The sequence below is a fragment of the Bacillus sp. N447-1 genome (assembly GCF_022701035.1).
Taxonomy (GTDB): domain Bacteria; phylum Bacillota; class Bacilli; order Bacillales; family Bacillaceae_G; genus Bacillus_A; species Bacillus_A cereus.
The window spans coordinates 807,400-865,070 of sequence record NZ_CP065509.1; the positions used below are offsets into that span (position 1 = coordinate 807,400).

Here is a 57,671-nt window from a genome sequence, read left to right on the forward strand (position 1 = left end):
GTGACATAGAAAGTATCTTACCGAGAACTAATCTACTTATTACGCAACCTATTATAAAACGAGCTCGATCTGCCGAATGATGATACGAATTTGCTTTCTCTCGCTCTATATCATTTAGTAAATTGTAATGCCATGATTGTAAATCCGAAATTCTTGCCCACCATATTTGACAATCATTCTCATTCAAAGTTGGAATAGAATCTACAACTTTACTTTCTATCATGTAAACTCTCCTTTATTCAACGAATATCAATTTTCATAAGAAAGCATGCGTATATTGTTATTCATTGACAAGTACTTTCTCTTTTTCTGATACAGATAATGTTTTTTCTTTCTTCTTTGACATTACCTCTTTATCGGAAATACGTAAAGAAAATAGTAGTGCTATGAGCAAAAATATTGCTGATCCAATTAATGCTGCTTGATATGGTAAAAAATCGGATTGAGCGTTATTACTTCCAAAACCAGCTAGTATACTAGCTAAAACAGCTACTCCTATTGCTGAACCTAATCGATTTTGCACATTGAATATAGTAGTAGCTCTCCCCATAGAAGGCGGCGTGATATTGTTAAAGGCAGAAAATTGAACCGCACCGACAGATTGACCTAAGAAAATACCGATACCAAACAATAATGCGCGGATTTGCCACGGATTCGTATCGTGATTTACAAAACTTAATAAAACAAAGATAACCACGGTACAAATTAATCCAATAGAAATTACCTTTCGCGCTCCTAATTTTTTATATGACCATGGCACAATTTGTGAAGAAATCATTAATCCAATCGCCTCTGGAAATGTCGTAAGTCCTGATTCCAGCGCGGAAACTCCTATCACATTTTGATACATAAGTGGAAAAACAAATAACATTCCTAGTAAACCAGCTGATGAAAATAATGATATAAGACTCATCTTTCTAAACACTGGTTCTTTTAATAAACGTAAATCTAACATCGGTTGCTTTACTTTCAGTTCTACGATTATAAACAATGTAATGAATACACCCCCAGCTATCCCAGTACTCATAATTTCTGGAGAAATCCACCCTTTTGATGGTCCCTGGCTGAGCGCATATATGAGCATCGCAAATCCTGGTGCTGATAAAATAAAGCCGAGCGAATCAAAGCGACCAGCTGATTTTTCAACATGCTCTGCTAAAAATAGAAGTCCAAATAGCAATGCAACGATTCCAAACGGTAGATTAATATAAAATGCCCAACGCCAAGACATTTGATCTACAAAGAAACCACCGATGATAGGACCAATTGCTGGTGCTACAGCAATTGGAAGTATAATGAACCGAGAAATCTTCGGTCTTTCCTCTGGTGAAAATGTTCGAAATAACATTGCCATTCCAACTGGTGTTAAAAGCCCTCCACCAGCACCTTGAATAATACGGAAAATATTCAATGAAGTAATATCGTTAGCCATTCCGCATAAAGCAGAGGCAATTGTAAATACGAAAAGAGCAATTAAAAACACTCTTTTCGTACCAAATCGATCTCCTAACCAACCAGAAATCGGAAGGAAAACAGCTAAACTAACTAAATACCCAACATTAACCGTCCCCATTGCAGATGCAGGTACTTGTAGTTCTCTACTTATCGTTTGCAGTGCTACATTTACAATCGTTGCGTCCATCGCAGCCATAAACATCGCAGTTATATAAACGATACTTACAACTACTTTTGGATTTAGTTTTTCTTTCATTATCGTTTTCCTGCTAATGTTTTTTCGCGAACTTGATTACTTTTTGGATTCAAATCTTTCCAGTTATATTCAACATATTCTAAGCAGCTCTGCCTACTAGCTTCTTCATATACGATATTCCAGCCAATAGGTACATCGAGAAAAGCAGGCCAGAGAGAATACTGGCCCTCCTCATTTATTAATACTTTATATGTGTAATTATCATTTTCAAATGGATTCGTCATACTCTACTTACCCCTTTCTTATTCTGCAAATATTTCGCTAATACTTGTCCAATTTCCGTAAGCGGACCTGGCTGACATAAATCTTTATGTCTACAATCAATATCGTGCTGCACAATTTGCCCGTCTAAATAATTTAGCCACGTATTTGAAGAAATAGGATCAAACCAGTCTGGTATAACAGTAGATCTAAAGAACAGGATATCTCCGTTATAAACTTTCGGTACATATTTCCCTAACAACCCTACTGAATTTACATATGTTTCTTTCAAGTTCAATATAGTCTCTTCTTCAAGACTTGCTAATGCACTTCCATCTTTACGAAGGATTTCAACTGCACTTTCCATTGTAAGTGGTTTACCATCCATGTTATCTGGGTCATATCCGCCTAAAGCAAGTAATGCGATTAACGCTTCCTCTTCAGTAGGCGCTTCCGTATTCGGTAAGAAGTGTCCAGGATAAGAGTCAAGCATAACGAGTAATTCTACTTCTTCCCCTTCATTTTGTAATTGCGCCGCCATTGCATGCACAACATTTCCTCCAAGCGACCAACCTAATAAACGATATGGTCCATGAGGCTGTACTTCACGAACGTGTTTCAAGTAATCCGCCGCCATCTCCTCTAAACTTTTTGGAAGTTCTTCATTTTTAGCAATACCACGTGCTTGCACACCATAAATTGGATAATCTGTTCCTAAAGATTTCATAAGTCCTGCATAGCACCAACTTAATCCACCTGCTGGATGTACACAAAATAGTGGTAATTGATCCCCGCTTGCTCGTAATGGAAGCAACACATCAAGTGCACTTTGACCATTCCCCATCTCAAGTCTTTCAGCTAACCCTGCAACAGTTGGTGCTGCAAATAAAGTACCAATGTTTAGTTCCACTCCAAGCGCCTCTTTCATGCGGCTCATAAGCTGTACTGCAAGGAGTGAATGACCACCAAGATCAAAGAATCCGTCATCAATTCCAATTTGAGGTACACTTAGCACTTCTGTAAACAAGTCACATAACATTTCTTCTTGCGGTGTTCTTGGACCACGACTAGAAGATGATGCGATAAATACTGGAGCTGGCAATGCCTTTCTATCTAATTTACCGTTTGGAGTTAAAGGTAACTCATTTACTACTACAAAAGCGTATGGAACCATATAATCTGGTAAACTACCACTAGCAAACTGACGCATTTCATTCGTATCAATTGCTTCATTATTTGATGCAACGATATAAGAAACTAACCGTTTATCCCCTGGTTGATCTTCACGTACAATAACGGCTACTTGCTCAGCTTTAGGGTGCTTCATTATGACTGCTTCTATTTCTCCTAATTCAATTCGGAATCCACGAATTTTGATTTGATGATCTGCACGTCCTATATAATCTAGCGTCCCATCATTACGCCAGCGAGCTAAGTCTCCTGTACGATACATTCTTGTACCTGGCTTGCCAAATGGATCTGCGATAAAGCGTTCAGCCGTTAATCCTGCTCTTCCTAAATATCCACGCGCAAGTCCTGCACCTGCAACATACATTTCTCCAACTACTCCAGGTGGGACTGGTTGTAAATAGTTGTCTAACACATACACTTTAAGGTCAGGTATACTGCACCCAATTAAACTATTTGCCCGTAAAGAGACGATAGTTTCATCTAATTCAATATAACTAACATGTACTGTCGTCTCTGTAATACCATACATATTAATAAGCTTTGGTGCGTTATGAGGATGTCGACTATACCAATCTTCTAAGCGACTTAGCTCAAGTGCTTCCCCTCCAAAAACAACATATCGTAAAGATAATTTTTGGCCAATCTCTTCATTTTCACGATCTGCTTGCATCAATTGGTAGAACGCTGATGGAGTTTGGTTTAAAACCGTAACCTTTTCTTTAACAAGAAGCTGTAAAAATTCTTTCGGCGAGCGACTTACAGTATGTGGGACTACAACTAAACGCCCTCCGTATAATAAAGGTCCCCAAATTTCCCAAACCGAGAAATCAAAAGCATATGAATGGAACATCGTCCAAACATCGTTTCCGTCAAACTGGAACCAATGATCAGTTGCTCCTAAAAGTCTCACTACATTTTGATGAGGTATCATAACGCCTTTCGGTCTGCCCGTTGACCCTGACGTATAAATAACGTAAGCAATATGTGATGGAGATAATGGCTTAATTCGTTCCACTTCATCAATATTGTCTTCACTATATTTCTCAACCTCTGCTATTACTTTCACATCATCAACTAAAACTTTTAGTGCCTCATTACATTCAATTTCCACTTCTGAATTCGTTAAAACACATGATGGTTTCGCATCGTGTAGCATAAATGAAATACGGTCTGCTGGGTAATCTGGATCTAACGGAAGGTATCCAGCACCAGCTTTAAGAACAGCTAATAAGCTTACAACCATGTTTAATGATCTTGGCATCGCTAAAGCAACGAGTTGATCAGGACCAATCCCTTTTGCTATTAGGAATCGAGCTATTTTATTTGCTTTTCTATTTAACTCTTCATAAGTTAATTTCTTATCTTCAAAGACAACAGCAATAGAATTTGGATTTATATGAGCCTGCTTTTCAAACAATTGTGGCAATGTCATTTCTGGTGCAATTTGAAAACCACCATTCCACTTTTCTAACACTGTATTTTTCTCTGCTAAAGTTAATATTTCTAATCTGCCAATGGATTGATCTGGATTTGTAGTTGCATCATCTAATAACAAAATGAATCGTTCTATTAGTTTTTGAACCGTTTCACGTTTATATAAATCGGTACTAAACTCTAGTAATCCATGTAAACCGTTCGGAGTACCATCAACCCCGTTACTCTCACTAATTTCAAATGTTAAATCAAATTTTGCAGAACCAACGCTTTGAATTTCAAGGCTCGCTTCTAAATCTGGTACATGAAACGTTGCTTCTGGTGTATTTTGAAAAGCTAACATAACTTGAAACAACGGATGGCTGTTTCGAGTACGTACTGGATTTAATACTTCAACAAGCCTTTCAAATGGAACATCTTGATTTTCATAAGCTGCAAGATTTACCTGCTTCACTCTATTTAATAATTCTTTAAAACTTGGATCTCCTGAAGTATTTGTACGTAACACTAATGTATTTACAAATAAACCAACAATATCTGAAAGTACATCATCATTTCTTCCAGCAATCGGACTTCCAATTGGTATATCAGTGCCTGCACCTAATCTTGTAAATAGTGCACTAAGCCCTGCTTGCAATACCATAAACAAACTAACTCCATTTTTACGTGCAAGCTCTACTAACCTACTATGCATACCTTCATCTATATGAAAATGAATTGTTTCCCCGCGGTAACTCGTCTCAATTGGACGCTGGAAATCTGTAGGTAACTCCATTTGGTCTGGTAAACCTTTAAGTTCTTCTTTCCAAAAATCTAATTGTGTTGAAATAAGACTCTCTTGTGTCGTTTCATCACCTAGCAATTGCTGTTGCCAAAGTGCATAATCTGCGTATTGAACTGGTAGTGTCTCCAGCTGAACTCTGTCACCTTGACATCGCGCTTTATACGCCGCTGTAAAATCTCTCGTTAACGGCTGTAATGACCAGCCATCACCTACAATATGATGTAATAGAATTAATAATACATGTTCGTTTTCACTCATTGTAAAAAGTTGCAAACGAACTGCCGGCTCAAAATCGAGGTTAAAGCTATATCTTACCGCCTCTGAAAGTACACTTTCTAATTCATCTTTACATGTATTAGTTATTACCATTTCTAGATTTAAGTTTTCCATATCTAAAATTTTCTGATAGGAACTACCTAATACGTTAGGGAAAATTGTTCTAAGTGTTTCATGTTTCTCAACTACATCATAAAAAGCACCTTGTAATGCTTCCCGATTCAATATTCCATTCATACGAATGACTAGCGGAATATTATAAGTAGGACTTGGACCTTCTAAACAATTTAAGAACCATAACCTGCGCTGTGCAAATGAAAGTGGAATTTCATTTGACCTACTTGCTTTCTGAATAGCTGGTCTTGCACTTTTTGCATGGTTTAATTGTTGCGCCAGTTCGGCAACAGTTGGTGATTCAAATAGTTTCCCAATTCCTAATTCCACACTTAACGTTTCACGAATTCTTGCCATTAAACGAGATGCGAGAAGTGAATGTCCACCCATTTCAAAGAAATTATCATCAATGCTAATTCGAGAAACACCAAGTACTTCTGCAAATAAATCACATAATATTTCTTCTTTCGGATTTCTAGCAACCCTCTCATTGTTCATTCCATTAAAATCAGGAGCAGGTAATTTCTTTCTGTCAACCTTACCATTTGGCGTTAATGGTAATTCTTCTAGCACAACAAATGCCGATGGTATCATATAATTCGCTAAACTTTCTGAAACATAAGAACGAATTTCTGAAAGATTAATCGGTTCCTTTTCTTCTGCAACGATATACGCAATGATGCGTTTATCATTTGGACGATCTTCTCGTACCATTACTACCGCTTGTTGAATATTTTCATGTCGTTGTAATACCGTTTCAATTTCAGCTAATTCAATTCGGAATCCACGAATTTTAATTTGATGATCTGCGCGACTAATGTACTCTAACGCACCATCACTACGCCATTTCACAAGATCTCCTGTACGGTACATGCGCTTCCCTGATTCTCCATAAGGATTTGCAACAAACCGTTCAGCTGTTAACTCAGGTTTTCCTAAATATCCGCTTGCAAGTCCTTCCCCTGCAATATATAATTCCCCAATAACTCCAGGTGGAACTGGTTGTAACCCTGCATCCAATACATACACTTCTGTGTTGCAAATTGGCTTTCCGATAGGAGGTATACCCTTTTCACCTTCATCAATGTTCATGAAAGTAGACCAAATCGTCGTTTCAGTTGGTCCATATAAATTAGTTATTGAGCAACCTAATTCTTTTAATTTATTTGCTAAATGCGCTGGAAGAGCTTCACCACCAACTAGTATGTTTAGCCCTTGTAGCTTTTCTGGATAATCAGTTACTAACGCCTGCCAAAGCGTCGGTGTAGCCTGCATAACGGTCACTCTTTCTTCTTGTAAAAGTGTCGTTAATGCTGATGGCTCTTGTATGTCTTCTTTTTGCGCAATTGTTAAACTTGCACCACTAATAAGAGGTAAATAAATTTCTAGAGCAGAAATATCAAACGCAAACGTTGTAACTGCTAATAAATGATCATTTTCATTTAATGAAAACTTTTGTTGCATAGCCATTAAAAAGTTACTTAAACCTCTCATAGGAACAATTACACCTTTTGGGTTTCCTGTTGAGCCTGAAGTATATATTGTATAGGCTGGGTTTAAAAGTGATACATCATTCTTACATGCTATATTCATACGAGAATATGTATGTAACGCTATTTTCGTTTCTTCATCATCTAATACAATTTTTTTCATATCATTTTCTATAACTAACTTAGATGAAACAGATGAATGTGTTATGATACAAACTGGTTTTGCATCATTTACTATATAATTAACTCTTTCTGCTGGGTATTCTGGATCTATTGGTAAATACGCTGCACCAGCCTTTACGACTGCTAGCATACTAACTACCATTTCTATTGATCTAGGGAATACTAAAGCTACAAACTGATTTGGTCGTATTCCTTCTTCTACTAAATAATGTGCTAGTTCATTCGCTCGTTCATTTAGCTCTTTATACGTAAGGTTTACACCGTCACAAGTAATCGCTAGTTTATTGGGATTTTTTTGCACTTGTTTTTCAAATGATATAGGTAGACTAATTAACTCATCATCTTCCTTCGTTTCATTCCATTCCAATAAAACTTTATGATTTTCTTCAGGCAGAGTAATGTTTATTTTTCCAATCGACTCGTTTTTCTCATAATTATTTATTACTAATTCAAATAGATTCATAAATCTTTCTTTATGCAATGCTAGCTCTGCGCCATTATATACTTCGGGATTCGCATCAAAATGAATCATTAGCTCATTTTGATCAAAACGTTTATATACATTTATCGATAAATCATCTACAGGTCCTGCTGATAAGTTATGTGTAATACCACGATTTCCAGCAAAATTAAGCCCGTAATCAAAAGGCATAACATTCACTAACGGTCCAAACAACCTTTGATTTTCACCTAGTAACTTTAAGTCTCTTCTTAATTCCTCATGACGGTATTTATGATGGTGACGTACATCTCGAATTTCTTTAGAAACTTGCTGCAATAATTCCGCAAGAGTTATATTTGGAGTTACTGTAATACGAAGTGGAACTAAATTCATTACCATACTTGGTGTATGAATAGATACAGAACCTAGACGTCCCATCATCGGTAAACCTAAAACAATATCATTTTCACCTGTTAATTTATGCATATAAATACTTGTTACAGCGACAATGAATTCCGGCCAACTTGTTAACGAAATATTGATATCTTCTAGTAAAGTTTTCGTGCTAGAACTAGATAAATAAGCTGTTTCTCGTGAAAATCCATTTGATGTTCTCGGTGCTCGTTCTGCCAAACTTACAACTTCTGGGGCATCTGCAAACTTTTCTAACCAAAAAGTACGATTTTCCTGAAATTGTTTTGACTCACGATACTCAATATCTTCTTGCACGACTTTCGCAAGAGAACCAAATGGCTTTTGACTCTTGTTTGTTTCTTCTATAAGTGATGTATACTCATTCGCTACCTTTTGGCTAAGAAGTGAAAATCCATAGCCATCCATCACAATGTGATGGATGCGCTGATACCAAAAGAAACGATTATTTTCAACTTGAATAAGTGCTTCAGTAAATAATATATCTTTTTTCAAATTGACTGGTATAGATAAATCATTTTTCATCCATACTTTAGCAGCTTCTTCAGGGTTTTCTTCTTTACGAACGTCAATAAAATGCATATGAAACTGTGATTCTTCAACAACTTGCCATGGGCCAATTTCATCCTCTTCGAAGCGAACGTGAATTGCCTCTGCTTCCATTACAACTTTACGTACAGCTAATTCAAAAATGTCTTGATGAATATTTCCATTTATTTCTACATATTCCCCAGTATTATATATCGGATTAAGCGGATCTAATTGTTGCGCAAACCACATACCAGACTGCGCAGATGATAACGAATGACGAATCTTTTGACTGTTAGGCATTCTTTACTACCCCTTTATTATGTAGTCTATTTGTTACAGCACCTGTGCTGTTTGTGAAGATAGTAAACTGTACCAACCTGCAACAGTTGGACGTTCTGCTAAATCTGCAAAAGTGATTTCTTTCCCTTCACGACGCCATTTCTCTACTAAACTCATAATTCTGACCGAATCAAGCCCTCTATTTAATAAGTCCTCATCAATATCAATACTCTCTACTGGCTCACGAAGTAGTTGTGCAACTAGTTCATGCACTTCCTGTATAGTGATTCCTTCACTCTCATCACCTTTTACACTTTGTAAAGCTTTTAACAGTAGGTTTGTTGATGTCGTTACTGCACATCTATTAGATGCATACTCCAATGCTTGTTTATGATGCTCTAGTGAAAAATCAGCAACTGCATCTGCTACAAAGAACGGCTCTATACCATCCATAAATGCTTCACAAGCTGTTAAAAGACAGCCAATATGCGCATAAATACCGCAAATAATGAGTTGATCTCTTCCTTGTTCATTTAAAATTTCTAATAGATTTGTCTTTTTAAATGCACTATATCTCCATTTTGTTAGGAATATATCATCTTCATCAGGAGTAAGTTCATCAACAATTTTCTTTTTATCTGGTCCAGCAGGAATACCGTCACCCCAAAAGTCTTGTAATAAACCTCGTTGTTCTAACGTTTGCCCACCAGGTTGTGCTGTATAAACAACTGGTATACCAAGTTCCTTACATTTTTCTCTTATCATTTTAATATTTGAAATAAGTTCTACTTTTGGTGATTCTTTATCGCTATATGCATCAAGAAAATATTCTTGCATGTCATGAATTAAAAGTACTGCACGTTTTGGATCTGGTGTCCAATTCACTTTATTTTTTGGTAGTTCTGATTCAATTGGCATTTTATATACTGAAATAGATGGGATAGCCATCTAATCACTTCCTTCCGGTTTTTATTATTGTTTTACTATAATTAGTTTTTCAGCAATGACTTTACGTAGTTCTTTTTTGCTGACTTTTCCGACTCCTGTTTGCGGGAATGATTCAATAAATTCAATTCGATCTGGAATTTTATAAGCCGCGATACCACGTTCTCTTAAAAACATTTTTAATTCACTTACTGCCGGAACTTGTTCGCGAGCTATAACAAAAGCACAGGTGCGTTCACCTAAATAATCGTCAGGCATAGATACAATTGCTACGTCATGAACCGCATCGTGTGCTAATAAATGATTTTCAACTTCTTCCGCAGCAACTTTCTCACCACCACGGTTAATTTGATCTTTATCTCTTCCTTCTACAATGATGTATCCTTGTTCATTTACTTTTACAAGATCACCTGTGCGATAAAACCCATCCTTTGTAAATGATCGTGCATTATGCTCTTCAGCTTTATAGTAACCACGAATTGTATATGGACCTCTTGTTAATAAACTACCTACTTCGCCAGGTTGTACATCGTTGTCATTTTCATCAACAACTCGTACTTCATCGAGTGCAGACATTGGTCTACCTTGTGTATGAATAATAATTTCTTCCGGATCGTCTAATCTTGTATAGTTCACTAATCCTTCCGCCATACCGAATACTTGCTGTAACGTACATCCAAATGTAGGGCGTATACGTCTTGCTACCTCAGCACTAAACTTAGCACCACCTACTTGAATAACCTCTAGGCTCGATAAATCGGTATTACGAGAAGATGCAGCATCAAGCCAAATCATTGCTAATGGCGGAACGAGCGCTGTAATTGTAACTTTTTCTTTTTCGATAAGAGCAAATGCCTCATCTGGACTACCACCAGTTGCCAATACCACTTTTCCACCCGCATAGAAAGTTCCAAATGTCCCTGGAGAACTCATTGGGTAATTGTGTGCTACTGGAAGAACTGCCATATAGACGCTTTCTGCATTCAAATTACAAATTTTAGCGCTAACACGCAAACTATAAATATAGTCATCATGTGTTCTAGGAATTAATTTAGAAAGACCTGTTGTGCCTCCTGATAATTGGAGAAACGCAACATCACTTGGCTGAACTTCTGGTAATGAGACGGGATCCATATACAGATCATTTATGTTCACAAACTCTTCTTCTTCTCCCACTACAATTACATGTTGTAAATTTGGCACTTTCTCTTTCACTTCTCTTGCTAGTTTTCGATAATCAAAACCGAGAGCCTTATCTGAAATAACGTAAGCGCTCGCCTCGCCAAAATCACAAAAATAACTAATTTCACTGCTTCGATGTGACGGCAGTGCAAAGACAGGAAGCGCTCCAATTCGAAATAGTGCAAAACATATTTCGAAAAACTCGATAATGTTAGGTAACTGGATTACAACTCTGTCCTCTTTCTTTATTCCTAAATTCAGTAAACCTGCTGCTAAACGATCTACCTTTTTATTAAGTTCACTATATGTTATATGCTTCTTACCACTTACAACCGCGATTTGATCTCCATATTTCTCAGCACGCTCTCTTAACACTCCTCCAAATGTTTCACCAAGCCAACATCCTTCTTCTCGGTAACGATTGGCAAATTCTTTTGGCCATTCTGTATAACCTACTAGCATTCTTTCTTCCCCCTATTTTTCATTAAGTGAACTATCTCTTAACCCTAAAGCTTTTAGCATTGTTTGGAACTTAGCTGATGTTTCTGCTAACTCATCTTCTGGTTTTGACTCAGCAACAACTCCAGCTCCTGCATATAAACGCAGTGTATTTTCTTGTACTTCAGCACAACGAATTGTAACAATCCATTCTCCATCTCCATTTAAATCGCTCCATCCTAGCATTCCTGTAAAGAACTCGCGGTCAAATGGCTCAATATGCTGTATAGCCTCTCTTGCTTTTTCCATCGGAGTTCCGCAAACTGCTGGCGTAGGATGAAGGGCAATTGCTAATTGTAAAGAAGAAGTATTTGGATCCTTCAGTTCACCTTTCACTTCTGTAGACAAATGCCACATCGCTTCACTATGAATAACTGATGGCTTTTCTGGAACATGTAATGTATGACAATACGGACGAAGTGCAGCGGCAACCGCTTCCACTACTACCGCATGTTCATGTAAATCTTTTGGAGAAGAAAGTAATTCCTCTGCTCTTCTTTTATCTTCTACTGGGTCCTCACTACGTGGCCTTGAACCAGCTAACGGGTTAGAAATAACTTGCATACCATTACGTGAAACAAGTAATTCAGGACTTGCTCCAATTAGCGTCTTACTGTTCTCTTTTTCATCTTTCGGTAAATTCACAGCAAATGTATAACCATGCTTATTATGCTCTGCTAATTCTCGCAGAAGTTTTTGCTTATCAATCTTTTCCGAAGATTTAACATCTAACGATCTAGATAGAACGATTTTCTTTAAATCACCGTCCTGTATTTTTTTAATTCCTTGCTTCACACCATTCATATAAACTTCAGGGTCTGGCATTGGCGTCATTTCAAATGTTACGTTCTCATTTGTTTCAAGCTGATTTGTTGTATCCAATTGTAAACGCTCAGAAATCCTACTATATTCTGGTACGATAAGTTGCACTTCTTTTCTACGATCGAATGGCAAAGCACCCACAACGATAGGATTTGGATTTCCAGCTTGTTTCGCATTACTTAATGTCGCTTGCACAAGCTCTGGGAAATTTTCAATTTCACGATGCTTTACTGTAGTAAACTCTCCTTCTGCTAATATCGTTCGAGTTGGTGAAGCAAAAAAGAATGAAGATTCAGTCTTATAATCTTCTAAAAGTTTTTCTGACAATTCCTTTACAGCTATATGTTCATTCATAATATAATAACCTCCTGAATTTTGATTAAACTCCTAACGTAGCACCGCCATCGACACATAAATTGTGCATTGTAATATGACTTGCTCTATCTGAGGCTAAAAATAACACGGCTTCAGCAACTTCTGAAGGTTGTGCAATTTTTTGTAATGGAATTCCGAGTCTATATGTATTTTGAGAACCAGCAATTATATTTTTAGCTCCATTCTCATCAGCCCATAGTAATCTTTGCATCTCAGTTTCAGTAGAACCTGGAGAAACTAAGTTGCAGCGTATATTGTATGCCGCAAGCTCTAGTCCTAAACATTTCATAAACATCGTCGTTGCAGCCTTTGACGCAGCATACGCAGCCATCTCCATTCTCGGCGTATTTGCCGCATTTGAACCGACTGTAACAATTGCCCCTGATTTTCTTAGCATCATATTTTTACTTACCGCTCGGGACATATTGAAAACCCCTGTAGTATTTACAGAGAATGTTTTATTCCAATCTTCATCACTTAACGAATGAATTGGTCCCATACGTAAAACCCCTGCAACATTTATTAAAATATCTATTGGCGCTATTTCATTTGCAATATGATTTACCATGTCTTCAACAGCAGCGCTATTACTCACATCTAAACGAAACGTTTTCATACGTGTTTTATTTAATTCATTTTGATTTAAGAGTACATTTAACCCCTCTTCATTTTGATCAACCGCAATAACTGTGGCTCCTCTTTCTAAAAACATTTTGGCAACAACACTGCCTATGCCTTGTGCTGCACCTGTTACTAAAACTGTTTGCCCATCAAATTCCCCTAAGTTCATTTTCTCTATCCTTTCACATAAACATTAATTTCATTAAGTAACATAAATGATATTGATTTTCATTATCAGTGATGTTATAAAAAATAATACACTTACTAAACTAATTGGTCAAGTGCGCATTACTTTAAAATCCATTTTATTGATAATGTTTTTCATTTACTATCTTACACCGAAATGATAATGTTTCTCAATAAACTTGTCAATCTTTTTTATTTTTCAGATAAAGTATTTTAATGCTTCTTAATAAAATCATATCTAAACGCATTAAATGTACTTATATTATAAATAAAATTCAAACTCCTCTTTTAAAATTGAAGAAGATAAACTAGAGATACGTTCATTTACAATGCTTTATGAAAAACTCAAGTATATATTTTCTCAATATTTTTCTGAAAATATATCTTACAAATACTAATGAATGTCTTCTTTATCATTTAAGATTTAATATATATTTCGAATATGATGTATCAATTTATTATATTCCAAATGGGTATTCCACTCACTTTTACATCTATAAAAATCACAAAAGTAATTTAACCTTGTTAAAATAACTCATAAAAAGCATCCTAATTAATAGAATAGGATGCTTTTTCGTAATCATAGTGTTATAGAAGATTTGTATACTTATGCTACGCTGCGATACTCTTCTTCTTGTTCCTTTTTCTGTTTAGGTGCTTGAATTAAAATTGCGATAATGAATGACACGACACATAATACACCGATCACCATGAACGTTGGTTTGAATCCACCTAGAAGTGCACCGATAAAGGAACCTGCAAGCGCCCCAAATCCAAATCCTTGATACACAATTCCGTAGTTCTTACTATGGTTTTTCATACCGAAGAAATCACCAACAATAGCTGGGAAAATAGTGATATTTCCACCAAAGCAAAACGCTACACTTGCTACACATACGAAGTAAATACCATAATTTAAATCTACAAAACTTAGAACTAAGACTGAACTCGCCATAACAACAAAAGTACCAGTAACGATTTTTAAACGCCCAATTTTATCCGATAACGGTCCTAAAATGATACGACCTAATGTATTGAAGATTGCAACCATAGCCACCGCATTAGCTGCTGTTGCTGCGCTAAGTCCTACAAGTTGAACACCAATGTCTTTTACCATACCAATTAAGTATAAGCCACTCATACATGATGTAAATAACATGATAAATAATAAGTATACTTGTTTTGTGCCTAACATTTCTTTCGTTGTGTATTCCTTAGTTTTTGTTTCATGAACTGCTCCTTGATCTGCAGCTTGATGGATTAAACAAGCACCAATTACAATCATAGCTGTAACAATTAAACCCCAGTATATAAATGCTTGCGATACACCAACTGATTCAATCAACTGTGCATTAACGTATTTAAAGATTAAGCTACCTGAACCATATGCAGAGACAGAAATACCAGCAATTAAACCTTTACGCTCTGGAAACCACTTTATTAAATTTGATAGTGAAGTGATATATGCTGTACCATCTGCATAACCTACAACAACTCCCGCTAGTACATAAAGTAATATTAATGAGGACGCTTGTGAGCTAAGTATTAATCCTAGTCCTAATGCTAATCCAGCTATCATAATAAGTTTACGAAGTCCCCATTTTTCTTGCAATTTACTCGCAAATAAAGTTGAAAATGCTAAAGAAAGACTAGTAATTGAGAAAGTTATCGCAACAGCGTTAAGACTCCAACCGTATTTACTAACTAAAGGCTGATTGAATAAACTCCATGTATATATCGTCCCAAGCCCCATTTGTACTATAACTGTGCCAAGGACAACAAACCATGGATTAACAGTTGATTTTTTCATACCTTTCCGCCTCCTCTTTCTATTTCAATGCTATTCGCTAAATTTACTTTTTTATGTTCATTTTGGTCACCTCTTTTGATTTGACACCTTCATTGTATAAGATGTTTTCGTTTATGTAAGCACTTACAAAACAGAGCGTCAAAAACGTAGAATCAGTTACAAAAAACGAAGGATGAAATACAAAAACTACTTATTAAATACGTAACACTTATTTAATAAGTAGTTTTTATATAAGATCGATTTACATTTATTTTTGAACTCTTTTTAAAGTGAAACAATAAAACCGTCTCTTTACTATTTATTAAAGAGACGGTTTTATTAGGTCAATTCATAAGCCTGACTTTTTATACGTTTATAATTGTTTCTTCAAATGTAACAATTGGCTCTACAAATTCCATCATAATGAAAGCATTTTTAATACGTCTTGTTAAAACTTCTTTTAATTCTGCACACATTTCTTCTGTAAGTGATTTTACAAATACAAAGTTGTGATAATAAATCACACTCTTCTCTTTACTTAATGGGTTTAAAAACATCCCCTCTTTTGTAACGAGAGCATTAGAATGCCCCGATAAAGTTGAAAGAAACGTCTCTAAAATTTTTATTTCTCTTTTTGAAAACGATTCTTCACAAACTACTTTAATATTCATTTCTGTTATCATTTATATATTCCCCCAACCATTTTTTCACAAGGGGATACTATAATACTATTAAATTTTCACAAGACTCCCCTTGTCGTTCATAAAATTCACCAGAAAACTAAGTTGACTAACTTGTTTTTTCCCTTTATTCATATAAATCTCTCCTTTCGTATATATTACTTCTCCATTTGTAATTGATTACCTTTTTATATTAAAGTTTTTCTATGTTTTTAATTGGAATTTTACCAATTAGAGATCTTATTAATAAACGTATATTTTCTTATACTCCTGAAAAAACTTTACTTATCTACTTTACGTTTTGTGCTACATAGTGTCTGTTTTTTGAATAATTTGTTTCTCTGCAGTATTTACATAGAAATATTGTTTCGCTAATGCTGAAAACAATTTACTTTGCTTATAATAAAGTGAAACTTTAATCAACCCTCACCAATCGGGCTTTTATGGGCAGCAGGGCCCCCACCTAACTTCTTTGCTTCCACTGAATTTTGAGGTGGGGGTCTTACTGCCCAGCAAATAGCGGGATAAACTTAAATAAAATATAACTTTTAACATAAGAGTACTTTATACTTTTCTATTAGAGAACAAATTTTTTCCCAATAAATAAAACTAAATATTCACTAATATATCTATCCGTGGTTTAATATATATAATAAAAAATATTTCTGTCTTTAATGAGGAGGTACTATGAAAGCAAACGTAGGGGATACTATACTTTTCAACGAAATAATTTAAAGATTACAGGATCTGTATTAAAACTTTATACTGAATCGGTCTTAGTTGAAATTACAAATGTAAGCGGTGGTACTTTTGAATTTGATCGAACAATTGTAAATCATAAAAACTATAAAGTTTTAAATACAAATACATAAAACAACACAAAATAGCCCCTGCTCAACAGCAGGGGCTATTTTATATAAAAATATTTCACTAGTTTATATACCTAAAACATTAACAATCTTACTCGCTTTTAAATTGTTAATATGATAATAAATTTCTAAACCTCTTCTCTCTGCTCGTAACACTTTACCCTTCATTTTTGATAAATGTTGTGAAACAGTAGATTGCGGAATATTCAGTAACTCTGTTAATTGTGTTACATTACAAGTTTTTCTCGTACTTAATTCATTTACAATTTGCAGTCTGATTGGATGCGCCATAATTTTTAAAATATCTACATCTTCTTCTGAAACTAAAGTTTTTCTCATTTCACTCGTATATGTTGTCATAAGACATTCCCCTTTATATGAATTCCATATTCATAAGATCTATTTCAAATTTTTTAAAACCCTTGATTAAAACTTTCATATAGAAATAAAAGGATTTTAAATTTTTGAAAACAGAACTTACATTCACTTTATTTATTTGGTACATATACATAATACAATGTTAATATGTGCTCTATGTGAAGTTCACATAAATTTGTGATGAAGATTTACTTAGCCACTCGCATCCTACTCATCTAATTACTCACTGCGTAAAATCATCAGTTATTTTAACACATTTTAGGCGTTTGTATATACTATTTATAAAGTGAAACTTTAATCAGTGGGGCTTTTGTTCATCCCCCACTGATTATCAGCCCTCACCAATCGGGCTTTTACGGGCAGCAGGGCCCCACCTAAATTCTTTGCTTCCCCTGAATTTTTAGATGTGGGTCTTACTGCACGGCAAATAGCGAGATAAAACAACTTTTATAAAGGAGGATTCATATGCCTACAGCGTTACAAGAAGAAGTCGAAGAAGCACGGGAAACATATGTCAGTCGTATCATCTTAGTTGGAGGATCGACTTTATTTTTAGTAGGCGGGGTTATCTCAGCAATTTCAGCTTTTAAAGCTTATAATCGTTTGGAGAATACGCCGCCTTCTACAGATAATTCATAGATATTTTATAAAATAAAACGTCGCCTCCAATATGAAGAGACGACGTTTTATTATTCATACATATGACACTAAAAGTATCGGTAGATTCCCTACTCCATTTTTTAAGCTTACTTCACCACAAACCGCGTCTGACTACATCCATCCTTCTGCTTCGTTACTTCTAATACAGCTGGCATTGCGTTTTTCAGCTCTTGTACGTGTGAAATGACACCGATAAATCGGCCTGATTTTTGTAAGTCAATTAAGGCGTCTACTGCTTTCGTTAATGATTCTTCATCTAATGAACCGAACCCTTCATCGATGAACATCGTTTCGATGGAAATACCACCTTCATATGCTTGAATGACATCTGCCATTCCTAGCGCTAGGCAAAGTGATGCATTAAATTTCTCTCCGCCGGATAGTGTTTTTACATCGCGTGTTTGGCCAGTATATGCATCGTACACATCTAAGCCTAATCCACTTTGACGATTTCTCTTTTCAACTCGTTCACTTCGTTTTAAATAAAATTGTCCGTTTGATAATTTACGTAATCGTTCGTTTGCAATTTGAACAATTTGTTCTAAATACTCAATTAAGATGTAACGTTCAAATGATATACGGCTCTCGTTATCACCTTTCATTACTTCATATAAGTCAACAAGTTCTTGGAAGGCTTTTTCTTCCTCATGAATTTGCTCATCAATACGTCTAATGTTTTCATGTAAATCAGAAATATATGTTACCGCATTTTGCGCACGTTGACGTTTTTCTTTAATGATATCGAGATTAATTTGTAATTCTGTTATGTGTTCACCTAACGCTGTAATATCCATATACTCTTTATCTTTTAATTCAGCTTGTAACTCTTCAATTTGTTTTGCAAGCACTTCAAGCGATGAATAATAACCTTGAATTTCTTTTTGTAACATTTCCATCTCGTGATCGCTTAATTTGGCTTCTTTATACGTGAATTCGTCTGTAAACCCGCTTTGTTCTAGCTCTTTCATAAAGCGTGCGAAAGTCTCTTCTTTCTTTAATTTTGCACTTTCAAATTGATTAGAAGCACCTTTTTGTTCTGCTTGAATACGTATATTTTCATTTTGCCAATGCTGATACGCTTCCTGCACTTTCTTCCATTCGTCCTCCATTAACCTAAGTTCCTGCATAGCTTGGTCAAACTGTGCTTTCCAAGCTTGTACTGTTTGTAAGTTTTCTGGAATATTTCGTTTATCATGTTCATATGACGTACGAAGTTGCATACACTCCATTTCTGTACGGTGCTGCATTGTTTCCACTTCTCGTTTTTGTTTCTGAAGTTCTTCTATTTTTTCTTCTACGCTTTTCATGTTCGCAGCAATCTGCTTACGTGTTTCTTCACTTGCTTTTAACGTATTAACGTCTGCAGCTAATTGTTTTCCTTTTTGAACAAGTGCACTATATGTTTCAGCTAATTTTTCCGAGTTGTAGCCGCGCTTCACAACTTCTTCTATCACTTGTTCATATTGTAGTCGATAGAAATTCCATTTCTCCTCTACTTGCACATGTAATTTTTCAGCAATGTTCTTCTTATCTCTTAAATCGTTTAACTCTTTTTCATCGATCGCATTACTTTGTTCTGTAGCTTTTTGCGGATGATTCGTACTACCACATACCGGACAAGATTCACCGTCATGTAAATGAAGAGCTAATATACCAGCTTGTTCACTTAACCAGCGGCGCTCCATGTTTTCATATGCACGAACTGCCACTTGCATTTTATTATTTGCCGCTTCTTTTTCTTGCTCGAATTTTTGTTTTTCTTGCCAAACATCATATGCTTGCTTTAAAACTTTTGCATCTTCTCGCATATTCGTTAGTTCTTCTACTTTAGCTACATATTGCTCAAGTGCTTGTTCTAATTGCTGCAATTCATCAGACATTCTCTGTTTTTTGTTTGTATGCTCTTCTAGTTGTTGATCTAACTTTTGCATACTTTCTTTTAATTTCCCTATTTGGATTTCGGTATTTTGTAAATTCAGCTTTCTCTCAGCTAATGATTCAATAATCGCTTGTAACTCTTCTAATCTTTGAACAAGTTTTTTAGCCTCTTCTCGCTCAGCTTCTTTATTCTTTACTACTTCATACTTCTCCTGAGCAAGTTCAAAGCTATTCATTATCTGTTCTTGTTTGACGCTTATCTGTTTTAACAAACTTTCAGCTTTCTGCTCATTTTCCATCGCTTCTTCATACCATTGTTCAAATGGTAATAAGCGCTTTGCTTGTTCCGCACGTTTAAAGGATTTTTCTTTCTTTTCAATTGCTGCACGGTTCTCTTGTAAAGTGTTATATTTCTCATTCTTTTGTTGTAAATCTATAAATTTCTCATTTACAGATTTTGCTGCATGAAAACGTGTTTCTGCATCCTTTAATTGCTTCGTTTGAACATCTTGTTCTACTTGTAATTGCTCAACCTCTGCCTTATACACGGTTGTTTCTTGTTCTAACGCTTCTACTACTTGATGCGTATTTACATGTTCTTGTGCCACTAATTTCTCTAATAATGCTCCATCACGGATTGGTAATTTAAAAACATTACGGAAATAGAGCTCTCTCTCTTTTTGTTTTTCTTGCAAGACATCTTTCCATTGTTTTCTCTTTTGATCAAGTAACTCACGCATTAATTTATAACGATCCGTTTTAAAAATACGACGTAAAATCTCTTCTTTGTTTTCCGTCTCAGATGTTAATAGTTTTCGGAATTCCCCTTGGGGTAACATAACAATTTGGCTAAATTGATGTTTACTTAACCCAATTAAATCTTCCACTTTTTTGTTTACGTCTGTTACATGAAAACGATCGACGGCTGGAACGTTTTCTCCATCAATAACTTCATATAATTCTACTGCATGTCCTGTAATGGTCTTATTCCCTTGTTTTTTATGTCCAAGTTGCCGTTTTATTTCATAGCGTTTCCCTTTTAACTGAAAGGTTAATTCAACACTTGTATAAACATTATCATCAGCAAATTGACTTCGAAGCATGCTCGTATCACTACGTTCTTCTCCACTAGCCTCACCATATAACACATAACAAATCGCATCAAAAATCGTTGTTTTTCCAGCTCCCGTATTCCCAGAAATAGCGAAAATACGATGTTCTCCAAGATCTTCAAAATCGATTACTTCTTTCTGTTTATATGGCCCGAATGCTGTCATAATAAGCTGAATCGGTCTCATCCTCGTTCACCTTCCCGTTCTTGCACTGTTTGTAATACATCTATAAATAGGCGTTCTTTCTCTTCTGATAAATCTAACCCTTTCATTTCTTTATAGAAAGCCTTTAAAAGAGATAAATCATCCGTTTTATGTCTTGAAACCGTTACTTCATTTGTATCTGTGAGTTCTCGCCTTTGCATCGCTCTTTCAACGTGCATTGCATTTGGATATACAGATCGTATTTTCTCCATTGGCTGTAAGACAGGGTTTTCGTCTAATAATTTTACAAATACGTAATCTTCACTTACTGGGTGCTGTAATAATTCATCTATTTTCGCTTCTACTGTTCGCATTTTACGACGTGGTGAAAGTAACCTTTTTTCAATTGCTACTTCACCAGTTTCATTCAGTTCTACAATGTAATAACCTTTTTTATGTTTCTCTTCAGAAATTGAATAGGCAAGTGGTGAACCTGAATATCGAATCGTCTCATTACGTACGAAATGCGCTTGATGTAAATGTCCAAGCGCTGTGTAATGAAACTTATCAAAATAATGACTATTTACATATTCAGCACCACCAATTGAAAGTGGTCGTTCTGCATCACTTGTATTCTCCTCCGCTTCTCCTGAAGAAGTTACAAATGCATGTCCAACAAATACATGTCTAGCTTCTTTATCCATCGTTTCAGAGAGCTCATTCATAAAAATGCGCATCGCATCATCATGAGAACGTACGTCTTCATTTTTCAACACGTGCCTCACTATGCTTGGGTCTGCATACGGTATTAGATGGAAGTGAACCTCTCCATATTCATCATTTAGTACAACAGGTTCGTACGGGAATTGAAATTGACCTACAATATGTAATCCTTGTTTTTTCATTAAACTACTTCCAAAATGGATACGATCCGGACTATCATGATTACCAGCTACTGCAATAACTGGTGTTTGTAAATCAATAACTATTTTTTGCAGCACATCATTTAATAAGTCTACTGCTTCTGTAGGTGGAATTGCTCGGTCATATAAATCCCCTGCAATAATTACAGCATCTGGTTTTTCTTCTTCAACAGCCTGTACAAACTGATCTAATACAATCTTTTGGTCTTCAGTCATATACACGCCATGAACAAGCTTTCCTAAATGCCAATCCGCTGTATGAAATAACTTCATATTTTTCTACTCCTTTTAATTTACTGATTTTAGTGAAACGAGTTGATAGTTTATTGTAGTTTTTCCGTTCTCCCACTCTAGTTTCAATATCGTTGCACTTCCAATTCTTTCTTCATTTGATTTATATAAAGGCAATATTTCTTGAATTGTAAATAAGTGATAACCATCAATATTAATTGAAATATATTTTCTTCAATATGTAATCTTACTTCTTTTCATTTGAAATAATTTTTGTGTGCATCTCAAATTTCATGATAGATACAACCCTTTTATAATCTCTACATTTTAATAGTATAGTGGCTATGCAAGATTGACAAGTACATACACAGCAAAGTACACACTTTTCTATTGTTATATGCTTTATGTATTTTATATAAAATACGGTATGTGAAATTTACATTTCCCCAAAAATAAAAATGCCTATTGTGACATCTTTATTTTTGTATAAAGTCTTTCATTACATAATATAAAACGGTAATTAAGACGATTGCGACGAAAAATGAGAACACTGCGACAATGTAGCCATCTTTATTTAATAAAATACAGAATGAAATAGATATTATAAAAATCGGAAATACGAGACGTACTTTATCCTTCACTTCTTCTGTCGTATCTGTATGATGAAAATACTGCGTTATTCCTATCATTAAAAAAGACAAAATAATAACCGACAATAGTAAAGGTCCTGGCATTCCGATTTCTCCTTTCTCTATTTCTAATTCAATGTAAAATTTTTTATTACAATTGTACGATTTATTTTTTCTTCAAACACACTTTTAGAATTGATAATGAACATTTCACACCTATATAATAGCGCTTTTATCATTATAACTTCAAATAATTACACTTACAGTAATGTTGTAATATTCCCCCTCGGTCTCTGAAATCCTGCAAAGATAACTCGTCAAAATATGCAGTGACCAAATTAATATTTACCGTCAACTTTTGACAAAATTTATAAAGGACATTTCAGTACATATCAAGAATTAAGAATAAGAAGATATGTAAGGGAGGATGCATTATGACTGAACAAGTTTTATTTTCTGTTAGTGAAAACGGCGTTGCGACAATTACTTTAAACCGTCCAAAAGCACTTAATTCTTTATCTTATGACATGTTACAACCTATCGGACAAAAACTTAAAGAGTGGGAACACGATGAGCGTATTGCACTTATCGTGTTAAAAGGAGCTGGCACAAAAGGTTTTTGTGCAGGTGGCGACATTAAAACTCTTTATGAAGCGCGTTCCAATGAAGTGGCATTGCAACATGCAGAACGTTTTTTTGAAGAAGAGTATGAAATTGATACATATATTTATCAATATACAAAACCGATTATTGCTTGTTTAGATGGAATTGTAATGGGCGGTGGTGTCGGTCTTACAAATGGTGCGAAGTATCGCATTGTAACTGAGCGTACGAAATGGGCAATGCCAGAGATGAATATCGGCTTCTTCCCAGACGTCGGAGCTGCATATTTCTTAAATAAAGCGCCTGGATATACAGGACGATTCGTTGCTTTAACAGCATCTATTTTAAAAGCTTCTGACGTATTATTTATTAATGCTGCAGATTACTTTATGACATCTGATTCATTACCAGAGTTTCTTACTGAACTTGAAAGTGTAAATTGGCATAAAGAAGATGATGTACATACTAATTTAAAAGAAGTTATTCGTACATTTGCAACTGCTCCAAACTTAGAAAGCGAGCTCGCTCCTTCATTAGAAGTAATCAATTCACATTTTGCTTTCGATACAATTGAAGAAATCATCCATTCATTGGAGAAAGATGAAAGTTCCTTTGCTCTAAAAACGAAAGAAACACTGTTATCAAAATCCCCTATTTCACTAAAAGTAACATTAAAACAGTTTATTGATGGACAAGATAAATCCGTTGAAGAATGTTTCGCTACGGACCTTATACTTGCTAAAAACTTCATGAGACATGAAGATTTCTTCGAAGGAGTACGCTCCGTTGTCGTTGATAAAGATCAAAATCCGAATTATAAATATAAACAGTTAAGTGACGTTTCAGAAGAAGATGTGAATCGTTTCTTTAACTTACTTAATGCATAAAATGAAATTGTCATGAGGGGATATTTTGTTCATCCCCCACCTAACTTCTTTGCTTCAGCTAAATCTTGTGCGGTGAAAATCTTACTACCCGCAAATAGCGGTATAAAATCGAGGCTATATAGTAGTGTAATTACAGCTACTATACAGCCTTTTTTATTTAGTTATTTTTAATAAAATTTAATTTTATTAAATCCATTTTTGTGCTACACTGATTTTAATCAAATATTCTAAAAATAAAAAGGAGGGGCGGCTATGATAGAAAATTATCTTCTTTTCATCATTATGTCTATTTGCCTTATCATTTTACCTGGTCCAGATACAGCAATGGCTACGAAAAATACATTGGTTGCTGGTAAAGTCGGTGGAGTGAAAACAGTGTTTGGTACATGTATTGCACTATTAATTCATACTTTAGCTGCTGTAATTGGTCTTTCTGCACTTATTGTAAAGTCAGCTCTTTTATTTTCTATTTTCAAGTACGTTGGGGCTCTCTATTTAATATATATCGGTATTAAAGCCCTTTTAGCAGTAAGAAACAAAGAAAACTTAGATACAAATGATCTATCTTTGAATAATGAAAACGAACATACTTCTTGCTTTCGCCAAGGATTTCTTACAAATTTATTAAATCCTAAAGTAGCAGTCTTCTTTTTAACTTTTTTACCACAATTTTTAAATTCAAATCATAATACATTTATTCAACTTCTTGTAATGGGCCTTACTTACCTCGTTTTAACAGTCATTTGGTTTGCATTTTATATATTTTTAATTGATAAAATTAGTGCTTTTATGAAAAAACCGAAGACGCAACGTTATATTCAAGGGCTAACAGGAGTCGTCCTAATTGGATTTGGTATTAAACTAGCTTTTGAAAAAAATAATTAACAAGACGAAAACCACCACTATTAATAGTGGTGGTTTTCATCTAATAACTGATTTGGTTGTTTACTCTATATTAAAACCAGCGCTCAGTTACAACTTTTTTACGTGTATAGAATTGAACGCCATCTGTACCATTTGTACCTAAATCACCAAAGAATGAAGCTTTATTTCCTGCAAATGCGAAGAATGCCATTGGTGCTGGAACGTTTACGTTTACACCAATCATACCAGCATCGATATTATCACGGAATGTTTGTGCATGTTTACCATTTGACGTATAAATAACCGCACCATTTGCAAATTTAGATTGATTTGTTAGTTTAATACCTTCTTCTAAATCTTTAACACGTACAATACTTAATACTGGAGCAAAAATTTCATCTTGCCAAATTTTCATTTCTTGATTCACGCCATCAAAGATTGTCGCACCTACAAAGTAACCTTCTCCAACTTCTTCATTAATTTTACGGCCATCTACTAATAAAGTTGCCCCATCTGCTACACCGCTATTAATATAGCCTAAAACGCGCTCTTTATGAGATTCACGGATTAATGGTCCAACATAGTTATCTTCGTTAAAGCCATCGCCTACTTTTAATTTTTTCGTTTCTGCTACTAATACATCAATAAATTCATCAGCAATTTCATCCACTACTGCTACTACTGAGCATGCCATGCAGCGCTCTCCACTACTTGCAAATGCAGATCCAATTACACCTTGTACTGTTTTCTCAAGATTGCAATCTGGCATTACAATCGCATGGTTTTTCGCACCTGCTAATGCTTGTACACGTTTTCCGTGTTTCGTACCTGTTTCATATACGTAACGAGCTACCGGCTCAGAGCCAACGAACGAAACAGCCTGAATATCTTTATTTTCTAAAATGCTATTTACAACATCTTTTCCGCCTTGCACTAAATTTAATACGCCTTTTGGGAAACCTGCTTCATAGAATAATTCTACAAGTCGCTCCGCTAAAAGTGGCGTTCTTTCAGATGTTTTTAATACGAATGTATTACCGCAAGCAATTGCAAGTGGGAACATCCATAACGGAATCATCATCGGGAAGTTAAACGGTGTAATACCAGCAACAACTCCGATTGGGTAGCGCCAAATCGATCCATCAATTCCGCTAGCGATATTCGGAAGTGCTTGACCCATCATTAAATTTGGCGTAGATGTTGCAAGTTCTACCGCTTCAATACCACGCTGTACTTCACCTGTTGCATCCGTTAGCGTCTTACCATTTTCTAGCGTAATGATTTTTGCAAGCTCATCTTTGTTTTCTTGTAATAGCTGTAAATATTTATATAAATTTCTTGAACGATTTGGAACTGGTACTTTAGACCATGTTTCGAATGCTGCTTTTGCCGCTTCAACAGCTTTTTCAACATCTTCTTTTGGAGATAGTGGAACGTAAGCGATAATTTTTCCAGTCGCTGGATTTGGAACTGCTTCTACTTCCGTACCTGTCGATTCAACCCACTCACCGTTAATGTGATTTTTTACTCGTTTAATTTCAGTTGTAATCATTGTATTCTCTCCTTTGTATAATTTATTTTTGATTAGAAATTAATTGCTCGCTAACTTTCTTATATAAAGCAGCCATATCGTTTTCACCATATCCAGCTTGACTCGCTTCGTCATATACGTTTAATAACATTTCGCTTACCGGTAAATGGAGTTCGCTTTCCTTAGCTAAGTCAACTGCAAATCCTAAATCTTTCTTCAACAAGTTCACAGTAAATCCTGGCTCGTAGTTTTCAGGTGCTATAAAACTTTTATAATTACGTTCATAAATTCTACTTTGACCGTAACTTACATTTAAAATATCAAACATTTTATCTAAATCCATATTATTCTTTTTCGCTAATGTTAAAGCTTCACTCACACCAGCTGTATAAAAACCAATTAATAAATTATTAATTAACTTAACAGTTGTACCACTATCAATCTGCTCACTAACGTGGAAAATGTTCGCGCCTAGTACGCCCATGATAGATTCCGTTTTCTCATATACGTCTTTCGATCCACCAACCATAAACGTTAATGTACGGTTTTCGGCTCCTATTACACCACCGCTCACAGGTGCTGCTAAAAAGTCTACTTTCTTTTCCTTTGCAGCTTCCTCTAACTGTTTGTTTAACTGCGGCGATACCGTACTTGTATCAATGAAAACTACATTCGAGTGACCATTTTCAAATAATCCTTCTGCTCCAAAATATACCGCTTCAACAGCGCGAGGTGAAGGTAAACTTGTAAAAACTACATCACATGTTTCTGCTAGTTTTGAGATTGATAGACCGATAATTCCGTCTTCTTTTTCAAAGGACGCTTCCGCCTCTTTATTTAAGTCCACGCCATATACTGTGTAACCTGATTTAACTAGATTTTTTGACATTGGAAGGCCCATGTTACCTAAACCGATAAAACCAATCTTTTTCATATCGCTTTCCTCCTATTTACACAATATATTTCCCGCGATTTATAATAGCTTTCGCAATTTCTCTCTTCTTCGTAAATACGTTCGTGTATAAAGGCACTAATAATTGACGGATTTCAGCTAAAATCACATGTCTATCTTGTTCTTCTGTGACAGCCGCTGAAAGTACAGAAATCGCCGCTTCTTCTACTTTACGGTATCCTTCTTCACAAATAACATCCGTTATTAATTGCTTCGTACGTTCTTTTTCCTCACCATTTTTACTTACCGCTTTTCTCGTACGTAAAAACGCTGATTCCATGACGTACACGTCCGTCAACATATTTGAAATTACACGTGAATATTCTTGTTCTTGGTCAATTTTTAGGTCTGGAGTTTTAGAGAGCGTTTTCAAAGATTGTTTCAACAATTTTTTCGCTAATAAAATGTAACGATGGTTTCTTTCTACATTTGCTACATCACTTTCTACTTCAGTATCTTCTAATTGTTCGATTTGCTTCATTAACATTTTGGCAACTGTTAATCTATTAATTTCGTTCGTTCCTTCAAAAATACGACTAATTCTAGCATCACGATATAATCGTTCTACCTCATACTCTTGCATATAACCGTAACCACCATGAATTTGTACAGCTTCATCTACGATATAAGCAAGTGTTTCAGAAGCATTTACTTTATTCAGTGCACATTCAATTGCAAATTGGGACATTTTCTTCATAAGATCTTCATCGCTCTCATGAATTGCTTCATCGATTACACCTGCCGTACGATAAGCTGCACTTTCGGCTCCATATGTAGCAATGATCATATTTGCAATTTTCTCTTGAATCATCGTAAAGTCTACTAATTCCGTTTGGAACTGTTTTCGCTCTTTTCCATATTGAACCGACAAACCAATTGCTTGTTTTGCTGTTCCAATATTTCCAAAAGCAAGTTTAAGTCTAGCAAAGTTAAGAATATTAAGGGCTACGTGATGCCCTTTCCCAACTTCCCCTAAAACATTTTCAGCAGGGATGACAACATCTTCTAAAATAAGAGTCGCTGTTGAAGAACCTTTAATCCCCATTTTCTTTTCTTCTAATCCAATAGATACACCTTCACATGTTCTTTCGACAATAAACGCTGTCATTCCTTTATTTGTCTTCGCAAAAACAACGTATACATCTGCCATATGAGCATTTGTAATCCATTGCTTCTCACCATTTAACTTCCAAGCTGTTCCCTCTTCATTCAATACGGCGCTTGTTTTTGCACTTAATGCATCCGAACCAGCATTTGGCTCTGTTAAAGCATAAGCCCCAATCCATTCTCCCGATGCGATTTTCGGTAAATATTTTTCTTTTTGCTCTTTCGTTCCATAATATATGTAAGGCAATGTACCGACACCAGCGTGTATATTAAAAGAAACGCTAAACGCACCAGCGTAACCCATTTTCTCTGCTACAAGACCTGAGACAGCCTTTCCTAACTCGAACCCGCCATAATCTTCTGGTACCTCAATGCCTAATAATCCAAGTTCCCCAGCTTTCTCAAATAATTGACGAGAAACTTTATAGTTATGTTGTTCAATATTCTCCATTTGTGGAACAATTTCTTGTTTAACGAATTGTTCTGTCGTTTTTGCGATTAAATCTTCATCACCTGAAAAATCTTCTGGTGTAAAGTAAGTATGATTTATATCTTTATTAAGTGAAAAGAATTCATCCCATGGTAACTTCGTTTTCTCCATATGTATCCCCCTATCATTCGGCTTTCATAGCTTTTTGCTTATGCTCGTCTACGATGAGTGGAATATCTTTTTTGAAAATAGAAGGCGATGATTTTTCACATCAAGCATTTTATTTTGCCAAAGATGTATTTTCATCGCCTTCGCTGCTTTATCTATTGATCTTCTGATAATACTGTTTTTGCAATACCAGTATCTAACTCTTCAAAGTCATGATATGAAATTGTTTCGTATAATTCACTTCTCGTTTGCATATTAGAAAGTGCATCTTTTTGAGAACCTGTTTCTTTAATTAAAGCAAACACATTTTCATACGCTTTCGCTGCAACGCGAAGTGAAGTTACAGGATAAATAACCATTTGGAAACCCATATTCGCAAATTTCTCTGCACTATAATATGGAGTTTTTCCGAATTCAGTCATATTCGCAAGCAAAGGTGCATTTACCTTACTATTAAATAGACGGAATTCTTCCTCTGATTGAAGCGCTTCAGGGAAAATTGCGTCTGCACCTGCTTTTACATATGCATTTGCTCTTTCAATTGCTTCATCTAATCCTTCAACGCCACGAGCATCAGTACGTGCTACAATGTATAAGCTCGGTGCAACTTCTTTAATCGCTTTAATTTTTTGAACCAATTCTTCTGTAGTAACAAGTTTCTTACCATTTAAATGTCCACATTTTTTTGGTAATTGCTGATCTTCAATTTGGACAGCTGCTACTTTCGCTTCCACCATTTCTACAGCTGTTCTCGCCACATTTAGTACACCACCAAATCCTGTATCAATGTCAACAAGAACAGGTAAGTCTGTAGCTCTTACTAAATCTCTTGCTCTCTCAGCCACTTCAGTAGACGTCACGATACCTAAATCTGGTAAACCTTTACTTGCAGTATAAGCAGCTCCTGATAAATAAAGAGCTGAAAAACCTGTATTTTTCGCAACAAGAGCTGCCATTGCATCATGAGCACCTGGAATTTGCAAAATTTCATTTGCTTCTACTAAAGCTCGGAATCGATTCGCAAGCTCCTCTTGTGTTGACTGTTTTTTCACAACCCAAGCCATTCTAAATTCCCCCCCTATTATTAAATTAAGAATAGATCTACAAATTCGTTTACATTCATATTTTCTAGTTTTTCTTCATTTAAACAAACTTCATGAATTTGTTCTTGTTGCTTACTAGAATAATGACCTGCCATATTTGCAGTGAATTTTTGAACAACTTTTGGAATTGCTTCGTCTCTACGGAAGCGGTGACCAAGCGGATATTCACATTCCACATTTTCTGTTACTGTGCCATCTTTAAAGTGAACTTGAACAGCGTTGGCGATTGAGCGCTTGTTCGGGTCAAGGTAATCTAAACTGTACTGTTTGTTTTCAACAACAACCATCTTATTACGTAATTCATCTACACGTGGATCGTTTGCTACTGCATCTTCATAATCGTCTGCAACGATATCTCCTTTTAATAAACCAATTGCCGTAATGTATTGTAAGCAATGATCACGATCAGCTGGGTTATTTAATGGACCTTCTTTATCAATAATACGAATTGCTGATTCATGAGTTGTAATTGTAATACGGTCAATTTCATCTAATCTCTCTTTAATTTCCGGATGCAACTTCACTGCACATTCTGCAGCCGTTTGTGCATGGAATTCTGCTGGATATGACACTTTAAATAATACATTTTCCATTACATATGACTCTAGTGGTCTTGCTAATTTTAATTCTTGTTTATTGAATAATACATCTTGGAATCCCCATCCTGGCGCAGATAATGCTGTTGGATAACCCATTTCACCTTTTAGAGCAGTCATTGCAAGATGAACACCGCGGCTCGTTGCGTCACCTGCAGCCCATGATTTACGTGAGCCCGTATTTGGAGCATGACGATATGTACGAAGACTAGAATTATCAATCCACGCATGTGATAATGCATTAAAGATTTCTTCACGTGTTCCGCCAAGCATTTTCGCAACTACTGCAGTTGTTGCTACTTTTACATATAATACATGGTCAAGACCAACTCTGTTTAAGCTGTTTTCTAAAGCAAGCACGCCTTGAATTTCATGTGCTTTAATCATCATTTCTAATACTTCACGTACTTTTAAAGCTTCTTTTCCTTCTGAAATACGAACACGGCTAATATAATCTGCAACTGCTAAAATTCCGCCTAGGTTATCAGATGGATGTCCCCACTCTGCTGCAAGCCAAGTATCGTTATAGTCTAACCAACGGATCATACATCCGATATTAAATGCACCTTTTACTGGATCTAGTACATAAGACGTACCTGGTACACGTGTACCATTTGGCACGATTGTTCCTGGCACAACTGGTCCTAGTAATTTCGTACATTCTGGATATTGCAGTGCTAAAATTCCACATCCAAGTGTATCAAGTAATACGTAACGAGCTGTACTGAATGCTTCTGCACTAGTAACCTCTTTATTTAATACATAATCGGTAATCTCTTCTAATAATGCATCTTTTTGCTTAATTTCATTTGTTTTAATCATGCTATTCTTCCCTTTCTGTCGAAAATTCGTTATTATTAATGATGGGTGTCGGTCAAACACCCATCTGGCGGGCGGCGCTAACAACTCCCCAGTTGTTCTTATTTACTAAGTACATGTCGCTCGCCAATATAATTTACACGAGGACGGAACAAACGATTATTTGCATGTTGCTCAATAACGTGCGCACATAACCCCACTGTTCTAGAGCTAAAGAAGATTGGTGTGTAAAGTTGAATTGGAATACCTAGCATCCAATATACTGGAGCTGCATAATAATCAAGATTTGGATAAATTCCTTTTTCTTTTTCCATAATCTTTTCTCCAGCTTCACACATTTCATATAGTGTATAATCACCTTTTACATCACATAACTGTTTTAAAGCTTCCTTCATCATAAGTGCTCTTGGATCCATCTTCTTCATATAAACACGGTGTCCAAAGCCCATAATTTTTTCTTTGTTATATAGTTTCTTCTGTAATAACTCTTCAAATTTCTCAACATTACCAGCTTCTAAAAGCATGTACATAACCGCTTCATTTGCACCGCCATGTAAACTTCCTTTTAAAGATGCAACTGCACCTGTTAAAGCACCGTATAAATCTGATTGTGTTGATGCAATAACGCGAGCTGTAAATGTAGAGTTTGGCATTTCATGCTCACTATATAAAACAAGGGAACGATCAAAGATCTTTTCCTCAAGTTCAGTTGGTTTTTTACCAGTTAACATATAGAAGAAATTCGCACTATAAGATAATTCTTTAAGAGGTTCAATTGGCTCCTCATTATTTAAAATATGATAGCTATTCGCTACAATGTTTGGCACTTTACTTAACAGCTTGTACCCTCGGCTTTTATTCACTTCTAACGAGCGGTTTTCGATATCATTATCGTAACCAGCTAACGCTGACACACCTGTACGTAATCCATCCATGGGATGCGTCTCTTTAGGCAATGCCTTTAGTACGTTGAATACACCTTCTGGTACTGCATATTCTTCTTTTAATTTCTTTTCAAGTGTTACTTTTTCATCTTCATTCGGTAGGTGTTCCTCCAATAAAAGGTGCACAATGTCTAAATACTCTTTTGTTTTTGAGAGTTCGATTAAGTCATACCCTTGAATTACAATTTCACCTTTTACTGTGTCAAGAAACGAGATTTTCGTCTCCGCTGCCACTATACCATCTAATCCCGGGGAAAATTTCTCTTCAGCTTTCATCATTATTTCCTCCAATCCTAATAGATCTTCGTGCACATAACTGTAAGCCTTTACAATATTGTGAAACTACATTTCTATTTCAATGTATCAGAGTTTTTAGAAGATTTCAATTTATTTTATAATGATAAGTTTCCTACACTTTTCTTACTGTAACAATACAATTTTTTGAAAATAATTCTTATATTTTATAAAGAAAGGATAGACTTCTTTGCGTATTTTCAAAAACAAGATATAAAGATTTTTCATATAACACCGCCAAATATACAATTATTCTAATTTTATTTGAGAAATAGAAAAAACGAGCTGTACATAAATACAGCTCGTTACTATATGATATTTATTTCACTATCTCTTAAATATAATTTTTATATAAAACTTATTCATTTTTAATAAAGTTATTATTTTACATAATTAAATTGAATTTCTTCCATTTCCTCATGATAACTTACAAATAAATCATAGTTTTGAAAATACCAAAGATCATCAGAATCTACAAAAAATATAATACCTTCCTTCTCAACTGACACTATTTCGCCATCGGGTTTCTCAGCAACAACCCCTAAAGAATATCCGGGCTGAATTGAACTATCCCCTCCGTACCTTACAGTAAAACGTACAGATTCACCGTGCTTTATACGTAATTCTTCCTGGAACCATTGCAGAGCTTTACGATCAATTGAAATTCTCATCTTTATTCCTCCAGTTTACGCAAACTCTTTTTTTCCTAATCGTTGTTTTACAAAGAAGACGAAAATAATTAAGGCTATCAATGCTGAAATTGCACTCCCTGAAAATAAAATACGATAACCAAACATTTGTGAAACAATTCCAAGTAAAATAGCACCTAACCCGATTCCTAAATCAAACGCTGTAAAAAATGAAGCATTTGCAACTCCTCTTTTACTCGGATCGACAATTGTAAGCATTGCCGCTTGCAAAGCTGGCTGCGCTGAACCAAATCCAATACCGTATAATGTTGCTGCGATAATTACACCTATCAAACCATTTGAAATAGTTAAAACAACTATAGCTAAAATAGTAATACATAATGCTGGAAGTATAATGAATACTTCTCCATACTTATCTAATAGTTTCCCTGAAATTGGTCTTACAATTGTTAATGCAATTGCATATACAAGAAAGAAAGTTCCCGGGTTTACATGAATTGATGATGCAAATAACGGTAAAAAGGTTGTTATTCCTCCATATGCAAACGATAAAAAGAATACTACAATCGTGATTGTTAATACGGATTTCTCAAATAGCTGAATTTTCCCTTTTTCTTTTTGTGGCGTAAATGGGATCTTCGTTATTAATGATAATACGACTGCCATAAAAGATAACAACGTCGCTAATAAAAATAGACCATCAAATGAATAATTTTGCACAACCCATAATCCAATCATAGGTCCGATCGCCATTGCAATTGTCATCGCCATCCCGTACCAACCCATACCTTCACCGCGGCGTGAATCTGGAATAATATCCGTTATTGCTGTTCCAACAGCTGTTGTAGAAACAGCCCATGTTACTCCGTGAATAACACGTAAAACAGCTAAAAGGACAATAGTCGATGCTATATTATAGGAATACATCGTTAAGCCAAAAAAGATGAGTCCGAAAATAATAAAGGATCTTCTACCATATTGATCTAACATTCCTCCAATAATCGGTCGTATTACAACAGCAGCTATTGTAAACATCCCCATCATAAGTCCAACTTGCGATTCATTGCCACCTATCTCTTTAATAAAGAGCGGGAGCGTTGGAACAAGTAAATAAAATCCTGTAAATAAAAATAACATTGCGAAAGTCATTTGAATAAATGATTTCGTCCATAATCGTTCCATAAAAATACCTCCATACACTCGTAAAATATTACGATTAACACCCTCATTGTATATTTTTTTTATCTCTTTTCCCTCCGCAAATAGACGTATCTTTTCATATTAAATAGTCCACCATCAGCTTACATTAGTCTTAAGACTTTGTACGCATATTTTAAACGAAAGTCCTATATATGTACCTTTATACGTGTGAAAAGAATATACTAATTTATTATCACAACTTAGGAGTGATTATTTTATGTGGGTATTATCATCAAGAGTAACTGTCGCGGTTCCTTCGATACCCGAAATACATGCCCCCGCCGTTCATACAGCAAGTTCCGATGTCGGCATTGAACTTCCAGCAATTTGGCAACAATACCAATCACCAGGTCAAGCTACCCCTTCATTTTGGCATCATGGTGCCCATCCAAGTAGCACTACCTTTTATCATCCTAGCCACGCTCCACTACCTCAGGCTCAAGTCTTTTATCATTTCCCATCAATTTATTTTCAAAATTTTTATGGTACGTTTAACATTTAAAACACATCATTTCATAGCTACTACATTTAAACGAAAAAAGCACTTAAGATTGTAATTTTCACAAATCTTAAGTGCTTTTTAATATTTTTTATAAATTTTTCTTATTGCCCATTATTAGCAGGGGTCTCTCCTGCATTACCGCCAGTCTCTGGTTGTGTGGTCGCTGGTGGAGTTGTATTTCCTTGACCTCCTCCGTTATTTGCTGGAGGTGTCGTATTTCCTTGACCTCCTCCATTATTTGCTGGAGGTGTCGTATTTCCTTGACCTCCTCCATTATTTGCTGGAGGTGTCGTATTTCCTTGACCTCCTCCGTTATTTGCTGGAGGTGTCGTATTTCCTTGACCTCCTCCGTTATTTGCTGGAGGTGTCGTTCCTTGGCCATTTCCATTATTTTGTTCTTCTTGTTTCTTTTGCTCTTCTAGTTTCTTTTGTTCTTCTTGCTTCTTAAGTTCCTCTTGTTTCTTTTGTTCTTCTTGTTTTTTCAGTTCTTCTTGTTTCTTTAATTCTTCTTGCTTTTTCTCTTCTTCAGTTTTTTGCTGTTGATCTTGTTTTGGTTGCTCCGTTGTATCCGGTACGCTAGTATTTGGCGATGAATCACGTTTTTCACCTTTTATACGTAGCTCACTACCTTCTTGAATAACACTACTTGGCATTTTAAAGCGTGATTTATCTGTAGCCATTTCGCTCATCATTTCTTTAAAGATCAACTGTGCAATTTTCGTATTTTTACTACTAATATACTCGTCTTTACCATCTTTCATATACCCAGTCCATACTGCCATCGTATATTGCGGTGTATATCCAGCGAACCAACTATCACGAGTTGCACTTTCTGGAATTTTATATTGAGCTAATTGCTTTGATGAATAGTTTGTCGTACCCGTTTTACCAGCTACATCTAAAGAGCCTACATTTGCCGATGTACCAGTACCTGATGTAACTACAGAACGAAGCATATCAGTAATCATGTATGCTGTAGAATCTGTCATAACTTGTTTTGGTTTTTGTCCAAAACTTTGTGACTTACCGTCTGGATAAACGACTTTCTTAACAAAATGCGGTTTCGTATATTTACCTTCATTACCAAATGCCGCATAAGCACCCGCTATTTCAGTTGGCGATACTTCATTTGTACCAATCGCTGTCGATTCTGTCGGTGCTGTATTAAATGTAATACCTAGTTTCTCAGAGAATTCTTTCGATTTACTAATCCCTACTTCTTTTGCAGTTTTAATTGCAGGAATATTACGCGACATTTTTAATGCTTCACGCATTGTAATTGGACCCATATGACTTCTATCTGCATTTCGTACTTCTTGTCCCGTTGAATACTTAAATGGAGAGTCATCAATTTGATGGTACGTAGCCCATTTTAAATATTCAATTGCAGGAGCGTAGTCGAAAATCGGCTTCATCGTTGAACCAGCTGCACGATCTAATTCAATTGCCATATTATGCCCTTTAAATACAGCTTTATTTTCTCCACGGCCACTACCTATAGCACGAACTTCTCCTGTTTTCGTATCCATAAATGTGAATGCACCTTGGAATTTATCGTTCGGATAATCAATGATATTATTATTTAAAATATTATCTGCAAGTTTCTGTGCTTTCGGATCTAACGTTGTATAAATTTCTAAACCGTCAGAACCGATATTAGCATCTGGTAATTCTTTTTCTACTTCTTTCACAACTGCATCCATAAATGCAGGGTATGGCATTGTTTGTAGTTGAGCTGCAGGCTTAAGCCCCTTTTCTACGTCAACTTTTGATGCTTCTTCCATTTCCTGTTTTGTTATATATCCATGTCGGTTCATTAAACTTAGAACAACATTTCTTCTTTCTGTTGCTTTTTGAACATTTTCTTTTTTCGTTGGATCATAGTTATTCGGTGCTTTCGGTAAACCTGCAAGCATCGCAACTTCTGGTAATGTTAAGTCCTTCAATTCTTTACCATAGTAGTTTTGTGCTGCTGTTGCGATCCCATATGAACGGTTTCCTAAGTTAATTTTATTTAAGTACATCTCTAATATTTCATGTTTTGAATACTGTTGTTCTAGCTTATAAGCTAAATATATTTCTTGCGCCTTACGCTTTGGTGTTTTGTCCATTGATAAGAAGTAGTTTTTTATAACTTGCTGTGTTATCGTACTTCCACCTTGAGAACCATAATCCCCTTTAAGACTTACTAGAACAGCACGGGCAGTACCTTTAAAATCTACTCCGCTATGCTCATAAAAACGTGAATCTTCTGTCGCTAAAAATGCATTTTCTACTAATTTAGGTATTTGCTCATACGTAACATTCGTCCTTTTTTCTTTTCCATATTCATATACCAAATCCCCGTTTTTATCATAAATTTTTGAGGATAACGGATTAACAAGTTTTGCTTTCTCAAGTTTTGGTGCATCCTTAATCATTACGAAAAAGGTAGCAACCCCTGCCACTAAACCAACAATACCAAGTAATAAACAAGTAATTAAAAACTTGCGAAAGAATGATGTTTTACCTTTTGGCTTTTGTGTTTTAGAAGCTGGTTGTTTTTTCTTTTTAACTTGTCGTCGTTCCTCTCGAGAACGATAATTTTCTGACATGTTACTTTCTCCTGCCTTTCAATTCTCCCGTTGATTTACTTAAAAATATTGAGGTCACTTTCTAAAATAAATTTGATTAAGAAAGTATATTGACCTGGAGCATTCAATATTTTCCCAATTCACAGATTATAAATTTTAGAATACTTCTTATACAAACTATTTTCACTTCTATTTTTCCTAATAACGCTGCCCCTTGAAGCATAGAATGTAAAAAGTGAATTTTTAATACCTCGTATAAATAATATACCTTTTTTCAAATGGTCAATATTTTCTTATTTATAAATCAAAGGTGAAATAAAAATAGCACAACGATATGTACTTCGTGTGAACTTCCTTATAATTACGTATAACAAACATTTAATATATTGCATATAAGTATAATACCTCTTAAATTATAAGGATTTCAACATCACAACCTCAACATCTACAAAAAGTATTAAAAATAAAAAGTGAGGAGTTGCGTAATGATGAAGCTATCTCCCGTAATTTCAAAAAATATAGTTGCTGTTGGTTATAATTCTTTTTCTATGATTTTGCGAATCCAATTAAAGAATGGTATGTACGATTTCTTTAATGTACCAGAAAGTATTTATACTGGCCTATTACATGCACAATCTAAAAGTTATTATCATAATACTTACATTAAAAATTCTTTCCGCCACACAAAAATCTAAACTTAACACCCACTAAAAAAGAAAGGAGGTTAATCCTCCTTTCTTTTAAAAACATTTTGCAGATGAATTATCTTCGATTCCTCTTATTAATTTCATCATATGCTTGAATTTGTTTTTTCAAACGCCGATCAGCTTTTTTATCATGCACTACAAGAATTGCATGTATAACTCCTGGAACCCAAAATATTAATGTTAATATGAAATTTATGATTGCCTGAATTGGTTTTCCACAAAATAATACAGCAACAGGTGGAAGAAGAATTGCTAATAAATACATCATCCCTTGAAAACTCCTTATTTTGTATTTTATATATCACTTTTCAAAATATACGCAAAAAAACCTACTACCATTTTAATCTTAACCTACCTCTAAAATCAATGTATCTCCTTCTATTTAAATAAGTATTTCAGACTTTTTATTGTTTTCTAGCCTATTTTCTTCCTCTATTGCAGTTACTCCAATTGCAGAAATTAACGTTCCTATCGCTTGTATCCAAATACCAATGAGTGCAATGATTCTCTCATCCTTCTTATCAAAAATACTATCTTCATTTTCTCTCTCATCTTTCAATACATTTGAAACACCTTGATACGCTTGTAATCCAGCCCCTAAGCTTTGCATGGAGTTACCCAGTATAATAATTTTCTGTAATACATTTATACCCAACAAAGCTGCTTCTACTCCTAAAAAAGCACCGATCGATTGTAAACTGTTCCCTGTAATGATAAGATAATCATTTTCTTTCAATTGTTCATTTATATTAAAATATGTTCCTATTACATTTGATATATTGCCTAATGCTAATAATTCAATTCCTATTTGATCAAGTAATTTACTTTGATTCTCTAAGCCTATATTTTGATTTTCTCTTTTTTCTTCCCCATCATCATAATTGCTCGCAATGATTTGTAATATATATCCGAGGGCTTGTAATGAGCTTCCTACAATAACAAGATCCGATTCAACTTTCTCTTCTCCAATAAATCCTCTTGTCGTTCCAATAGCAGCTGTAAGATTCCCTCCCACTTGAAACCATGCCCCTGTCACTTTTAAACTGCTTGGATTCATTTTTATCACCTATTTAAATATTTTCTAAAGCTTTCAAAACAAACAAATCTCACCCTTAATCTTTTATTTTATTTTTTAGATGTAATTTTGTGAATGATATAATGTGCTACTAATATAAAAGCACCTTAAAGGTGCTTTTTATATGCATGCTGGGCATGTCAATGAATCTCCATTTTTATCTATTGTTATATTCAATATATATTCAATTGCTTTATGTGACCAAGTTTCAGGTGTAGGCGATTCATTTATATATTGTGGCGCACATGACTTCAGCATTGGAGTACTAATACTCCCTCCAGGATCTAAAGCAAGTACAGCCATGCCATGGGGTAATTCCAGGGCCATAGATTTAGTGATACCTTCAATAGCAAATTTCGAGGCACAATATGGCGCAAGCTCAGCCTCACCTTCTCTCCCCCAACTAGAACTCATATTAATGATAATTCCTTCTTTCCTAGCTACCATCGCTGGAACAAATGCTCTTATTACATTTACTACACCATTCACGTTTACATTCATTACATTTTCGAATTCTTGAGCCGTAATTTTCCAAAGTTGTGCATTTTGATTTACAATCGATGCATTATTTATTATCATATCGGGAGCTGTATGTGTATTAAGTATATAATTTGCCCAATTGTTAACTTGCTGAGAATCTGAAACATCAATTACTTGGAAATCATGTATTTTACTGTACTGTTTTTTTAGTTCTTCAATTTTATCTTTTGAACGTCCACAACCATATATGTTCCACCCTAATTCATGAAATCGATCAACCATCGCACGCCCTAACCCTTGTGTCACGCCTGTAATAATTACAGATTTACTAATTTCTTTTCGCTTCATTTCTCTCATCCTCCTTCCCTATATCTTACTCTCTTCATTTTTATTCAGCGATTTACTATAGTATTAACTCAACTCATACTTTAGTAATGGTTTTGATATTGTATACATAAACAAAAAGTAACCATCATGGTTACTTTTTGCTATATATCTAAAAATTCATTGTTTATTTCATTATTGTTTTTATATTTCAACTTCTCTTTCCACATTTCTCACACTGGTAAATATAAACTACACCTAATGTACCTTTTTAAAATCCTCATTATCCTGCATCTTAATAAAAATATATTTATGTTTACAATGCGATTCACCCAAATAATTTTTAAACCACTTTTTCAACACAACACATTCCACCTTTGTGATAGAACCTTTATTTAGCTGCTTTATTACATACTTTTATTTAAATGTTCAATCTCATCTTGCAACTTTTTAAATTGCTCAAAATGCATGGTAATAGATTGGCTACTACCATAATCAACATTTTGTTTCACTAATATAACACCCGTATCATGAAAAAGCGCTTCAAGTTCTTTCCTAATAGACACTTTCGCAATATGAGCTGTTTTAATTGCAGATAAAATTGCAATTTCATTAAACTTTAATTTTATTTCATTTGGACAAAATGCGTCTTCAACTAATATAACTTCATTACTATAAATTAGTGCAACAAGATTACTTGATTTGGCATCTGTTAAATCAACTTTTTCATAATATCTTTCATTACATTTTGCCTCCTTTATTTTCATATATATCAATTATACAAATTTTTTAAAAAATTACTCAACTTTATTATATTAATTTTAACACACTTTTATTGAAATCCATGCTCCAAACGTTTTACTATTCCACAATTTTTATTATATGAACCATCTGGACTATAACTCCATATAGTAATGTTAACAACTTATTATAAAGCAGGTGAAAATTATGCCATCAGTTGTAGGAAATTTAGTTGTACAAAATAGTAATGGATCATTTAACTTAGGTGATTTCTACAACGTTTCTCCGAAAGAAAATACGAAAGCTTATAATGGTTCCGGCGCATCAAACGTTGGTTTTGTTGTTAATACTTTTAGCGGTGTTAGCGCGACCAATACATTTGATTCTGACCTTGCAGATCAAAACCAAGTGGGTACAGCCTAATCTTATGTTCAACTTTTTGTATAGAAAATTTTAATTTGTCTATACTATAATCAGGCTGTTTGACAGCTCTTATCGATTTTGGAGTACCCTATCTTTTTCTCCCTTTCCCTGGGGCTCAGCAGCTAGCACAAAGCTAGCTGCTTTTTCTTATATTATTTGTCTCATAAATCAGAAATAAAAAAAGCTGCCATTTAATATTCAGCTTCTTTTACATTATTTCAATAATATCCATAGCGTTAAATACGTAAGTTTTATAAAAGGCGTCTGTACAAATTACAATTTGTTTTACCGGATTGATATGTACAACAGTCATGTAGCTTGTTAATATGTAACCATCTTCAAAATATGTTACCAATATTTCTTTCTCAGACAGTAATGACGTTAATAATTTATCAGAAATCCTCTCTTTTGCTTCATTTGTTAAAAGCGGTTTTTGTACTTTTAATTTCTCTCCAATAATCTTTCTCATATTTAAAAGTTGTTCGGACATTACTGTAAACGGAACCCACTCTCTTTCTTCTTTTGTATCTTTACATCGTTCATTTTTATCTCCTTGATCATTTATACATTTATTTATTCATGCTATCCCTTAGTTATTTTTAATACTTACTAAACTCGAATTTACTTCTAAACTATAATTAGGTTACCTCTCAAAAGAACATTCGTTCTTATTATACACGAACTTACGTTCCTTTGAGAAGAGCTATACTTATTATTTCTTAACAAAAACATAATTTTATTTATCTCCATATTTTTTCCTTTATCAAATAAACTTTTCATTTCTTATATAAAATGCATATAAAACTAAAAGGCGACTTCACACAAAGTGAAATCGCCTTTTTCTAAAAATATTCAAAGCTTATTTTTCTATCCTAACTAATGTTCTTTCTGGAATACATAATTCATCTATATTAAAATGATTTATTTTTAAGTTCAATTCCCCTACTCGTTCCTTATCTTCATCACCAACCCAACAACTAAATAATTCGAAATAGTCTCCATCTTCCAAATAACTTTCCATAATCTTGCATAAAGTTAAAAGTTTTTCTTTCGCTTCTTTTTTTTCCTTTACATTTTGCCACTCGACAAGTTCAATTCCCCAATTAGTTGAAACCTCATATGTGTAATTTGTTTGGAATTGATAATCTTGTACAATTTCAAGCATACTTTCATCTGAAAAACACGGTCCAAAAACAATTACATCATTAGAATCTGGATCCGTTAACGGAATTTCTACATTACAGCCTATGTAACTTGCTAAACTCATTTTATACTCCTCCAATATTCGTATAAAAAATACTTCATAGTATATTTATTTACTCAAATATAAAATCCCTGCCTAAACGAAAAGTTTTAAATTTTTATCGTTTATTAACCATCTATAACTGAAAACATATACTATGATGAACGAACTCACAAAGCATAAGAAAAGAGAGCATTTACAACACTCTCTTTTCTTACATACTCTATGGAACTTTACAAAACTGAATCAGTGATTTTTATTATTATATTTTATTACATATACTTAGGTTGTACTATTATATGTAACTCTCTCTCTGTATCCGCTTTTTTCGGATGACGAAAATAATTAAGTTCGTACTTTAACACTTTATACTCAACCATCCCAATTTTAATCCCTTTCGTTTCTTTTAATATAACTAATAAATCACTTATATTTTCATCATATGACTCAAAAATTTTCGCTCCGCCCTCTCCTTGAAAGATTACTTTCATATATTCTCCCCACCTTAATTTATTGATGTGGTAAATGATGCGTTTAAAACGATTCATTCTTTATCCTAAAATTTTCACAACAAAAAGAACATCCTTTCCAATCGAATGCTCAGCTTTTTACTAATTATCCATGTTAAATATTTATTCAAAAACATTATATGTATTATTTTTTAAATTATGTTCGATATTCATTATTAAAGAGTAAATATATGTAATAAACTTGCATAATGAAAACCGTAGAATATCCACTTTCGTTGAAATAATTATAAACCATAATTTCCCATTGTAATTTTAATATTTAAATGTAATATTGTATTGTCTTACTATCTATTTATAACTCACACACTAATTAGAAAAGGGAACTCTATATGAGTTCCTTTTCTAATTATGATTACAGTCATTATTTCTTTTCTAGAAATTTAAATGTATCTTTAAATTCTTTATTATTCACTTTAATATCAGCATCTTTCAATAAATCATTGACTACTTGTTGTTTCCATTTACCTGTCGTATCTTGTAGTCTTTGTTGTTCTATATCTTTACGAATTTTATCCTTTACTTCATCAAATGGCTTCAATTCTTTTTTATCCGTCACTTTAATAATATGGTAACCGTAAGTTGTTTTAACCGGATCACTTACTTGGCCTGCATCTAATTTATACGCAGCTTCCTCAAATTCTTTCACTGTTTGCCCAGGAGCAAAACCAGATATTTCCCCGCCCTGTTCCTTTGAACCAGTATCCTCTGAATACTGTTTTGCTAAGGCAGCAAAATCTTCACCATTATTTACTTTCTCCTTTATTTCTTTAGCCGTTTTTTCATCTTTCACTAAAATGTGACTTACTTTCATTTCTGGTTTATAGTTATTTTTCACATCTTTATCTGTAACTGTTGCTTTAATCGCTTTCTCAAATGCAATTTCTGGCTTCATTTTTTCTTTTAATTCATCTTCGTTTTTCAATCCAAGTTGTTCTAAAGTCGATTTAAAGTTCTCACCCATTTTATCTTTTGCTTCTTCTACTTTCTTTTTTGCTTCCTCATCTGAAACTTTATATTTATCTAACAATGCCTTACTTAACATCATTTGATATAAAGTACTTTCTCCATATTGTTGTAGTAATTCTTTACTTAATTCTTTCTCTGTAACATTCCCTACTTTTGATGTTACTACGTTGTCTGAGGAACCACATGCAGATAATGCTAGCATCACGCATAAAATAATTGTTCCAATAAATATTTTTTTCTTTTTCAATTCAAATACCTCACTTTTATCATTATGCAAATTAACTATACACAGTCATTGTGAAAACAGTGTGTTTTCTACATGTAATTCATTTCATATGAGTAGACTATGTATCATGTATTTTCATTTTTAAACGTAAAGAGTCTTCTTACTATTATGTATAGTAAGAAGACTCTTTACATACTCCTTAAAAACAATACTGCCGCTATAGTTACTTAATAATTACATGTTTTTCAGGTATCCAACTATTCTGCCCGATATCTACCGCATTTCCCACTCTACCCCACACTCGAAAAGATGTCGATCCATCTATATTCCCTTTATAATTCATACATTCAGGCTCTTCATAATAATTTACTCCGTAACCGACAGGATATTTCGAAGTTGCATAAAACCATTTCACATTAAAATGTTTTAAATATGCCCACTGCTTATCGTTCTCTAAACAAATCATATCTTGCTCACCGCCTCCCCAATAACCTGTTAAGATTAAATATGGAATTTTCTGAGTGAGTGCACCTGTAAATTGAGGGGTCATGGGAGTTTCATATAAATTTATTCCGTATCCATCAGGATATTTCGAAACTGCAATACCAATGCCATTCGGTTGCTGTGTATACACTATGTTAGTTTGATTTGCTTTGTTGGAATCTATAAACCAAGAAAGTGACTTATTTCCTACTAATCGATTCAGATCACATTTCCCAATCCCAGGAACATTCCCTGAATCCGCATATTGCCACATATCGCATGGATATGCTGGCTTATTCCCTCCATAACGAGGAATCCATACAAAATCAGCTTCAATATTACATGCTCCAAATGATAAATACGTGTGATGCCCTACGTATAATCCTACTTTTTCCGCACCTAAACGGCGTAATTCATCAATAAATGCCTGTATCCCGCCTTGCATATCTGCCATCGTTTGAACTTCTACGTCCGCCACCCAAAACTTAGCTGATTGATCACCACGATTCCAAAAATCTTGTGCCTCTTTCTTTGCATCAGCAATAGATATAAAACGGCAAAAAGCATAATTACCGAATGGGATACTATGCTTTTTCATTTCACTAACATAATTTTGATACATAAAATCCACCGTATTAGAGCCATCTTGAACTCTAGCAATCACTAAATCTAGCTGAGATGCTGCAATATCCCAATTAATAGTTCCATTCCATTTTGAAATATCTACAATATACCCCATACATTCCAGCTCCTTTTGAATGTCTTATTCATAGCTTGTTTTATTGTAAGCCTCCTCTCTCTAAAACTAGCTATCTATAATATAAATAAAAAGAATCTTTACTGTTTTTCAAAATATATTCTCTTTCAGAAATATTTCTATCAACTTTAACATGTATGCCAAATAAAACATTCGAAATATACCCTACTATTCATTTATTATGTAATCTCGTCCTATCAATCATTTTTACAGATATTAAAAAAATCTCCTGTATTATTAAATTATAACTTTCAGTATCGATTTCCTTTCAACTAAAAATTTCATCCTCATTTTCTATATATTCTTAAGTCAAAATTACTACCTCTACATGAAATTTGAGATTTAGAAAAATTTTAATTAATTGAAGTTTACTCCTATTAAATTGCAATTTTCCAACCTGAACACTATTGGTGCATAAAAAAGACATTTTCTATTACTGAAAATGTCTTTTTACAGTTTAATAAAATAACTTTGGTGCTAAATCTGTATTTTGTAATTGTGAGTTTTCACTGCTCATAACACAACTTGTGGAAAATAGAATTGGGATACCACAAACCTCATCATTCATTACATCACGAAACACATTGGCCGCAACACCTGTAAACGTTTGACATAAGTTAGAAATATCGTCATTGAAAAACTGAATGACTTCCGCAGCGAAAACCGGAAAAACAACATTCGGTCCGCCAGGGAACTGAGGCTGTACCACAACTTGTTCAAAATAAGGATTATTTTCTAGTGCTACTTGAAATAAATGAGCTATTTCAAATGCATCTAGTGGACAAGGAAATGGATTTACAATTTCATTCTCATTATTCGTTACAATAACTGTCACACTTACATTCCCAAATTGTACAAAAGATTTTAAAAGCGTTGCTAATGCTCTCGCTTTTTCGTTGCTTAACGCATGCACTAAAATAATATAATTACCACCAACAGGAATAAGCGGCCCAACTGTAACAGTTGGATCAGCACCTATTGAATTTTTTAATTCATTAAAATATGTGATCCACGGTGGCGAAAGCTGAGCTTGTACATTTTCTTCCACTATTTTATACTACCCCCTTATACCATTCTTACTAACATAATATGTAACAAACAAAAAAATGCATTAGTTATATTAACCATTTGCGTATTTATTGATTATATTAATTAAACATTTTATTTTCCATTCTCAATTTCCCCTTTACATCTTTAAGCACTTTTACTACTATAAAATTCTTTATTATAAGCAAATCCACTGAAATTTCATATTATACTAATACGACTCTATATCCATTAAATTATAATACTCAATATTAGGAGCTGATTTCATGGAAAAAAAACCTATCGTGTTCAAAATCCCACCAAATTCAAAGCTAAAAATTACATTTTTCGGTCCTTGTAACGAAGTAATTACAAATGTGTCTATAATTAATCAACTATGCACCCCTAAATGTCAAACTATCACGCAATACCCAGACTTTAAGAAATATGTAACGGAAGTACGATCGCTATCCCGTTGTTAGTCCGCATAATGCACGATTTTCACAACTTTATTACCTAAAATAACCGAGAAAGAAAATAACTGCATTCCTAGACTAAAATTACTCATGTTATGATATTCCATTGATAATTCATTGATAATTCATTGATTTTTTACACGTTTTTATGAAAAGAACATATATTATCGTATGGAGATTATCCACTCATAAAACCTATCTTTCTTTGGAGCGTACTTTTTATGTATGCTCTTTTTTTATGTAACCGTCCTCCTTCTAAATTGACCAACAATATATTAAAATTCTTTATATACTCAAGGAGGTCAAATATGTTCAAGTTGCATCCAATACTACTCATCTTAGGATTGATTTTGTTTTTATATAGTGTAATCGCCTTTATGCTATTCTTTTCAGTGTATTAGCATTCCCTACACAAATCTATGTTCAATATATAATTTCTATATGGTAAAGAAAAACATAATGATACGATCTTTTATGTATTCCGTCTTTCTTGTTCTATAAGAAAACTAGTAAACTTACTAACAATGCGTTTTTACAAGCATGTTACTTATTATTCTGTTTATTATCTGAAGAAGGTTGAAGCCCTACAAATTAAACTACGCTTTACCTATTTACTTATATATTTTAGAAAAACAATAATAATCCCCCACCATTTGGTAAGGGGATTAACTAAACCTACTAAAAAACATTTAATAATCAGTTTTATTTAGTTGGAGAAGGAAATCTTGCCGCTTCAAAGTGAACCGTATTTACACCATTAACATTTTGTACAATTACGCCAGCAATACTACTTTCTGCAAAAACTTCAACTAAATCTCCTGCTTCTAATTGAAGAATAGTAGTTACGGAAACATCATTATTAAAAAATACTCCTGTTCCAAAGAAATCATTATCTATCGCTATTGCCGGATTGCCATTTACACGAATTTCTACTCTAGCTCTGTAATTTACATTAAAATCATTTGGAGAAAATGTTATATTTCCTAATACACTATATACCCCTCTAGTTTTCGGAGTAAAAATCGACGTTACTGGATTATATTCATTCGCTAGATCAAATTGTTCATTTTGAAATAATACTTTAACAGGAGTATTTGCTAGAACAGGTTGATTAACTGTATTCACAGCTCTAAATGCCGATGCCCTTACAAGCTCCTCTTTCTTATCATCACAACACTTCACCTTTACATACTTCCTATCACATTTACTACTTTTCCTATAACAATCATGACTTTCCTTTTTGTAATCTTTACAATACTTACAGTAATAATAAGACATAGTGAGTCCCCCTTTACACTTATTTTTACATAGTATGCTATATAGATTAGAATAGCTTGGACGACCTGTTACTATTTTTAATAGATTAAAAAACCCTCACCATTTCGGTGAGGGTTTACCTTTAAGCTTCTGCAAACTCATTGTTTAATGACTTTATTTAATTGGAGAAGGAAATCTTGCTGCTTCAAAATGTGCACCATCTTCTAAAGGACTTAAAACTCCATCTATACTACTTTGTGCATAAATCTCAACTTCATCCCCTGCATTCAATTGAACAATCGTCGAAACACTTACGACATTTCCAAAACTTATTGGACCAAAAAAGTCATTATCTATAGCTATCGCTGCGTTTCCATTCACACGAATTTCTACACGCGCTCTATAATTTAAAGTTGGATCGTTTGGAAAGAAACCAATCGTTCCAATAATAGAATATACACCTTTAGTCTTCGGCATAAAAATAGATGTTGCTGGATTATACTCATTCGCTAAATCAAATTGTTCATTTTGAAATAACACTTTCACAAAAGTATTAGCAGGAACATTTTGATTCACAGTATTTCTAGCTCTAAATGCCGATGCTCTAACAAGATTGTCCTTGTTATCATGACACTTACTAGTGTTCTTACAACAATCATGATGCTTATTTTTATACTCCTTACAATACTTACAGTAGTAATAACAAGACATACTGATTCCCCTTTCAAACTTATTACTATATATTATGTAAGATTGATTTATAAGGTTTGGACTAGCTATTTTTATTATTCATAAGGGCGCTATTAACCTGCACCCTTATTTATATACACCACTTCATTCCTTACTAGTTATAAGTTGTATACAGTCCCATATGGAATAGTCAGAAAAGAACTTCCGTACGGTGTAACTTGATGTACTGGGTAAAAATACTCTACGGATGAATAATACGGTTGTACACCTTGCTGCTGCATTTGCAATTGTTGTTGCATTTGCAATGCTTGTTGAATAGCTTGGACTGTACTTTGTGCTCCACTATACGTTATAGATGTACCATACGCTGGTCGCATACCAGTTTCAGAATTAAAATATGAATAAAACATGATTTTCAGCTCCCTTCCCGTATAATTTATTACAAATTATATTATGATTCTTTATTTCAGTGGGTACTATAAAGCTAGTCCGCTCGCTTATATTCAAATGACAAAATAAAAAAGTAGCTGCTAGACTACTTTGACTCCTTCTTATCACCAAATGAAATGATATACATATTCTCCTGTTACACGCTCATTAATTCCCGCAACCCTAACGAACCTAAGTAAATCCGCTCCTTGAAGGAAATATACCGAAATCGTAACCGGTACTTGCGACCACATGAATTGATAAAGCTCATTCACTCTCTGATTCGTCGTAACGATTAAATCATTTACAGGTCCATGATTCCATGCAGAGGTTTGAACTGAAGTGAAAGAAAGGTCTTTCCCATTAACCACTATTCTTGATACGCTTTGAGTTATGTCCACAATAATCCCCTCCAACATTACAAAAATTGGACCTTTTTTAGTTCATATTATTATAAATATTCTTGACTGTAATAAATGTTTAAGGCAAATCCCTAATAAAGTGAAACTTTAATCAGCTCTCACCAATCGGGCTTTTACTGGCAGCCCGACCCCACCTAACTTCTTTGCTTCCGCTGAATTTTGAGGTGGGGGTATTTACTGCCCGACAAATAGCGGGATAAAATTTTTTTATTCATATCCCTCAATTCCCATTACAACCATATAATTTCTAACCTTATTCAATTTTTGGAATTAATATAAAAAGGCATCTTAATTAGATGCCCTTTACTTATCTTCCACTACAATTCCACTATTAAAATAGCAACGCCAAATCCGATGCAAACCAATCCTATCAATATAAATAGCAATCGGAATCCCCATAAATCACTGATTATTTCTATAATATGCACCAGCACAATAATAATAAAATCTTTAAACCCACTGAAACTATGTTCCTTTGTCTCTCTGATTCCATCAATTACAGTCAGACAAACAATAAAAACACCTAAACCAATTAATATAAAACCTAATACAAGCATTCATATATCCTCTTTTTCTTTTATCTCCTATTAACGAACATTTTCACATTAAAATTCAGTACATACGAGGAAGTTAGATAAAAATTAACTACCCGTAAAACCTTATTAGTGTGTACTAATAATTAGAGGGAAGGCCCTCCTCTTCACCTTATATTATCATGAAAGGATATGAGCTTCCGAGTTATTTCTTTATAAAATAAAAATAGCTAATTCACTACTTAAAAAGTAAAAAGCATCAGATTGACTAGTATGTAGATGGTTAAATGAATGTAAAATGTTTTTAAATTATCTACTCTTTTTTTAGTTTGGAAGTAACTCTCATCTCGTCCCATCTTTATACACCACTTTCTTAATCACACTGAACGCAATATTCAATTGATGAGTTTGTCATTTCGTTACCTCCAATTAACGCCTTTGTTCAATGTAGTAATTTTCTTGTATAATAAAAGTTAATTAATCTAGAAGGGACTGACTTATGCGCAGATATCAATATTTTTAATCTACCTATCATTACAACATAACGGAGGTAAAAGTATTGATTACAGAACTACACTCACAGAGATTATATTTAAGGAAAATGAAAGCATCTGATTCACTAAGTATGTTTAAAATATGGTCTGATCCTGATGTTACTAAATTCATGAATATAAGTAATTTCACTGATGAGAACCAGGCAAAAGATATGATTCAATTCCTTAACGAACTCGCTCAAAATAATAAAGCTATACGTTTTACTATTATTGAAAAAGAATCTAATCATATTATCGGTTCATGTGGCTATAATTCCTTAGATTTTGAAAACTCAAAGACTGAGATTGGCTATGATATTTCAAAAACATTTTGGGGTAAAGGATATGCACCTGAAGCAATATCCTCTTTATTAGATTATGCTTTTACACATCTAAAACTAAATCGTGTTGAAGCAAAAGTTGAACCTGCAAATGTAAATTCCATAAAAGTATTAGAAAAATTAAACTTTACTTTTGAAGGTATTCTGAGAAAGAGCGAAAAATCAGCTGGAAAGCTTATCGATTTAAATATCTATTCGAAATTAATAAGCGATTAATTTTAGTCACTCTGCCCATACTCAATCAAAGTGTGGGCTTCTTTAATTTCTGTATAAAATTCAAAAGTTTGACACAATCCTGGAAAAAGCTTATAAAGAAAAGTGAGGTTCCATTATTTTCACACTTAGTAGCGCAGTCATGTTACATATAATTTTATAAGTGTGAACGAACTACAAAACTAAAAAACAAATAATAAGTTTGCAACATGTTTGCAAATACGAATTTTGCATATAAATTCGTGTGATATTGAAAGGAGTTTTACTTATGAAAGAAATTAAAACAGAACAAGAATTCAAAGACATCATCGCAAGCGAGGAGCCTGTAGTTGTTAAGTTCTTTACTACATGGTGCCCAGATTGCGTACGTATGGACAACTTTATCGGAGATGTAATGGAAGAGTTCAATAAATTTGAATGGTACTCTATCAATAAAGATGAGTTTCCAAGTATCGCTGAAGAGTATCAAGTAATGGGTATTCCAAGTTTACTTGTATACCAAAACGGTGAGAAGCTAGGCCACTTACATAGTGCTAATGCAAAAACAGAAGAGCAAGTTACTGAGTTTTTAGAAGCATACTAAAATGAAAGCCCTCTGGAAAATATTTTTCAGAGGGTTTTCATCTATTTTCACAATTATCTTTTGAAGTTTTTCATCGTTTAATGAATTACACCTTGTCATGATAAGAATAATACGTAGTAAGAAAAGTATTCGTTTCCTCATCCATCTACCCTCCTATCTCTTTAGTAAATAAACTCCAATTAGGTTCACACCTTGACTTTGTACTTTTCAACATATTTTTCCTTTACGAAACTTTGTTATCCCCTTCTTAAAAAGCTATAAAACGTCAACAATGTTTGTATAGACCCACACGACTTTCGTTTGATACTCTATTTATAGAAAGAAATTCCTTTAAAGAAAGGTGAGTGATTAAAATGGATACTCTTTCTCATAAAGAAGCTGATAAAGGTGCTATTGTCAGCATTATGGCCTACATATTTTTATCCTCTATGAAAATCATCATCAGTTATATTACCCTCTCTAGCGCATTACGCGCTGACGGTTTAAATAACTTAACGGATATCGGTGCTTCTTTAGCGATATTAATTGGTCTAAAAATATCTCGTAAACCTCGTGACCCAGATCATCCGTATGGGCATTCGCGTGCCGAACAAATCGCATCACTTGTTGCGTCCTTCATTATGGCAACAGTCGGATTAGAAGTTGTTATTAGTGCCATTCAATCTTTCTTAAATCCGAAACAAGCAGCGCCTAATGTACTCGCTGCATGGGTTGCTTTATTTTCTGCTGTCGTTATGTACTGCGTGTATTTGTATACGAAAAAAATTGCAGCACGAACAAAAAGTAAATCATTAGAAGCCGCTGCAAAGGATAATTTATCAGATGCACTCGTAAGTATTGGTACCGTAGTAGGTATTGTCGGTTCTCAGTTCCAAATGCCTATTTTAGACCCTATTGCCGCTTTAATTGTCGGTCTTATTATTTGTAAAACTGCATGGGAGATTTTCGTAGAATCTTCTCATATGCTAACAGATGGAATTGATCCTGATAAAATGGAAGAATACGCTGATGCTATTGAGCATATTGGCGGTGTGGAAAACATTGTAGATATTCGAGCACGTATGTATGGGAATCAAACGTACGTTGATATTACAATTGAAGTAGATGCTCGCATGGATGTTGGAGAAAGTCACTGTATTACCGACAACATCGAAGCTATGCTGCGCAAAAAATTTGGAATTTACCATGCACACATTCATGTTGAGCCAATGAAAAAAGAACCTATTATGACATAGGTTCTTTTTTTATGAACGTTTTATGGAATATAACACATAAAACGAGCCAGCTACCGCCAGCTGCCCATCCTGCTAATATGTCAGATGGATAGTGCACGCCAAGATATATTCGGCTAACTGAAATAGATAATACAACAAAGCTTGCTATAAGAATAATTAACAATTTTTTATGCAACGAAATACGCTCTTCAGTAATTGTGACGTATGCAATAAATCCTAAAAAAGCAGTAGCATTCATCGTATGACCGCTCGGAAAACTATATCCAGTTGCAGTAACAAGCTGCGTGACATCAGGTCTTGCTCGTTCGTACCATAGTTTAAGCATACTGTTTAAATAACGAGATCCGTAGTAATTAATTGTTAGAAGTAACGCACTAAGTAACTTTTTTCTAACGAGAAAATACATTACAAGAATAATGAGTAATGGAAAATATATTCTTTTGGAACCGATAAAAGACACCCAAGTAAAATAGGTCGTCAAATAATCGTTTCGAAAGCTTTGAATAAAATGTGCGACTATATTGTCAAAGTTCTCAATACAAGCGGTATGATACGAAAGTGATAATACGACAAAACAAATGAGTAACGTAAAACTTAGCAAGTATAAATGTCGATATCGTTTCACATACATAACCTCACTATGCAAAAAAAATGGAGCGGTTGTTTTAGTTTTCCTCTCCATTTCTTTTTTATGCATAGTTTATTAAAAAATATAATTATTAATTTTTTGCTTCATCTCAGGGATATCTTCTCTTGTTACGGTAAAACGAATCACCTTCTCATCAAGATCAAGCGCCTCAGCGAATAAACCAGCTAATCCACGTGATTTTCTATCTACTTCCATAATAATTTCTAGTCGGTCGTATGCACGTGGCAAGATTAATAATTCTAATTCATCTAATTTCCCATAATGCTCTCCAGAAACCGGAATAAACTCAAATTCTTGTGCGAATGGAACTTGCTTACGTAATCGATGCGGTAATTCTTCACATTCTATATGACGTGCTTTAAACCCTAATTCATTTACACTATCTAAAACACTACTTAATAATGCATTAGGTAACACTTGAACGTAGTCGCGGTCACTTGGGTCTATACTACGTTTAATATCAAGACCTGTATGAATCCAAACCGTTTTCATACCAAGTGTAAGTGGTGCTTCAATTGGCATTGGAAAAGAAAATGGAATTTCAACTTTTTCATTCGGTTCTACAGAAAAAGGTTCTGTTAAGCGTACTCGCTCTAAATCATATGTTGCTGTTACTTTTTTATCATCCACTTCTCGTACATACGACGTCGATAATGTTAAGTAAATGCTTTCAATTTGTTGGCTAACTGAACCTCCAGTTATATGAACCTTTCCAACTATTTCTTCCCCAACAATATACTCATCTTTTTCAAGAACAGTATCTACCTTTGCACTTCCAATACCAACGCTTGCTAAAAACTTTTGAAACATGGAGTCTCCATCCTTTCTAAAGCAGAAGCTACATCTTGTTTTAAATCTTGTACATTCTCATAGTACGGCGTTTTTATTTGTAACATTCGCATAAGCATTTCACGATTATAATGTTCCAAAGTTAATTCTTCGTACCATGGTTTTTCCTGTTTTTCATTAGATTCATATCCTGCATATAATAAAAATAATGAGAAATGACCGAGCGCATAAAAGTCGCTACGAAAGTGAACTTCTCGCATCAAAGCTTGTTCACCTTCGTAAGTTGTAGCTCGCTCATCATCTTCACCTTTCCATTTAGCTAATCCAAAATCGATAATACTAATTTGATTTTCTTTCATTAGTATGTTTGGAATGCGTAAATCTCGATGAATAATGCCTTCACTATGAAACACCGATACAATTTCTAATATTTCATATAAAATCTCAAAAACTTCACGTTCTGTATATACATACCCATCTATGAAAATATAATCTTCAAAATTTTTACCAGGCATGTACTCCATCACAAAGAAGCTCTTTTTCTCCCATAGGAAATGATCATATAGACTAGGAATTGCATGATGATTTAATGTTTGTAAAATCATTTTCTCTTGTTCAAATGATTTTCTACCAGACTCATATCTTTGTTTACTTTGTCTTAATTGTTTTAAGACTTTATATCTATTTATTTGTAAATCATTAACGACATATGTAACCCCATAACTGCCCATTCCAATTACTGATTCAATTTTATAACGCTCTGCAACAATTGTATTTTTTCGCAGTGGTCTATCAAATAATGCTAGTACACGACGCCATTTCATCAGCTACTTGAAAAGAAGCTACGGCTTTTACGTTTTCTTTTATAATGTTGATGTCCATAACCAGATGAACGTCGTTTATAATCGCTACTTGAATACGAGCGCCCTCTACGACGATAATCACTACTTGAATACGAACGATATTTTTTCTTTCCTAATAAAGAATCAATAATTTTTTTGAACATTCCTTCACCTCTTGAGTAAAATTTCCTTCTCATTATACCAATAATTATTGACTATATTTGTGACAGGTTTGTAAAGAGTAAAAAACGACGAGTTATGCCCGTCGTTACTTTCATTCATCCTCTTCATCAAAAACTTCATCAATCATGCATTTCTCTAATAAATACTCAAATGTAATATCTGCGAGATCTTCAATTTCTTCTCGTTTTGGGACGTACCCTCTTTCAATTAGTTGCTCATAAAAAAACTCCGCAATCTCTTCCGTATCAATCACGACTTCAATTTCCTTCATGAGCATCACTCCTTTATTTCTGTTTTATGAAAAAATCTCAAAATTATGTATATGAGATTAGAAAAATAGATTTTATTTTTTTATAGGTCATAAGCTTTGGACGAGATGCATACGATTGTAGTACAAGCTATTCAAAGGGGGAAATAATAATGGAAAATCAATATGAAGTAGGACAAACAAAAGAAGAGTTCATGCATGAAGATCAATGGGCAGACTCTCTTATAAAGTGGCTTTTTATTTTTTTAATAGTTGTAGGCATACCTTATACTGCATATGTTGTTGTTCAATTTATTCTCTCTTTCTAGTTAACTATTTTTTCTCTGTCAATTTAACTAAATAATTATGAACAACATCCATTACAATTTTATATTCTTCATCTTTAAATGTATCGAACAATAATTGATAATCGTTATAAATATCAAGTAATCCATCAATGATTTCTTGACGATTCGTCTTAACACTCACTTTTTTCGAGTTGTTAATTGACTTTAACTTTCCTAAATCTAATTTATTCATACCTGCTTTATCTTGTTTCATTTTCTTCAAAATTGCATTTGCCGTTTGAGCATTGGCGAGTAACGTTAAATCTGATTCATCCGCTTCTAACCATTCACCATCCGTAATCCGTGACAATTCATAAATTGTATCTTCCCATGCGTCATTCTTATATCTCCATACTTCTGTACGAAAACCAACAATACGGAAAACATCTTTATCATATCCAGTTACTTGCACAAGATCACCAAACGTGAAATTATAATTTAATTCAATCCACTCCGTATCGCCCTTTTTCATATCTTGCTCTGTAACGTGCTGCAGCGTTTGCTCTACGTAAAATCCATCGTGATTATTGACTTCGTATACATAAACTCCATCTAAAACCTTCATATTTGTAATCTTTCTATTTTTATTGGCTCAAGTTCTTCTTCATAAAACTCCTTGAAAATATCCGTATCCTTTAATTTCGAGTAAAGTTCCAACATCTTCTTTACATCCTCTAAATCAACAGAATATTCATTCACCTTCATGTG

The 57,671-nt window shown here is 34.3% G+C and carries 56 protein-coding genes and 4 pseudogenes (1 of these 60 running past the window's edge); 12 read left to right on the plus strand and 48 right to left on the minus strand.

Annotated features, from left to right (window positions below; all coding sequences use genetic code 11):
- The 10 genes from sfp to IQ781_RS04025 form a co-directional block, all read right to left on the minus strand.
- A protein-coding gene (sfp, locus tag IQ781_RS03980) for a 4'-phosphopantetheinyl transferase Sfp (protein WP_000573004.1) crosses the window boundary here: on the minus strand, nt 1-223 show its 5' portion. 527 nt of this gene lie to the left of the window's left edge; only the first 223 of its 750 coding nucleotides appear in the window; its start codon is at nt 221-223; its stop codon lies beyond the left edge, outside the window.
- Nucleotides 224-280: 57 nt separating this feature from the next.
- Nucleotides 281-1,711, minus strand: coding sequence for an MDR family MFS transporter (locus IQ781_RS03985; protein WP_000660191.1), 1,431 nt, complete (start codon nt 1,709-1,711; stop codon nt 281-283).
- Entirely contained in the window at nt 1,711-1,935 is a 225-nt protein-coding gene (locus IQ781_RS03990; RefSeq protein WP_000184055.1) for an MbtH family protein, read from the minus strand. The genes IQ781_RS03985 and IQ781_RS03990 overlap by 1 nt, the downstream gene beginning before the upstream one ends.
- The gene (locus IQ781_RS03995; RefSeq protein ID WP_139846929.1) at nt 1,932-9,089 is read right to left on the minus strand and encodes an amino acid adenylation domain-containing protein; all 7,158 of its coding nucleotides are present in this window, start codon (nt 9,087-9,089) and stop codon (nt 1,932-1,934) included. The genes IQ781_RS03990 and IQ781_RS03995 overlap by 4 nt, the downstream gene beginning before the upstream one ends.
- Nucleotides 9,090-9,122: 33 nt before the next feature.
- Nucleotides 9,123-10,016 (minus strand): isochorismatase family protein, encoded by an 894-nt coding sequence (locus IQ781_RS04000; RefSeq protein ID WP_001007255.1) that lies wholly within the window; start codon nt 10,014-10,016, stop codon nt 9,123-9,125.
- Nucleotides 10,017-10,040: 24 nt separating this feature from the next.
- Nucleotides 10,041-11,657: a (2,3-dihydroxybenzoyl)adenylate synthase gene (locus IQ781_RS04005; protein WP_139846928.1), complete on the minus strand. Its 1,617-nt coding sequence runs from the start codon at nt 11,655-11,657 to the stop codon at nt 10,041-10,043.
- A 12-nt stretch (nt 11,658-11,669) separates the two neighbouring features.
- The gene (gene dhbC / locus IQ781_RS04010) at nt 11,670-12,869 is read right to left on the minus strand and encodes an isochorismate synthase DhbC (protein ID WP_001002068.1); all 1,200 of its coding nucleotides are present in this window, start codon (nt 12,867-12,869) and stop codon (nt 11,670-11,672) included.
- Between the two features lie 25 nt (nt 12,870-12,894).
- Nucleotides 12,895-13,680: a 2,3-dihydro-2,3-dihydroxybenzoate dehydrogenase gene (gene dhbA, locus IQ781_RS04015; RefSeq protein ID WP_001048437.1), complete on the minus strand. Its 786-nt coding sequence runs from the start codon at nt 13,678-13,680 to the stop codon at nt 12,895-12,897.
- A 624-nt stretch (nt 13,681-14,304) separates the two neighbouring features.
- Entirely contained in the window at nt 14,305-15,507 is a 1,203-nt protein-coding gene (locus IQ781_RS04020; protein ID WP_000750111.1) for an L-lactate MFS transporter, read from the minus strand.
- 344 nt (nt 15,508-15,851) lie between these two features.
- Nucleotides 15,852-16,169 (minus strand): hypothetical protein, encoded by a 318-nt coding sequence (locus IQ781_RS04025; protein WP_000627302.1) that lies wholly within the window; start codon nt 16,167-16,169, stop codon nt 15,852-15,854.
- Nucleotides 16,170-16,853: 684 nt separating this feature from the next.
- Between IQ781_RS04025 and IQ781_RS04030 the strand changes: the two are divergent.
- Nucleotides 16,854-17,038, plus strand: a pseudogene (locus tag IQ781_RS04030) (YkvS family protein).
- Between the two features lie 63 nt (nt 17,039-17,101).
- Here IQ781_RS04030 and IQ781_RS04035 read toward each other — a convergent pair.
- Entirely contained in the window at nt 17,102-17,395 is a 294-nt protein-coding gene (locus IQ781_RS04035; RefSeq protein ID WP_242808225.1) for an ArsR/SmtB family transcription factor, read from the minus strand.
- 483 nt (nt 17,396-17,878) lie between these two features.
- On the opposite strand from IQ781_RS04035, the gene IQ781_RS04040 reads away from it, so the two are divergent.
- Nucleotides 17,879-18,052: a hypothetical protein gene (locus tag IQ781_RS04040; protein WP_001141668.1), complete on the plus strand. Its 174-nt coding sequence runs from the start codon at nt 17,879-17,881 to the stop codon at nt 18,050-18,052.
- A gap of 107 nt (nt 18,053-18,159) precedes the next feature.
- On the opposite strand, the gene IQ781_RS04045 is transcribed toward IQ781_RS04040, so the two are convergent.
- The 4 genes and pseudogenes from IQ781_RS04045 to IQ781_RS04060 all read right to left on the minus strand — a co-directional run bounded on the left by IQ781_RS04045 (nt 18,160) and on the right by IQ781_RS04060 (nt 23,095).
- On the minus strand, nt 18,160-21,249 hold the full coding sequence (locus IQ781_RS04045) for an AAA family ATPase (RefSeq protein WP_139846927.1): 3,090 nt from the start codon (nt 21,247-21,249) through the stop codon (nt 18,160-18,162).
- Complete coding sequence (locus IQ781_RS04050; RefSeq protein ID WP_000765153.1) at nt 21,246-22,403, minus strand: exonuclease SbcCD subunit D; 1,158 nt, start codon at nt 22,401-22,403, stop codon at nt 21,246-21,248. Before IQ781_RS04050 ends, IQ781_RS04045 begins: the two co-directional genes overlap by 4 nt.
- 15 nt (nt 22,404-22,418) lie before the next feature.
- Nucleotides 22,419-22,656: pseudogene (locus tag IQ781_RS04055) on the minus strand (DUF2584 family protein).
- A gap of 181 nt (nt 22,657-22,837) precedes the next feature.
- Nucleotides 22,838-23,095, minus strand: coding sequence for a hypothetical protein (locus IQ781_RS04060; protein WP_001119404.1), 258 nt, complete (start codon nt 23,093-23,095; stop codon nt 22,838-22,840).
- 329 nt (nt 23,096-23,424) lie between these two features.
- Here IQ781_RS04060 and IQ781_RS04065 point away from each other — a divergent pair, with 329 nt between their 5' ends.
- Both IQ781_RS04065 and IQ781_RS04070 read left to right on the plus strand, forming a co-directional pair.
- Nucleotides 23,425-24,480, plus strand: coding sequence for an enoyl-CoA hydratase/isomerase family protein (locus IQ781_RS04065; protein WP_000139777.1), 1,056 nt, complete (start codon nt 23,425-23,427; stop codon nt 24,478-24,480).
- A 252-nt stretch (nt 24,481-24,732) separates the two neighbouring features.
- Complete coding sequence (locus IQ781_RS04070) at nt 24,733-25,365, plus strand: LysE family translocator (RefSeq protein WP_139846926.1); 633 nt, start codon at nt 24,733-24,735, stop codon at nt 25,363-25,365.
- Nucleotides 25,366-25,435: 70 nt separating this feature from the next.
- Here the strand turns inward: IQ781_RS04070 and IQ781_RS04075 are convergent, their stop codons facing one another.
- From IQ781_RS04075 to IQ781_RS04110, 8 genes are all read right to left on the minus strand, one after another.
- The gene (locus tag IQ781_RS04075; RefSeq protein ID WP_000633344.1) at nt 25,436-26,896 is read right to left on the minus strand and encodes a CoA-acylating methylmalonate-semialdehyde dehydrogenase; all 1,461 of its coding nucleotides are present in this window, start codon (nt 26,894-26,896) and stop codon (nt 25,436-25,438) included.
- Nucleotides 26,897-26,918: 22 nt separating this feature from the next.
- Nucleotides 26,919-27,809 (minus strand): NAD(P)-dependent oxidoreductase, encoded by an 891-nt coding sequence (locus tag IQ781_RS04080; RefSeq protein ID WP_242808226.1) that lies wholly within the window; start codon nt 27,807-27,809, stop codon nt 26,919-26,921.
- A gap of 16 nt (nt 27,810-27,825) precedes the next feature.
- On the minus strand, nt 27,826-29,535 hold the full coding sequence (locus IQ781_RS04085) for an acyl-CoA dehydrogenase family protein (RefSeq protein ID WP_139846925.1): 1,710 nt from the start codon (nt 29,533-29,535) through the stop codon (nt 27,826-27,828).
- A 152-nt stretch (nt 29,536-29,687) separates the two neighbouring features.
- The gene (prpB, locus tag IQ781_RS04090) at nt 29,688-30,596 is read right to left on the minus strand and encodes a methylisocitrate lyase (protein ID WP_139846924.1); all 909 of its coding nucleotides are present in this window, start codon (nt 30,594-30,596) and stop codon (nt 29,688-29,690) included.
- A gap of 20 nt (nt 30,597-30,616) precedes the next feature.
- Nucleotides 30,617-32,053 (minus strand): 2-methylcitrate dehydratase, encoded by a 1,437-nt coding sequence (prpD, locus tag IQ781_RS04095; protein WP_000598123.1) that lies wholly within the window; start codon nt 32,051-32,053, stop codon nt 30,617-30,619.
- Between the two features lie 98 nt (nt 32,054-32,151).
- On the minus strand, nt 32,152-33,273 hold the full coding sequence (mmgD, locus tag IQ781_RS04100; RefSeq protein WP_002041090.1) for a citrate synthase: 1,122 nt from the start codon (nt 33,271-33,273) through the stop codon (nt 32,152-32,154).
- A gap of 395 nt (nt 33,274-33,668) precedes the next feature.
- A complete protein-coding gene (locus tag IQ781_RS04105) occupies nt 33,669-33,959 on the minus strand; it encodes a HesB/YadR/YfhF family protein (protein WP_001222842.1) in 291 nt (96 codons plus the stop codon).
- 15 nt (nt 33,960-33,974) lie between these two features.
- Complete coding sequence (locus IQ781_RS04110) at nt 33,975-35,120, minus strand: MFS transporter (RefSeq protein WP_063219985.1); 1,146 nt, start codon at nt 35,118-35,120, stop codon at nt 33,975-33,977.
- 235 nt (nt 35,121-35,355) lie between these two features.
- Here IQ781_RS04110 and IQ781_RS04115 point away from each other — a divergent pair, with 235 nt between their 5' ends.
- A complete protein-coding gene (locus IQ781_RS04115) occupies nt 35,356-35,640 on the plus strand; it encodes a hypothetical protein (RefSeq protein WP_000270101.1) in 285 nt (94 codons plus the stop codon).
- A 101-nt stretch (nt 35,641-35,741) separates the two neighbouring features.
- Here the strand turns inward: IQ781_RS04115 and IQ781_RS04120 are convergent, their stop codons facing one another.
- Nucleotides 35,742-38,234, minus strand: coding sequence for a PBP1A family penicillin-binding protein (locus tag IQ781_RS04120; RefSeq protein WP_001293963.1), 2,493 nt, complete (start codon nt 38,232-38,234; stop codon nt 35,742-35,744).
- Between the two features lie 464 nt (nt 38,235-38,698).
- On the opposite strand from IQ781_RS04120, the gene IQ781_RS04125 reads away from it, so the two are divergent.
- Nucleotides 38,699-38,908: a KTSC domain-containing protein gene (locus IQ781_RS04125; RefSeq protein ID WP_242808227.1), complete on the plus strand. Its 210-nt coding sequence runs from the start codon at nt 38,699-38,701 to the stop codon at nt 38,906-38,908.
- 67 nt (nt 38,909-38,975) lie between these two features.
- On the opposite strand, the gene IQ781_RS04130 is transcribed toward IQ781_RS04125, so the two are convergent.
- The 5 genes and pseudogenes from IQ781_RS04130 to IQ781_RS04150 form a co-directional block, all read right to left on the minus strand.
- A complete protein-coding gene (locus IQ781_RS04130) occupies nt 38,976-39,188 on the minus strand; it encodes a YqaE/Pmp3 family membrane protein (RefSeq protein WP_000990233.1) in 213 nt (70 codons plus the stop codon).
- A gap of 114 nt (nt 39,189-39,302) precedes the next feature.
- Nucleotides 39,303-39,977 (minus strand): DUF6944 family repetitive protein, encoded by a 675-nt coding sequence (locus tag IQ781_RS04135; RefSeq protein ID WP_065211752.1) that lies wholly within the window; start codon nt 39,975-39,977, stop codon nt 39,303-39,305.
- A 138-nt stretch (nt 39,978-40,115) separates the two neighbouring features.
- Nucleotides 40,116-40,823 carry an SDR family oxidoreductase gene (locus IQ781_RS04140; RefSeq protein ID WP_000823061.1) on the minus strand — a complete coding sequence of 236 codons (708 nt, stop codon included), beginning with the start codon at nt 40,821-40,823 and terminating at the stop codon, nt 40,116-40,118.
- Nucleotides 40,824-40,963: 140 nt separating this feature from the next.
- Nucleotides 40,964-41,162: pseudogene (locus tag IQ781_RS04145) on the minus strand (hypothetical protein).
- A gap of 44 nt (nt 41,163-41,206) precedes the next feature.
- Nucleotides 41,207-41,566: a hypothetical protein gene (locus IQ781_RS04150; RefSeq protein ID WP_236784309.1), complete on the minus strand. Its 360-nt coding sequence runs from the start codon at nt 41,564-41,566 to the stop codon at nt 41,207-41,209.
- 181 nt (nt 41,567-41,747) lie between these two features.
- Here IQ781_RS04150 and gerPF point away from each other — a divergent pair, with 181 nt between their 5' ends.
- Nucleotides 41,748-41,963 carry a spore germination protein GerPF gene (gene gerPF / locus IQ781_RS04155; protein ID WP_001141569.1) on the plus strand — a complete coding sequence of 72 codons (216 nt, stop codon included), beginning with the start codon at nt 41,748-41,750 and terminating at the stop codon, nt 41,961-41,963.
- 208 nt (nt 41,964-42,171) lie between these two features.
- Here gerPF and IQ781_RS04160 read toward each other — a convergent pair whose 3' ends face one another.
- From IQ781_RS04160 to IQ781_RS04185, 6 genes are all read right to left on the minus strand, one after another.
- On the minus strand, nt 42,172-42,540 hold the full coding sequence (locus tag IQ781_RS04160) for a YolD-like family protein (RefSeq protein WP_481748665.1): 369 nt from the start codon (nt 42,538-42,540) through the stop codon (nt 42,172-42,174).
- Between the two features lie 282 nt (nt 42,541-42,822).
- Nucleotides 42,823-43,230 carry a KH domain-containing protein gene (locus tag IQ781_RS04165; protein ID WP_000050503.1) on the minus strand — a complete coding sequence of 136 codons (408 nt, stop codon included), beginning with the start codon at nt 43,228-43,230 and terminating at the stop codon, nt 42,823-42,825.
- A 248-nt stretch (nt 43,231-43,478) separates the two neighbouring features.
- Entirely contained in the window at nt 43,479-43,697 is a 219-nt protein-coding gene (locus tag IQ781_RS04170) for a hypothetical protein (protein ID WP_000864275.1), read from the minus strand.
- Nucleotides 43,698-44,097: 400 nt separating this feature from the next.
- On the minus strand, nt 44,098-44,949 hold the full coding sequence (locus IQ781_RS04175; protein WP_139846923.1) for a peptidylprolyl isomerase PrsA: 852 nt from the start codon (nt 44,947-44,949) through the stop codon (nt 44,098-44,100).
- Between the two features lie 202 nt (nt 44,950-45,151).
- Nucleotides 45,152-46,150: a glycoside hydrolase family 25 protein gene (locus tag IQ781_RS04180; RefSeq protein ID WP_139846922.1), complete on the minus strand. Its 999-nt coding sequence runs from the start codon at nt 46,148-46,150 to the stop codon at nt 45,152-45,154.
- Between the two features lie 475 nt (nt 46,151-46,625).
- Nucleotides 46,626-47,216, minus strand: coding sequence for a hypothetical protein (locus tag IQ781_RS04185; protein WP_000392281.1), 591 nt, complete (start codon nt 47,214-47,216; stop codon nt 46,626-46,628).
- A 265-nt stretch (nt 47,217-47,481) separates the two neighbouring features.
- Here IQ781_RS04185 and IQ781_RS04190 point away from each other — a divergent pair, with 265 nt between their 5' ends.
- Entirely contained in the window at nt 47,482-47,676 is a 195-nt protein-coding gene (locus tag IQ781_RS04190) for a hypothetical protein (RefSeq protein ID WP_000412555.1), read from the plus strand.
- Between the two features lie 696 nt (nt 47,677-48,372).
- Here IQ781_RS04190 and IQ781_RS04195 read toward each other — a convergent pair.
- The 6 genes and pseudogenes from IQ781_RS04195 to IQ781_RS04220 form a co-directional block, all read right to left on the minus strand.
- A complete protein-coding gene (locus IQ781_RS04195) occupies nt 48,373-48,948 on the minus strand; it encodes a complement C1q domain-containing protein (protein WP_000122943.1) in 576 nt (191 codons plus the stop codon).
- Between the two features lie 153 nt (nt 48,949-49,101).
- Nucleotides 49,102-49,638 (minus strand): C1q-like domain-containing protein, encoded by a 537-nt coding sequence (locus IQ781_RS04200; protein ID WP_002182716.1) that lies wholly within the window; start codon nt 49,636-49,638, stop codon nt 49,102-49,104.
- 137 nt (nt 49,639-49,775) lie between these two features.
- The gene (locus IQ781_RS04205; RefSeq protein ID WP_000500098.1) at nt 49,776-50,027 is read right to left on the minus strand and encodes a DUF3947 family protein; all 252 of its coding nucleotides are present in this window, start codon (nt 50,025-50,027) and stop codon (nt 49,776-49,778) included.
- A gap of 144 nt (nt 50,028-50,171) precedes the next feature.
- On the minus strand, nt 50,172-50,447 hold the full coding sequence (locus IQ781_RS04210) for a hypothetical protein (RefSeq protein ID WP_000355695.1): 276 nt from the start codon (nt 50,445-50,447) through the stop codon (nt 50,172-50,174).
- 338 nt (nt 50,448-50,785) lie between these two features.
- On the minus strand, nt 50,786-51,025 hold the full coding sequence (locus tag IQ781_RS04215; RefSeq protein ID WP_000960640.1) for a hypothetical protein: 240 nt from the start codon (nt 51,023-51,025) through the stop codon (nt 50,786-50,788).
- A 227-nt stretch (nt 51,026-51,252) separates the two neighbouring features.
- Nucleotides 51,253-51,357, minus strand: a pseudogene (locus IQ781_RS04220) (2TM domain-containing protein); the annotation flags it as partial.
- A gap of 203 nt (nt 51,358-51,560) precedes the next feature.
- Between IQ781_RS04220 and IQ781_RS04225 the strand changes: the two are divergent.
- The 3 genes from IQ781_RS04225 to IQ781_RS04235 all read left to right on the plus strand — a co-directional run bounded on the left by IQ781_RS04225 (nt 51,561) and on the right by IQ781_RS04235 (nt 53,906).
- Entirely contained in the window at nt 51,561-52,091 is a 531-nt protein-coding gene (locus tag IQ781_RS04225) for a GNAT family N-acetyltransferase (RefSeq protein ID WP_063220608.1), read from the plus strand.
- Nucleotides 52,092-52,356: 265 nt separating this feature from the next.
- Nucleotides 52,357-52,671 (plus strand): thioredoxin family protein, encoded by a 315-nt coding sequence (locus tag IQ781_RS04230; protein ID WP_000658787.1) that lies wholly within the window; start codon nt 52,357-52,359, stop codon nt 52,669-52,671.
- Nucleotides 52,672-53,024: 353 nt separating this feature from the next.
- Nucleotides 53,025-53,906 carry a cation diffusion facilitator family transporter gene (locus IQ781_RS04235; RefSeq protein WP_000380385.1) on the plus strand — a complete coding sequence of 294 codons (882 nt, stop codon included), beginning with the start codon at nt 53,025-53,027 and terminating at the stop codon, nt 53,904-53,906.
- Here IQ781_RS04235 and IQ781_RS04240 read toward each other — a convergent pair.
- The 5 genes from IQ781_RS04240 to IQ781_RS04260 all read right to left on the minus strand — a co-directional run bounded on the left by IQ781_RS04240 (nt 53,896) and on the right by IQ781_RS04260 (nt 56,640).
- Nucleotides 53,896-54,531, minus strand: a complete 636-nt coding sequence (locus tag IQ781_RS04240; protein WP_000833370.1) for a phosphatase PAP2 family protein — start codon at nt 54,529-54,531, stop codon at nt 53,896-53,898. The two genes, IQ781_RS04235 and IQ781_RS04240, sit on opposite strands and share 11 nt — an antisense overlap.
- A gap of 78 nt (nt 54,532-54,609) precedes the next feature.
- The gene (locus IQ781_RS04245) at nt 54,610-55,365 is read right to left on the minus strand and encodes a sporulation protein (RefSeq protein WP_000486625.1); all 756 of its coding nucleotides are present in this window, start codon (nt 55,363-55,365) and stop codon (nt 54,610-54,612) included.
- Nucleotides 55,347-56,168 (minus strand): serine/threonine protein kinase, encoded by an 822-nt coding sequence (locus IQ781_RS04250; protein WP_000872063.1) that lies wholly within the window; start codon nt 56,166-56,168, stop codon nt 55,347-55,349. The genes IQ781_RS04245 and IQ781_RS04250 overlap by 19 nt, the downstream gene beginning before the upstream one ends.
- Nucleotides 56,168-56,350, minus strand: coding sequence for a hypothetical protein (locus IQ781_RS04255; protein WP_000473371.1), 183 nt, complete (start codon nt 56,348-56,350; stop codon nt 56,168-56,170). The genes IQ781_RS04250 and IQ781_RS04255 overlap by 1 nt, the downstream gene beginning before the upstream one ends.
- Nucleotides 56,351-56,460: 110 nt before the next feature.
- The gene (locus tag IQ781_RS04260; RefSeq protein WP_000658451.1) at nt 56,461-56,640 is read right to left on the minus strand and encodes a YozD family protein; all 180 of its coding nucleotides are present in this window, start codon (nt 56,638-56,640) and stop codon (nt 56,461-56,463) included.
- 149 nt (nt 56,641-56,789) lie between these two features.
- On the opposite strand from IQ781_RS04260, the gene IQ781_RS04265 reads away from it, so the two are divergent.
- Entirely contained in the window at nt 56,790-56,945 is a 156-nt protein-coding gene (locus IQ781_RS04265) for a DUF3930 family protein (protein ID WP_000431486.1), read from the plus strand.
- A gap of 4 nt (nt 56,946-56,949) precedes the next feature.
- Here the strand turns inward: IQ781_RS04265 and IQ781_RS04270 are convergent, their stop codons facing one another.
- Entirely contained in the window at nt 56,950-57,528 is a 579-nt protein-coding gene (locus IQ781_RS04270; protein WP_097850518.1) for a hypothetical protein, read from the minus strand.
- Complete coding sequence (locus IQ781_RS04275; protein WP_176523134.1) at nt 57,525-57,668, minus strand: hypothetical protein; 144 nt, start codon at nt 57,666-57,668, stop codon at nt 57,525-57,527. Before IQ781_RS04275 ends, IQ781_RS04270 begins: the two co-directional genes overlap by 4 nt.
- Nucleotides 57,669-57,671 lie beyond the last annotated feature (3 nt).

Coding starts and splice junctions, on each gene's coding strand:
- IQ781_RS03985 (WP_000660191.1), bottom strand. CDS start 1,711: ATGAAAGAAAAACTAAATCCAAAAGTAGTTGTAAGTATCGTTTATATA.
- IQ781_RS03990 (WP_000184055.1), bottom strand. CDS start 1,935: ATGACGAATCCATTTGAAAATGATAATTACACATATAAAGTATTAATA.
- IQ781_RS03995 (WP_139846929.1), bottom strand. CDS start 9,089: ATGCCTAACAGTCAAAAGATTCGTCATTCGTTATCATCTGCGCAGTCT.
- IQ781_RS04000 (WP_001007255.1), bottom strand. CDS start 10,016: ATGGCTATCCCATCTATTTCAGTATATAAAATGCCAATTGAATCAGAA.
- IQ781_RS04005 (WP_139846928.1), bottom strand. CDS start 11,657: ATGCTAGTAGGTTATACAGAATGGCCAAAAGAATTTGCCAATCGTTAC.
- dhbC (WP_001002068.1), bottom strand. CDS start 12,869: ATGAATGAACATATAGCTGTAAAGGAATTGTCAGAAAAACTTTTAGAA.
- dhbA (WP_001048437.1), bottom strand. CDS start 13,680: ATGAACTTAGGGGAATTTGATGGGCAAACAGTTTTAGTAACAGGTGCA.
- IQ781_RS04020 (WP_000750111.1), bottom strand. CDS start 15,507: ATGAAAAAATCAACTGTTAATCCATGGTTTGTTGTCCTTGGCACAGTT.
- IQ781_RS04025 (WP_000627302.1), bottom strand. CDS start 16,169: ATGATAACAGAAATGAATATTAAAGTAGTTTGTGAAGAATCGTTTTCA.
- IQ781_RS04035 (WP_242808225.1), bottom strand. CDS start 17,395: ATGACAACATATACGAGTGAAATGAGAAAAACTTTAGTTTCAGAAGAA.
- IQ781_RS04040 (WP_001141668.1), top strand. CDS start 17,879: ATGCCTACAGCGTTACAAGAAGAAGTCGAAGAAGCACGGGAAACATAT.
- IQ781_RS04045 (WP_139846927.1), bottom strand. CDS start 21,249: ATGAGACCGATTCAGCTTATTATGACAGCATTCGGGCCATATAAACAG.
- IQ781_RS04050 (WP_000765153.1), bottom strand. CDS start 22,403: ATGAAGTTATTTCATACAGCGGATTGGCATTTAGGAAAGCTTGTTCAT.
- IQ781_RS04060 (WP_001119404.1), bottom strand. CDS start 23,095: ATGCCAGGACCTTTACTATTGTCGGTTATTATTTTGTCTTTTTTAATG.
- IQ781_RS04065 (WP_000139777.1), top strand. CDS start 23,425: ATGACTGAACAAGTTTTATTTTCTGTTAGTGAAAACGGCGTTGCGACA.
- IQ781_RS04070 (WP_139846926.1), top strand. CDS start 24,733: ATGATAGAAAATTATCTTCTTTTCATCATTATGTCTATTTGCCTTATC.
- IQ781_RS04075 (WP_000633344.1), bottom strand. CDS start 26,896: ATGATTACAACTGAAATTAAACGAGTAAAAAATCACATTAACGGTGAG.
- IQ781_RS04080 (WP_242808226.1), bottom strand. CDS start 27,809: ATGAAAAAGATTGGTTTTATCGGTTTAGGTAACATGGGCCTTCCAATG.
- IQ781_RS04085 (WP_139846925.1), bottom strand. CDS start 29,535: ATGGAGAAAACGAAGTTACCATGGGATGAATTCTTTTCACTTAATAAA.
- prpB (WP_139846924.1), bottom strand. CDS start 30,596: ATGGCTTGGGTTGTGAAAAAACAGTCAACACAAGAGGAGCTTGCGAAT.
- prpD (WP_000598123.1), bottom strand. CDS start 32,053: ATGATTAAAACAAATGAAATTAAGCAAAAAGATGCATTATTAGAAGAG.
- mmgD (WP_002041090.1), bottom strand. CDS start 33,273: ATGATGAAAGCTGAAGAGAAATTTTCCCCGGGATTAGATGGTATAGTG.
- IQ781_RS04105 (WP_001222842.1), bottom strand. CDS start 33,959: ATGAGAATTTCAATTGATCGTAAAGCTCTGCAATGGTTCCAGGAAGAA.
- IQ781_RS04110 (WP_063219985.1), bottom strand. CDS start 35,120: ATGGAACGATTATGGACGAAATCATTTATTCAAATGACTTTCGCAATG.
- IQ781_RS04115 (WP_000270101.1), top strand. CDS start 35,356: ATGTGGGTATTATCATCAAGAGTAACTGTCGCGGTTCCTTCGATACCC.
- IQ781_RS04120 (WP_001293963.1), bottom strand. CDS start 38,234: ATGTCAGAAAATTATCGTTCTCGAGAGGAACGACGACAAGTTAAAAAG.
- IQ781_RS04125 (WP_242808227.1), top strand. CDS start 38,699: ATGATGAAGCTATCTCCCGTAATTTCAAAAAATATAGTTGCTGTTGGT.
- IQ781_RS04130 (WP_000990233.1), bottom strand. CDS start 39,188: ATGATGTATTTATTAGCAATTCTTCTTCCACCTGTTGCTGTATTATTT.
- IQ781_RS04135 (WP_065211752.1), bottom strand. CDS start 39,977: ATGAATCCAAGCAGTTTAAAAGTGACAGGGGCATGGTTTCAAGTGGGA.
- IQ781_RS04140 (WP_000823061.1), bottom strand. CDS start 40,823: ATGAAGCGAAAAGAAATTAGTAAATCTGTAATTATTACAGGCGTGACA.
- IQ781_RS04150 (WP_236784309.1), bottom strand. CDS start 41,566: ATGAAAATAAAGGAGGCAAAATGTAATGAAAGATATTATGAAAAAGTT.
- gerPF (WP_001141569.1), top strand. CDS start 41,748: ATGCCATCAGTTGTAGGAAATTTAGTTGTACAAAATAGTAATGGATCA.
- IQ781_RS04165 (WP_000050503.1), bottom strand. CDS start 43,230: ATGAGTTTAGCAAGTTACATAGGCTGTAATGTAGAAATTCCGTTAACG.
- IQ781_RS04170 (WP_000864275.1), bottom strand. CDS start 43,697: ATGAAAGTAATCTTTCAAGGAGAGGGCGGAGCGAAAATTTTTGAGTCA.
- IQ781_RS04180 (WP_139846922.1), bottom strand. CDS start 46,150: ATGGGGTATATTGTAGATATTTCAAAATGGAATGGAACTATTAATTGG.
- IQ781_RS04190 (WP_000412555.1), top strand. CDS start 47,482: ATGGAAAAAAAACCTATCGTGTTCAAAATCCCACCAAATTCAAAGCTA.
- IQ781_RS04195 (WP_000122943.1), bottom strand. CDS start 48,948: ATGTCTTATTATTACTGTAAGTATTGTAAAGATTACAAAAAGGAAAGT.
- IQ781_RS04200 (WP_002182716.1), bottom strand. CDS start 49,638: ATGTCTTGTTATTACTACTGTAAGTATTGTAAGGAGTATAAAAATAAG.
- IQ781_RS04205 (WP_000500098.1), bottom strand. CDS start 50,027: ATGTTTTATTCATATTTTAATTCTGAAACTGGTATGCGACCAGCGTAT.
- IQ781_RS04215 (WP_000960640.1), bottom strand. CDS start 51,025: ATGCTTGTATTAGGTTTTATATTAATTGGTTTAGGTGTTTTTATTGTT.
- IQ781_RS04230 (WP_000658787.1), top strand. CDS start 52,357: ATGAAAGAAATTAAAACAGAACAAGAATTCAAAGACATCATCGCAAGC.
- IQ781_RS04235 (WP_000380385.1), top strand. CDS start 53,025: ATGGATACTCTTTCTCATAAAGAAGCTGATAAAGGTGCTATTGTCAGC.
- IQ781_RS04245 (WP_000486625.1), bottom strand. CDS start 55,365: ATGTTTCAAAAGTTTTTAGCAAGCGTTGGTATTGGAAGTGCAAAGGTA.
- IQ781_RS04250 (WP_000872063.1), bottom strand. CDS start 56,168: ATGAAATGGCGTCGTGTACTAGCATTATTTGATAGACCACTGCGAAAA.
- IQ781_RS04255 (WP_000473371.1), bottom strand. CDS start 56,350: ATGTTCAAAAAAATTATTGATTCTTTATTAGGAAAGAAAAAATATCGT.
- IQ781_RS04260 (WP_000658451.1), bottom strand. CDS start 56,640: ATGAAGGAAATTGAAGTCGTGATTGATACGGAAGAGATTGCGGAGTTT.
- IQ781_RS04265 (WP_000431486.1), top strand. CDS start 56,790: ATGGAAAATCAATATGAAGTAGGACAAACAAAAGAAGAGTTCATGCAT.
- IQ781_RS04270 (WP_097850518.1), bottom strand. CDS start 57,528: ATGAAGGTTTTAGATGGAGTTTATGTATACGAAGTCAATAATCACGAT.
- IQ781_RS04275 (WP_176523134.1), bottom strand. CDS start 57,668: ATGAAGGTGAATGAATATTCTGTTGATTTAGAGGATGTAAAGAAGATG.